The organism is Pseudomonas sp. OTU5201, from assembly GCF_038440135.1.
GTDB classification, from domain to species: Bacteria; Pseudomonadota; Gammaproteobacteria; order Pseudomonadales; family Pseudomonadaceae; genus Metapseudomonas; species Metapseudomonas resinovorans.
Genome location: NZ_JASATC010000006.1, coordinates 112,916 through 169,721, shown reverse-complemented (window position 1 = coordinate 169,721; position 56,806 = coordinate 112,916). Strand labels below are relative to the sequence as shown.

Here is a 56,806-nt window from a genome sequence, read left to right as displayed (position 1 = left end):
CCAGTAGCCCTCGATGGAGGCGTCCATGTTGTACAGGTAGTCGGCGGCGTCATAGGTGGTGTTGCCGGACATCATGGTCACCGGAGCGACGAAGCCGAACTGCTCGGAGATGCCGACCATCTGCGAAGCCTTCCAGCCCGAGTTGCCGCTGCTGCCGAAGCCGGTGCCCGAGTGCAGCCACTTCACGCCGTGCAGGGTGACGTTGTGCTCCTCCTCATGGCCGCCGGCGTGCATGCGCAGCCGCACGTTATCGCCGGAGTACGCCCGCAGCAGCGGGGTGAAGGGGTCGCCCGGCAGGTCGCCAGCCACGTTGATGTGCGGCGGGAAGGCCGTGCTGGCGCCGGTCGGTCCGGTGGCCGAGCTGATGGCGCTGGGTGCCAGGTTCAATGCCGGAATGGCACGGTCGGTACGGGTCTGCAGGGCATAGGCGAGGTCGCCCGCCAGGCCATCGGCCTGCATGCCCGGCTTACCATCCGGCGCTACCTTGTTGGGGTCGAAAATCCGCAGGCCCACCGGTTCGTTGCGGTAGTTCACGACGAACATGCCAGGGTCATCCACCGAGATGGCCTGCGGGCAGGGCCGGCTCGGGCAGCCTGGGAGCTGGCCACTGGCAACCTCGCGTACCGACTCGAAGAGGTTCGAACCGGACTGACGCACGGGCGGGTTGATGGCGTAGCGGAAGCTGTCCATGGAGGTCGGATAGGCCCCGGCATCCGGGATGCCGTCGGGGCCGGCGCCGACATAGACGCCCGCCTCGTAGGCATGCTGGAAGTCGCTGTACTCCATGAAGAACTCACGGAAGCTGTCGTTCTTACCGTCGCCGTCCAGGTCACCGGTGGCAATCACTGCTTGCCAGGAAGTCGGGCCGCCGTCCTGGCGGGCGCCACTGTAGAGCGGCTGGCCGGTTTCGCCGTGGTACCAGCTGGAGCCTGCCGGTTCGGTGAGCACCGTGGCGTAGAGACCGATCTGCTGGTGGGTGGACGGGCCGAAGTGGTCGTGGGTGAAGATATTCCCCAGGCCACGGTCGACGTTGTAGGTGTTGATCAACGGGTCGGCGAACCAGCGCTGCAGGGTCGTGCGGGCCCCTAGCCAGTCGGCCCGGCCGAACTGGCCGAAGTACGGATGCTGCTTGGCCACCGGACATTCCAGGGTGCCGTCACGGGCGTCGCCTTCGGTGCAGTGGTTGTACTCGCGGATGGCATGGATGCGTTCCACCACGCTGGCCGGCGAGAGCGTGCCGTCCTCGTAGTTCCAGCCGTTGGCCGAGCCATCGGCGGAGGTCAGGTCCCACTTCGGCAGGTGGATATGCTGGCCAACGATGTCGGTGGGGGTGCGCACCTGGTAGTCGTCCAGCTCGTACACCGCCGGGATCAGGTTGGTGTGTTGGTACATGGTGCAGTCGAAGGTGTTCATCCGCATCACCAGCGGCTCCGGCGGCTGCTGCTTGTTGATCACCGGCCAGGCGTCTTCCCAGAGGGCAAGAATGCGGGTCTGCGGGAAGTGGTAGCCCACCTTGTTGAACACCGCATCGAACTGGATGTTGGCGCCCTTGTAGACGCGCGGGCGGTCGGCGGTGAACGCCGAGCTACCGGTGAATGACTGGCCGTTGATGGAGTCGCCACTGTTGTAGCGACCCACCGCGGAGGCCTGGGTCAGGCGCTTGCCGGTGTCGTCCATGCACGGCTCGTTGTAGGGAGCGCCGGCCACCGGCAGGCCGCCGTTGGTGCGGAAGCCCTTCGGTTGCACGGCACCGCCTGGCAACACGGCGAAGCTCGGGTGGCTGGCTTTGGCATGGAAGGCCATGGCCGATTGCTCAACGTCGGTACCCTCTTCCGGGAGGAAGACTGCCTTGGCGCGATGGACCACCTTGGAGAAGTCCAGGGCGCTGGTGACCACTTCGGCCTCGCCGCCAGCGGACACGCCATCCAGGGTATGGCGTGGCAGACCGCCGTCCCAGCCACCGGACTGGGCCGGGTCGATATTGGCCCACAGCGGATTGCCGGAATCCTTCAAGGCCTGGGCCTTGGCGGCATCCAGCATGTCGAGCGGCGGGGTCGACAGACGCTGGCCGACGGTATTCTCGATGCCGCCGATCCAGAACGGGAAGCCGGGGTTCTTCAGGGTGCCGTCGGCGTTGCGGTTGGCTTCGCTGCGGTCAACCAGGGCCACGGAGCCCACTGGTTTGAGTTCGGGTTCGTGACCGGAGTCGTCGTCACCCTCTTCGTGATCGTCGTCATCGTCGTGATCGGCGACCCGTTCATTGCCGTACTTGGGCACCACGGCCACCTTGCCCGGCATGGGCGGCAGGGCCTTGCCCGGTAGCGGGACGATGGCCGGAATCGGCGTGCCGGCGACGATTTCGCCATCCGGCAGGGCGCGGGCGCCCTGGGCAGGCAGGCCACTGCGCAGTTCGAAGGCTTTCTTGTGGAAGCCGTCGTCGCCCTCTTCGGACACCGCCAGACGGGTGCCTTCCTCGAACACATCGTGAATACGCCACATGGCCCACATGCCCTGGGCGAAGTGCGGATAGAAGTGGCAGTGGTAGATGGCGTCGCCGGAGGTGCGGTTACGGTTGCCGGACCCGCCGTTGGCGATTTCGTAGGTGTAGCCCGAGCCCGGGCCTATGCCCTGGGCGTCGATGTAGTCGGAGTTGTCGTCATTCGGGTTGAACAACCACTGGTGGCCATGCAGGTGGAACACGTGCTGCTCGTAGCCATTGTGGCTATTGCGGAAGCGCACGGCATCGCCGATGTAGCTGTGGGCCACGTTTGACGGCTCGGAGGGGAACAGGGCCATGGTCGCCTTGACCCCGGTGGTGCCCTCCGGCGGCACCTGGCCGGGGAGGATGCTTTCCAGGCCGACGTTGGCCGGCACGTCCACCTGCATGGCGATGTCACCCACTGTCGATGCGCTGAGGAAGAACTCCTCGTAGGCGCAGGACAGGCAGTCGTGCATGGGACCAACGCCGAGACGGTTGGCCACCACTTCGGCACCGATGCCGCCGGAGCCGTAGTTGATCATGAAGGAGTCGCGGGTCGGCTCCAGCACATGGCCGAACACCGGGTCGTTCCAGTAGCCGGGGAAGGCCTGGGCCACGGCATTCTCGTCATGGAATACAGACGAGAAATCGCGGAAGGGTTCCAGGCGATTGGGCAGCGCCGGGTTGCGCTTGCCGTAGCTTTCCAGCGGGTAGGTGTTCTGCGGGAAGGTGCCATCGGGGTTGGGCCCCATGACCACGGCATCGGTGTCGCTGGAGATGATCTCACCGTTGTCCATCATCGCAATGATCGGCAATCCGGCCTTGCCCTCCTCGTCCCAGGGGGCGTCCTGCGGGTAGCGCGCTTCGTAGTCGATGATCGGCTGCCCGGCCGGAGTACGGCCGGTGGTGGCCAAGCGCATTTCTTCTTCCGTGACCACGTTGCGGTAGGTGCGCGCACCCTTGGGCAACACCACCACCTGGCCGAACAGGCCGTTGGCGGTGTTGCCGCCCGTGCCTTCGCCGCCGAAGGTAGCGCCGTAGCTGCTGGCGGCGAAGGCGCCTTCACGCTCGGCGTAAAGGGTGTAGCTGCGGCTGCCGCCGGGCGGGATCAAGGTGTTCTGGTTGCGGCCGGCGTTGGTGGCGATGTCACCGATATCGTTGACTGCCTGCATGCCGTTGACCTGGAAGCCGACATGGCGGTCGGCAACCTGTTCGTCCTTCTTGAACAACGGGTCGTCCGGGTTGTTGGGGTTGGCCTGGTGGGCCAACAGGTTCTGCAGGTTGATCGTCAGGCAATCACCGGAGGCGACGCGCAATACCAGCGGACGCGGGCGCTTGTCCGGACGCAGCGCCACTTCACCGGGCACTGCGGCGCCCCCCTGGGTGAGCGGCACTTCGTTCTTGTCCACGACGTCGCGACGCAGGGCGAACATCATGCCGTTGATGTTCTGCGCACCGAGGCGGTTGAACATCAGCGGCTGATCGAGGGCCACGACGTTGGCCACGATGTTGCGCTCGCAACGGATCGCCGCCGCGGCGTCTTCGCCGCCAAGGATGGCGCCCAGCAACAGCAGAACGCCGCCCAGATGTAGAAATGCCCCCTGGGCACCAAAGCGGAGGGGAGTTGCACTGCTCGAAGGGTTAGTCCGGTTCATCTTGGCTGACCTCGGTATCAGGTGCATGGATGCCAAATAGAGGGCAGGACCGTCCCAGCAATGCCTGTGCCATCACAGAAAATGCCAAAAATTCAATTACTTATGATGAAAAACCAAGAAATGGCCAGCACTTCCCCCACCCGATTCCCACCCAATTCCCCGGTTTTCTGGGGGCAGTAAGCGGGCGGGGAACGCCGCCCCCCTGTAGAAGAGAATTCATGTGCGAAGGACCGCGTAACGGACGTATGGGGTGGACGGCGATTTGCCGTCCACCGGGCAGAGTCCAGCCAGGGGCCGATGGTGGATGAAAGGCCGTTATCCCGTTACGCACTGGCTGCCGCTGGTGGGCTGAAGCCCACCCCTACGAGCGGCCCCTCCCCAGCGCGGCGCGAATGAATTCACGATGTCTGCATGACGTGTTGTAGGCAGCTCCTACTAGGCTCTTGGCCGGATGGGAAATCTCTCGCAACAGCTAACGCAGGCATAGCCAATGAATTCGCGGAAAAAACGCCCCCGCATCTGGGGAAATTCCCCACTAGCGGGGTCGTTTTGCGTCGGCCTGGAGGCGCTGGTAATGCCTCAGGACGCTGGGGACATAGCGCTGGGTTTCCGGGTAGGGAGGAATGGCGCGGTTGTAGGCGAGCACCGCGCCGGGACCCGCGTTGTAGGCCGCCAGGGCCAGGGAGAGGTCATTGCCGAACAGCTTCATCATGCGTTTGAGGTAGCGCGCTCCACCCCGGACATTCGCCGTCGGGTCGAATACGTCATGCACGCCCAGGTCCCGCGCGGTGCCGGGCATCAGCTGCATCAGGCCAGCGGCGCCCTTGGGCGAAACAGCCGTGGGGTCGTAGTTGGATTCGGTCGTGATCACCGCGTGCAGCAGCTCCGCCGGCAGGTCGTATTCGAAGGCCGCCTGGGCCACGATCAGTGAATAGCGCGGCGCCTTGAGCGGCCCCTTGCGTACCGGTTTGACCAGGCTCGGCGCCTTGGCCTGCACAGGCCTCTCGCGGGCCACGCGAACCAGTTTGCGGTCGGTTCGGTGGATGTTGGTGAGCATTATGGCGCCATTGGCGGAGACCACCTGGTAGATATCGGCACGGGCCTCAACAGCGGTGGTCGCAAAGATGCTGAACAGCACCAGGGCGGGCACTTTCATCGTTTTTTCTCCCCTGTGAGGGCCAATCCCCTTCGGGTTGTACGGTGCTGTACGGTCAGCAAAGCACGTGCCGGATAATCCGACCGGCGATGTGTCGCCCCCCTCGCCCGCTCGTCGTGCACAGCTCTTGCATAGCCGTCTGCAGTGACCTGCAGCGGAGGCTCCCATGAAGATGCATCGTCGACCCGAACTGGGTTTCACCCTCCTTGAACTCCTGGTGGTGCTGGTGGTGCTCGGCTTGTTGGCCGGCATTGTGGCGCCCAAGTATTTCAATCAGCTGGGCCGCTCCGAAACCAAAGTGGCCCGCGCACAGATCGAGGGGCTGGTGAAGGCCCTGGATATCTACCGTCTTGAGGTGGGGCGCTATCCCAGCACCGAGCAGGGCCTGACGGCGCTGGTCAGCGCGCCCTCCGACGAACCGCGCTGGGCCGGCCCCTACTTGCAGAAGGAAGTCCCCGAGGACCCCTGGGGTCGCGCCTATGTCTACCGCTCCCCCGGCGAGAACGGCGATTTCGAACTGCTCACCCTGGGCAAGGATGGCCAGCCCGGCGGCGACGGCGAGAACGCCGAAGTCACCAGTTGGCAATGACTGCCATGCGCTTTCAGATCAAGGCGGTCCGCGCCCAGGCCGGGGTGGTCGCGCTGGTGGTGGAGGCGGCGAGCCAGGATGACGCCCGCCGCCAGGTAGAGGCCCAAGGGCTGCGGGTGCTCGCCCTGCAGCCCGAGCGTGGCTGGTCGTTGCGAGGCTGGCGTCGGCGCGAAGGCTTCCCGCTGCTGCTGTTCAGCCAGGAGCTGACCACGCTGCTGAATGCCGGGCTGGCATTGATCGATGCCCTGGAAAGCCTGGCCGAGAAAGAAGCCGACCCGCAGGCACGCAAGGTACTGGGTGGCCTGGTGCGACTGCTCTACGAGGGCAAGTCGCTGTCGCAGGCGCTGGCGCAATTCCCCGCGATATTCCCCGCGCTCTACGTGGCGCTGGTGCAGTCCAGCGAGAAGACCGGCGCGGTGGGCGATGCCCTGGGCCGCTACGTGGCCTACCGCACGCGGATGGACGAGGTGCGGCAGAAGATCATCAGCGCTTCGGTGTACCCCGTGCTGCTGTTCATGGTGGGCTGCGGGGTGTTGCTGTTCCTGGTGGGCTACGTGGTGCCGCGTTTCAGCCTGGTGTTCGAGGGGCTGGGTTCGAACCTGCCGTGGTTGTCCCGGGTGCTGTTGCACAGCGGGCTGTTCCTGCATTCGCACCAGACGGAAGTCTTCGGCTGCGCCGCGCTGACGCTGGTGGCGCTGGTCCTGCTGCTGCGCCAAGAGAGCGTGCGGCGTGCGCTGGGACGCCAGGTCGAACGCTTGCCGACGATCCGCGAGCGCATTCGGATCTATGAGCTGGCGCGCTTCTACCGGTCCCTGGGCATCCTCCTGCAGGGCGGCATTCCCATCCTCACTGCCATCGCCATGGTCCGTGGGCTGCTCGGCGCCGCCTCACGCCCGCGACTGGACCAGGCCGCCACGCGAATCCGCGAAGGCCAGGCGCTCTCCCGCGCACTGGAGGAGCATGGGCTGGCGACTCCAGTGTCGCTGCGCATGCTCAGGGCCGGTGAACAGTCCGGCAACCTCGGCGAAATGATGGAACGCACGGCCGACTTTCATGACGAGGAAACCAGCCGCTGGATCGAATGGTTCGTGCGCCTGTTCGAGCCGCTGCTGATGACCTTCATCGGGCTGATCATCGGGGTGATCGTGATCCTGATGTACATCCCAATCTTCGAGCTGGCGTCGAGCATTCAGTGAGGGGCATCCCCTCTCCTCCGTCGCGGCTACGCGATGCCGTTTCAGGCATGACCATAGGCAAGCCAGGCAAGGCCACTCATGACCATGGCCACGGCGAAGCTGAGGGTCTGGTGTTCCAGCAAGAGTTCGAGCGAGAGCATGGGGCAGTCCTCGTGTTCGGTTGGTGATCCACAGCCCGGACACTAATTCCGCCCGACCTCGTCGGTCGATCTGTCAACTTTTCGCCCTGTAAAGAAAAAGCGCAGGTCGATGCCTGCGCTTGTTTCGATCCGGCGACGTCAAGCGCCTTTCTTGGCCTGCTTCAGAGGTTCGTCGGAGCTTGCCGCGGGGCGGCGGCGGTCGGAGAGCACCCAGGCGCCGTCGTAGAGTTTCAGCGGGAAACTCACCTCGCCGCCATGGCGACGATCCACCTGGGCTGTCTGCTCGGCCGGCGACTCGCGCAGGGCGCCACCAGGCAGGCCGTGGAGCACCACGTTGCCCAGCTCATGCAGGGGGAAGGGCTTGAGGAGGATGATGTCGATGTTGCGCTCGATGGCGCGGTTGCAGACCTCGATGCTGGGGTGCGCAGTCATCAACACCGCTTCGCAGCTGTGCAGGGTGCGCATGGCATCGAACACGTCGAAGCCGGTCATGTCCGGCAAACGATAGTCGAGCACCAGCAGGTCGGGCTTGAAGTTCACCACGACCTCCAGAGCGATGGCACCGCTGGCGGCGGTTTGCACTTCACAACCAAGCATTTCCAGGTAGATCTGGAAGTTCCCGGCGAGTATTTCTTCGTCGTCGACTATCAGTACTTTCTTCGACACTGCGGCTGCTCCCCTGTCAGGAGATCGGACGGCGGCCAGGCTGACCGCTGATTGCATCCCTGCACGTTCCGAGCCAAGACTGCATCGACCCGACCGGGTCGATGATTCGTAGAGTCTAGATCGGCCAGGAAGTTTCACTAGAGCGCATCCCCCGACCTTGGGCGGGAGATGCCCCGGGATCGGGGTCTGCTCAATGATGCTGGCGGTCGGGTCGCTCCAGGCCCAGCTTGTCAATGCGGTAGCGCAGCATGTCGCGGGTCAGGCCGAGCATCCGGGCGGATTTGGAGATGTTCCAGTCGGTCTTGCCGAGCACCTTGACCACAAGGTCGCGCTCGGCATCGGACAGGCTCAGGTTTTCGTCTTCCAGCCCCATCGGTTCTCCCAGCATCGCCGGCAGGGCGGCCTCGGTGACACCGGCGCCGGCCAGCAGGCCGCGGCAGATGGTCAGTTGCTCGGGGCTGATGACATTGCTTGGCGCCAGCAGCACGGTCTGTTCCAGCATGTTGCGCAGTTCACGCACGTTGCCTGGCCAGCTGTAGCCCTTGAGTACTGACTTTGCTTCCAGGCTGAAGCGCAGCCCCGGCTTGCCGTAGCGCTTGCCGTGCTGGGCGACGAAGTGTTCCGCCAGAGTGAGGATATCGTCGCCACGGGCACGCAGCGGCGGCACCTTGATGGTGATGATGCGCAGGCGGAAGAACAGGTCGCGGCGGAACTTGCCCTCCTGGACCATCTGTTCGAGGTTGCAGTTGGTGGCGCTGATGATGCGCAGGTTGACCTTGCGTTCGCGCACCGAGCCCAGGCGACGGATGGTGCGGTCTTCCAGCAGTTTGAGCAGCTTGGCCTGGAGCAGCAGGTCGATCTCGCCCACCTCGTCAAGGAACAGGGTGCCGCCATCGGCCGCTTCCACCAGGCCCACGCGGCGATCCTTGGCGTCGGTGAAGGCGCCCTTCTCGTGGCCGAACAGCTCGGCCTCCAGCAAGTGCGAGGGAATCGACGCGCAGTTGAATTCGACGAAGGGCCCCTTGCTGCGCGCGCCGTCGAAGTGCAGGGCGCGGGCCACCAGTTCCTTGCCCGTCCCGGTCTCGCCCTCGATCAGCACCACCGGCAGGTCTTCACCGGCCATGCGTTCTTCGGCACCCAGCACCTGGCGCACCATGTCCTTCATGGCGCGCATGGGTCCGGAGTCGCCGATCAGGCCGGTGAGCCCGGAGTCCTGGGCTTCACGTTGCTGGTAAAAGGACAATCGCTGCTCCTGGCGCCTCGCTTCCAGCACCTTGTCCACCACCAGCTTGAGCTCGGCCAGGGCCACCGGTTTGGTCAGGTAGTCGCTGGCGCCGGCCTTCATGGCTTCCACCGCGCCCTGCACGTTGCCGTGGCCGGTGATCATGATGACCTTCAGCTGCTCGTCCAGTGCGCGGGCGCGGCTGATGAGGTCGCACCCGCTCATGCCCGGCAGGCAGTAGTCGGTCAGTACCAGGTCAGGATGCTGCGCCTCGATGATCGGCAAGGCTTCCTCGGCCGAACTGCAGACGATGACGTCGAACTGGCGACGCTGCAGGTAGGTGCAGAAGTTATCAGCCAGGATCTCGTCGTCTTCGACAATCAGAATGCTGTTGCCCATTTTTGTTATCTCCCTGCCGTGGCCCTGAAGGTCAGGTGCACATTGGTACCGGCGTTCTCCCGGCTTTCGATACTGACGGCTCCACCAAAGCGCTCGACTATCTTGCGCACCAGCACCAGGCCAACGCCCAGGCCGCCGCGCTTGGTGGTGTGAAAGGGTTTGAAGGCCATGTCCAGCATGGCCGGCGACATGCCGCCGCCCGTGTCGCTGATGGTCAAGTTAAGCAGTTGGCGACGTGCATCCGGCTCCAGGCTGACCACCAGGCGTCCGCCGCGCGGCATGGCTTCGATGGCGTTGGAAAGCACGCTGCCCAGCAGTTGCTGCAGGAGCACCGGATGACTGACCACCTTGGGTGCCTCCCGGGTCTGCCAGTCAACCTCGATGCCGGCGTGGCGAATCTGCGGTTCGTAGGCGGCCAGGGTCTCTTCAAGGGCATTGGTGATGTCCACCGGCTCCTGGTCACCGGAGAGCGGGCGGGCGGACAGCAGCAGCTCGCGGACCCACTTCGACATACGATCCACCTGGGTGATGATGTCGCACAGGTTCTTGTGCAGCGGCCCCGGGTCCACTTCCAGCGCCAGCTCGGCACTGGAGCGGATGGACGCCAGCGGGTTGCGCAAGCTGTGGGCAACGGCGGTGGACATCTCGCCGAGCAGCGCCAGGGTTTCGTTTTCCACCAGCTGCCGCTGCTGGTCGTCCACCAGGCGCGAGGCATGGCGCACGAACCAGAACAGGCTCAGGTAGATGATCGCGCCGCCCAACGCCGTGGCGATCCAGAGCAGGACGAAGCCGCGATTCATGCGGGCGATCAGGTCCACCGGCTCCTTGTAGATCTCGATGACCGAGAGCACTTCGCCGCGGCTGTCCTGCAGCGGGATGAAGCTTTCCAGATACAGGCTGTGGGGCACCCGCATGAAGTAGCCTTCCGCGGGGCAGGCGTCGGGGCCGTGATGCTCGGTGGTCACCGTATCGCGGCTCCGTACCGCTTCGTTCAGCTTGGCTTGTTCCAGCGACCGCCCACCCACCAGTTTCGGGTTGGTCGACCAGATCACCACGCCATCGGGCGCGTAGACATTGGCCAGCAGCACATCGGGCAGGCGCACGATATGGTCGAAGAACTCCTCGTGGGACTTCACCAACTGCTCGTGGGAAACACCGAGGCGCGCACCGTCGACACGCTTGTCGAGAAATTCGCCCAGGGTCAGGCCCGGGGAGAAGTTGCCATGGATGACTTCGACGTCTGCGATGGACTTGATGAACTGGGCGCTGAGCATGGCATCGCGGTCGATGCTTTCACGCATGAGAAAACGGGTCGCCGCCAGGCCGAGCAGGATGGCGACCACCAGGATGATCACCAGGCTCACCAGGGAAAACCAGCGGAATAGATTGAAGGGCTTTTTCGCCAGCGCCATCTTCATCGAAACCTCCCCTTGTGTGACCGTCGGTTCGCTCGCAAGGCGAGCGTCAGAAAGACACCTACGGCCGGGTCGGCAACTCCGGCACCGACCCCGGTATTTATAGCGCAGGCCCCATCGCCCGCAGCACTGCCGTTCAGTGGTCACCAACAGGTAGAACGGTAATTTCCCCAGTTCCCCACCCACTTTTTCCCCAGTTCTGGGGACCCAGTCCCCAGCCGCCGGCGGGCTCTTCCCCGGTCATTGAAGCGACACCTCCCATGGCCCCCGCGACGCAGGGCGCGCGGTGCGGACTGGTATGAAAATTGCGCCCTCCAGCTTCCACGAAAACACCGAACACAGGCGCCGGACGGACGGCGAAGTTCCTCGACTGGAAGGGTGATACCTCGACAACATCCGGCGGATCTGGCGCCTGGCTCCCTCGCCGGTCCAGGGCGATGAGCACCGCTACGCCCGGTTCAATCCCACTTAACCGGCTGCCCGCACCCGAGTATTGGAAGCCCCCTTCCGTGCCGCTGCCCCGCAACTTCCCAGACGCCCCCACGGATACCGCATCGGGGCGCAGTGCATCACTGTCCATCGGACTGCATATGGCCGGGCACTGATGGGCTGGCTCTGACGCCGCCCCAAATCAAGGCAAAACTGCCCACGCGGTCAGTTTTACCTCCCCAGAGTTGTGCATCTGGTCAGCTTCCAGCAGTTGGGAAATGTCCTCGAACTTCGCGCAAACACTTGAAAAACAGCGCTTTCCCCCGATAATCGCGCGCCCTGCCGCTTGCCCTTGGCATCTTGGCGCCTTTCTTGCTCTCCCCGGCAGGCCTGACCAATCAGACAAGTTCTACGCAGATAGACACAGCTTAAGACCACTGGAGCCAACACCCGATGAACCGCACCCTTTCCACCCTGATGCTCGCCGGCGGCCTGCTGGCGACCGGCGGCGCCCTGGCCGACGGCCCCCTGCTGTGGCAGGACAACAGCCTGACCTACCTGTACGGCAAGAACTTCGAGATCAACCCGGAAATCCAGCAGACCTTCACCTTCGAGCACGCCAGCGGCTGGACCTGGGGCGACCTGTTCGTCTTCGTCGACCAGATCAACTACAACGGCGAGGAAGACGCCAACGCCGGCAAGAACACCTACTACGGCGAATTCTCCCCGCGCCTGTCCTTCGGCAAGGTGTTCGACCAGAAACTGGAATTCGGCCCCATCAGCGACGTGCTGCTGGCCACCACCTACGAGCGTGGCGAGAACCGCAACCAGAACTACCTGATCGGCCCAGGCTTCGACCTCAAGCTCCCCGGCTTCGATTACTTCCAGCTGAACTTCTACTACCGCAAGCCCGACGGCATCACCAGCAACCCGTCCGGCCAGTGGCAGGTCACCCCGGTATGGTCCTACACCATTCCGGTGGGCAATTCGGACGTCGTGATCGACGGCTTCATGGACTGGGTGTGGAACAACAAGGACGCCACCTCCGACCGTCCGAACGACCTGCACGCCAACCTGCACTTCAACCCGCAGATCAAGTACGACCTGGGCAAGGCCATGGGCTTGAGCGCAGTGAAGCACTTCTATGTCGGTATCGAGTACGACTACTGGAAGAACAAGTACGCCATCGACGACAGCAGCTTCCTCGGCGACGAGATCCTCGGCGGCACCAACCAGAACACCTTCAGCCTGCTGGCCAAGGCGCATTTCTGATGGCCGCGGGGCCCGTCGCAATGACGGGCCCCTCTGTCTTGCGCCTTCCCGAAGGCGGGTAGAGAATGCGCGGCAGTCTTAGCCTGCAGTCAGACAAGGAATCGCCTATGGCCAGTGACAGCTCTACAGTTTCGCCGCGCACCCGGGGCGAGAAAGTGGTCACTGGCGGCTGGCTCGCCCTTGCCATCGCCATCCCCGTCAGCTGCATTTTCTCCGACGAACCCTTCGACTTCTCCGCCAGCCTCGCGCTGCTTTCCCTGCTCACCCTCTGCGCCGCCTTCGCCTGCTGGCCCCGGCTGTTTCTCACGCCCATCAATTACCGTGGCCTCACCGACAGCATGCCCCGCGGCACACTGATCGCCATGGGTGTTTTCACCGGTCTGACGGTATTGCGCGGCATGGTCGAGTTGGTGGCCTGAGGCGCATCGCAGGAAGCCTTCTGTAGGGGCGAATTCATTGGCTATGCCTGCATTGCGTGTTGCAGGCAGCTGTATTGCCCGTAGGAGCTGGCTTGCCAGCGAATGGCCCCGTTTCGCTGGCAAGCCAGCTCCTACAAGGCGCTTGGCCGAATGGGAAATTTCCCGCAACAGCTAACGCAGACATAGTGAATTCATTCGCCCCTACAACGTTCCTCCCTGCCAAAGAAAAGCCCCGCGCAAAGGCGGGGCTCGTTCATGCATCGACCGATCAGGCCGCAACAGGCTCCAGGGATTCACGACGGCTGCGCACGAACTGCGGCAGCAGCGAACCCAGCAGCATGCCCAGGGCACTGAACAGCAGGCCGGCCAGTTGCGGCGGCCAGAAGTCGGTCTCCGCGTAGGTGGCCTCCAGGTAGATCCAGGACAGCAGGCCGAAGGCGATGGCCAGCAGGGCACCCTGGGTGGTGGCGCGTTTCCAGAACAGGCCGGTGAACAGCGGCACCACGGCAGCGACCAGGGTCACCTTGTAGGCGTTGCCGACCATCTCGTAGATGCTCGCGTCGGAGTACAGGGCAAAGACCGAGGTAGCCGCGGTCATCACCACCACACTGATACGCATGGCCAGCAGGAACTGGCGGTCGGTCATGTCGGGGATGAAGCGCTTGAGGACGTTCTCGGTGAAGGTCACCGACGGCGCCAGCAGGGTGCCCGAGGCGGTGGACATGATCGCCGACAGCAGTGCGCCGAAGAACATGATCTGGGCGAACAGCGGGGTACGCTCCATGATCAGGTGCGGCAGGATCATCTGCGAGTCTTCGGCCAGCCACTTCTGCACCATGGCCGGGTCGATCATCGAAGCGGCGTAGGTGAGGAAAATCGGCAGCATGCAGAAGCTGAGGTAGAACACGGCACCGGTCATGGACGCGCGGGCAGCGATGTTCTCGGTCTTGGCCGACATCACACGGGCGTACACGTCCTGCTGCGGGATGGAGCCGAACATCATGGTCACCGCGGCAGCGATGAAAGCGACGATGTCCCGAGGCTCGAAGCTGTGCATGAAGGTGAACTTGCCTTCGGACGCGGCATGGCTGATCACCACGTCGGCACCACCGGCCATATCACCGATGAGCCAGGTCAGGTACACCAGGCCGACGACGATGATGATCATCTGCATGAAGTCGGTCAGCGCCACCGACCACATGCCGCCGAACAGGGTGTAGAGCAGCACGATGGCGGTGCCGATCAGCATGCCCTGGGTGGTGGTGATGGAGCCGTCGGACAGCACGTTGAACACCAGGCCGAGCGCGGTGAGCTGGGCAGCCACCCAGCCGAGGTAGGAACCGATGATCACCAGGCTGGTAATCAGCTCGACGTTCGGACCGAAACGCTTCCTGAAGAAGTCACCGATGGTCAGCAGGTTCATGCGGTAGAGCGGACGGGCGAAGACCAGGCCCACCAGCATCAGGCAACCAAACGAACCAAAGGGGTCTTCGACAATCCCGGCGAAGCCTTCCTCGATGAAGGTCGCCGGTATGCCCAGCACGGCTTCCGAGCCGAACCAGGTGGCGAACACCATCGCCGCGACCAGGGGGAAGGACATGCTCCGGCCGCCGGCCGCGAAGTCCTTGGAGTTTTTGACACGAGTGGAGGCGTAGAAACCGACACCAACTGTGATCAGCAGGTATACCGCAACAAACCAGATCAGCATTTGTTCTTGTTCCAGAGGCACGCCCGTCGGGGCCGGGAATCTGAGGGGCAGGCGCCTCGGCTGACGGAGTTTTTGTTATTGATGGCGGGGGGCCGGCACGGAGCGAACCGAGCGGTTACCACGGAGGCGAAGTCTGCCAAAGACGTAAAATATGTCAAACAAATACGATGCGTATGAGCAAAAAAATCGACAGAACGCCTCTGACCTCATCAACAACACTTGCCTCAATACGCTGATTTTCAGGTCTTTTTCACGACACCCTGCACTCCGTCAGTCTTTTATTTTTTACAGACCCCGTTGATTAAGAAAGACACCAAGCTACCGGTCGTCGCCAGTTAAACGGCATCTGCTAGCATCCAGGCGTCATCGTCATGGAGCCGACCCGCATGTATGCGCTGAACCCGCAGCAGACCGAGTCCTACCTGCGTCATCTGGATACCTCCGCACCGCAGCACCCCGACCTCGCCAGCCTCGACCGACTGATCGCCGCCCACCAGCAGCGGGTGGCCTTCGAGAACGTCGACGTGCTGCTCGACCGCCCCATCCACATCGACGCCGACGCTGTGTTCGCCAAAGTGGTGGAGCGCCAGCGCGGCGGCTACTGCTACGAGCTGAACAACCTCTTTGCCCGACTGCTGCTCGCCCTCGGCTATCACGTCGAAATGCTGGGTGGCCGGGTGCGTTGGGGCCTGCCACTCGACGCGCCACAGACCATGCTTTCCCACCTGATGCTGCGCGTGCAGCTCCCGGAAGGCCCGCACCTGGTGGATGTCGGCTTCGGCTCCGCCACACCTTGGCGTGCCGTTCCCCTCGAAGGCCCGATACCCGCCGACCTTCCCTACCGCCTGCGTCCGCAGAATGACGGTACCGGCGAGGTGCAACTGGAAAATTTCCGAGCCGAAACCGGCTGGGCGGCCTGCTACCGTTTCGGCCCGGAGGTGCATGCCTGGGTCGATTGCATCCCACGCAACTGGTACACCTCCACCCACCCCAACAGCGTGTTCCGCCAGATTCTGATGACCGCATGCAGTCAAGGCGAATGGCGCCTGACCCTGACCAACGGCACCTTCAACAAGCGCCACCGCGACGGGCGCGTGGAAAGTCGCACGATCGAAGACGCCGGCGAACTGGTCAATGTGCTGAAGAACGAATTCCTGCTAAACCTCACTGCCGACGAAATCGAGCCGCTGCGCCAACGACTGGAAAGCCTGCTCAATGGCTGAGTGATACCGGTATCGATGCCTTGGCGGACCTCCAATGGTGGACCGGTGAAGCGTGGTCCACCCTACAGGTAGCTCCAGTTGCGAGGGCATGCCGATGTCCACCGCCGCCCATCTCCGTGACCTGAACGAACAGGGTTTCACCCTGCTTCCCGGCGTGCTCGACGCACCCGCCATCGCCACTTTGCGTCGGCTGATGGACCAGCTCCAGCCCATCCACTGGGACTACATCGGCCTGGTGGACGACCATTTCAAATGCGTGTTCAACCGGAGTAAGGAGTGGCTGGCCTTCCTCGACCTGCCCGGCGTCATCGAACTGGCCGAAGCAGCACTGGGTGAGGACTGCCACGTGATCGGCCAGACCGCTTGGCGCTGCCACCCCGGCTTTGTCGGCGCCGAGCTGCACCTGGACCACCTGGTGATGGAGCTGCCGGAAAGCCTCTTGGCCGACCCGGCTTTCCAGTTGCCGATGCAGGTGCTTACCGCGCACCTGTACCTCGACGATATCGACGCAGACCTCTGCCCCACCCTGGTGATCCCCGGCAGCCACCGCGCCGGGCGCAAGCCCCAACTAGGTGAAACCAACTGGCGCGGTAAAATGGCCGATGCCGTGCTGTGCCAGGCTGGCGATGTGCTGATGTTCCGCAGTGAGCTCTGGCACGCCGGCAGCCGCAACCGCACCACGGACCGCAGTCGCTACCTGCTGCAGGTGCACTACGGACGGCGCATGGTGGCGCAGAAGTTTTCGCCCTACCTGGGCTTTCGCTTGAACCCCGACGTGCTCGCCGCCTGCACTCCACGCCAGCGCCGCCTGCTGGGCGACCATGAAGCCGCTGAATACGACTGACGACGAAAAACCAGGCAAGTGCTTCCAGCCCCTGCCCCATGGGCGATCCACGCATTTATCCCAAAGATATCCACAGAACCGCGCACAGTTTCTGTGAGCATCCCGCGCCGACGTGCCACGCCCAGGGTAGCGACGGTCTCAATCACTGGACAGATCACAGGCCTGCCTGTTGCAACCCCATGAAAGCCTGGCCCACACGCCTGTACAAAAACCGATCAACCTCTTGCATGCCACTATTTCCGGCCGCTTCAGACACCCATCCCAAAGCTATCCACAGTTTGCCCCACAGATTCCGTGGGTATCCGCAACGAGCGCCCGGTAGCCGCGGTTGCACCCTTCTTGAGCATGAAACGAACAACCCGCGATACGCCTTGTGGCGCAGGCCATGGCGCAATCCATCCAGAAGATATCCACAGCCTGCTCCACAGAAAATGTGGGCACGCCCGCACCGGCCTGATCTTTACTCAAGGCAGGACCCCGAGCAGGAAGCCTTCCGTGCACACCACCCGCCTCGCCGCCTTGTTACTTCCACTGCTGCTGGCAGGTTGCGCCGGTTTCGGCACACGCGACCCGTTGCAGGTCGACCTCGCCGGCATGGAACCCATCCCCGGCGAGGGTCTGGAAATGCGCTTCAACCTCAAGCTGCGGGTACAGAACCCCAATGAAAGTGCCATCCACTACAGCGGCGTGGCCCTGGAACTGGACCTGAACGACCTGCCCCTGGCCAGCGGCGTCAGCAGCCAGGGCGGTACCGTGGCAGGCTTTGGTGAAACGCTCATCGAAGTGCCAGTGACCATCTCGGCCTTCTCAGTGCTGCGCCAGGCCTGGGGCCTCACCGGCGTCAGCCCGGTCCAGAATGTCCCCTATGCCCTGCGCGGCAAACTGGGTGGCGGCTTCTGGGGCACCCGACGCTTTACCGATGCAGGCGTGCTGAGCATCCCCGAACCCACGGATACGCCGTAGTGTGGGCCGGGAGGGCCATCCTCACTCATCTCGAAGTCGCGCGCATAGACACGCCGTACCAGCCGCCGCGTGCGCGGCGAACAGAACTCACGCACCGGTAGCTGCTGGCATTGTTGCGTAGGGTTCACATGGGGTAACGGGGCAACGATGTCGAAACGCTGAAAAATCGAAGCGTAATCGCGCTCCAGGATTTACTGGCGGCCGATGAAATCCATCGCCAGGTTCCCCAGGGAGTCCACCAGGAAGTCCGTCTGCGGGGTGAAATGCACCTGCTTGCGCACGTTATCCACGTGCAGCCAGCGGCTGACGAACTCATCAAAATCCCGATAGCGGCACACCCTGCGCTGCGCCGGCATCTCACGCGCCCTCAACTTGCTGTTGCGCAGGTAGCTGTAGGCGGAATAGGTGCGTTCCAGCGGGTCGCGCACAAAGGCGAACCTGAAGGCCCGCGCATAGTGCTAGGGGAACTGCTGCTCGTACCCGTACAGCGGCACGTGCCCCGGCTGCCAATTGCCGAACAGCGCCGAGCTGATGCTGCTGCCGGCGCACTTGGGCACAGGGATGAAGTGGCACCCGTTCAGGCCAAACTGCGGTGGCAGCCCGACGCTGGCCGACATCGACCGATTCACCACCTCACGACCCACCGCACTCAGGCGGCTCAGCAGGAAACTGCGCTGCTCCCTCGGGACCCGCTTCCAGAACACACGTTGCAGCATTGCACCCTCGATGCGAGCCAGGCCCGCGAACTATCAGTGCACGCAGACTAACAACCGGTTCCAGCGGGAAGATTTAGGCATGGTCAAGTCGGTAAAGCACTCGACACATCCCGCTTACAAAAGCGCAGAAACGGGCAAAGCGATGGCAAAACCCTATACAATCCATGGTTTTTCGTGACACCGACGTCGAGGTAAACCGTGAGCACCCTGCCGCCCTGCCCCAAATGCAACTCCGAATACACCTACGAAGACGGCGCCATGCTGATCTGCCCGGAGTGCGCCCACGAGTGGTCCGCCGATGCCGGCGCCGAAACGGCCGGCGACGACAAAGTGATCAAGGACTCCGTTGGCAACGTCCTGCAGGACGGTGACACCATCACCGTGATCAAGGACCTCAAGGTCAAAGGCTCGTCCCTGGTGGTCAAGGTCGGCACCAAGGTGAAGAACATCCGCCTGGTGGACGGCGACCACGACATCGACTGCAAGATCGATGGCATCGGCGCGATGAAGCTGAAATCGGAGTTCGTGCGCAAGGTGTGATGCGCCTTGCTCCCCTCTCCCTTCAGGGAGAGGGGCCGGGGAGAGGGCTTACAGCCGCCCCTCATCCCTCCTGCAACACCCGCAGCGCCGCAGCCGCCAGAAAGCCCGAACGACTCTTCTGCTCCGGGTGCTTCCTCACATAGTCATCGATGCGATTGAGCAGATAGCCCGGCAGCGTAATGTTCAGTTTTTCCGCCTTGCCCATGTAGCGCGTCACGTCGATACCCACCAACGCCCAGGTGCAGCCGGCATATTCGGGATTGGCTGCATGGAAGGTCACCTTCCGCGCCACCGGAATCGGTGCCCCCTCCTCCGCCAGAATTTCCAAATGCCCCTCGATGGCCTCGCGCGCCATGGCCATCGCGTCATCCAGATCATCGCCCGCAGAGAAGCAACCGGGCAGGTCCGGCACCTCCACGCCCCAGGCTTGCCCATCGTCACCGGGAAGAATCGCGATTGGGTAAAGCATGAGGTAGCTCCTCGGGAAACGATGAAACGGACTCACTTGAGGCCCGCCTGCTTGAGAATGCTCGCCGCCGTTCGGGGCAGCAGGTCCTTCTTCGGGTGGGGTTAGTCACCAGCCCCGGCTTCGTCGAGTGCTTGAAGTGGTGGTGACTGCCCCTGATCCTGACCAGAAACCATCCATCGGCCTCGATCAGCTCCATGAGTTGTCGGCGATTCACGTCCAGTCCTTGGCGCGGATTTGGTGGTTATAGTAACCACCAAACACAGAACTGCAATTCTCTGATCGATAGATTGCCACTGACCGCCCACTTCGCAGTATGGTCAGTCATCCACAGCACCAGGGACGAACCATGGCCATCAAACCCCAAGCCCCTCGCCAGCAGAAGCACCTCGCGGTCCTGATCGACGCCGACAACGCGCCGGCCGCCATCATCGGCGGGTTGTTCGAGGAAATCGCCAAGTACGGCGTGGCCAGCGTGAAACGCATCTACGGCGACTGGACCGGCCCGCAGCTGGGCAGCTGGAAGAAGGTGCTGCTCGACCATTCCATCCAGCCCATCCAGCAGTTCGCCTACACCAAGGGCAAGAACGCCACCGACAGCGCGCTGATCATCGACGCCATGGACCTGCTCTACACCCGGCGCTTCGACGGCTTCTGCCTGGTCTCCAGCGACAGCGACTTCACCCGCCTGGCCGCGCGCTTGCGGGAAGAAGGACTCAGCGTCTACGGCTTCGGTGAAGAGAAAACGCCCAAGCCCTTCGTCGCGGCGTGCGACAAGTTCATCTACACCGAGATTCTTAGGGAAGACGCCGCCGAACCCGCCAATGGCAGTAGCGACAAGGCCCAGCCCGAGCCTGCCGATACCCCCACCCGGACCGCCCGGCCCAAGGCACAGAAGGTGCCGGTGGACTTCATCGCCAAGCTCATCGACGACCTCTCCGACGAGGACGGCTGGATCCAGCTCGGCGCCCTTGGCCAGAACATCACCAAACTGCGCCCGGAGTTCGACGCCCGCCTCTACGGCTTTCGCAAGCTCAGCGACCTGATCAAGGGCCAGAACAAGCGCTTCGAACTCCAGGTACGCGGCAGTAGCGCCAGCGGCGGCGAATCGCTCTATGTGCGCAACCGCAAGGCCAGCAAATAGCAGGCGCTCGGTTTGAGCGAAGCGATACCCATCAAAACAAAAAGCCCCGGCAATCGCCGGGGCTTTTTCATTCAATGCATCACTCAGCCGTTGCTGGGGAAGGCGAACTGCGCCGCCTCGTGGCTGGCGCGCTGCGGCCAGCGCTGGGTGATGGCCTTGCGGCGGGTGTAGAAGCGCACGCCGTCCGGACCGTAGGCGTGCAGGTCGCCGAACAGGGAGCGCTTCCAGCCGCCGAAGCTGTGGTAGGCCACCGGTACCGGCAGCGGCACGTTGACGCCGACCATGCCCACTTCGATCTCGTCGCAGAACAGGCGGGCGGCTTCGCCGTCGCGGGTGAAGATGCAGGTGCCGTTGCCATATTCGTGGTCGTTGATCAGCTGCATGGCGTCTTCCAGGCTGCCGACGCGGACGATGCAGAGCACCGGGCCGAAGATTTCTTCCTGGTAGATGCGCATGTCGGCTTTGACGTTGTCGAACAGGGTGCCGCCGACGAAGTAGCCGTCTTCATGACCGGCCACGCGGTAGCCACGGCCGTCCACCACCAGCTTGGCGCCAGCGGCCACGCCGTCGTCGATGTAGCCAACCACCTTGTCGCGGGCGGCGGCGGTGACCAGCGGGCCCATGTCCAGGCCGCAGTTGGTGCCCGCGCCGATCTTCAGGCCCTTGATCTGCGGAACGATCTTGTCCACCAGGGCATCGGCGATCTGGTCGCCCACGCACACGGCCACGGAGATGGCCATGCAGCGCTCGCCGCAGGAACCGTAGGCAGCACCCATCAGTGCGCTGACGGCGTTGTCGAGGTCGGCGTCGGGCATCAGAACGGCGTGGTTCTTGGCGCCGCCCAGGGCCTGCACGCGCTTGCCGCGCTTGGTGCCTTCGGCATAGATGTACTCGGCGATCGGCGTCGAGCCCACGAAGCTCAGGGCTTTGACTTCCGGGGCTTCGATCAGCGCGTCCACGGCTTCCTTGTCGCCGTTGACCACGTTCAACACGCCCTTGGGCAGGCCGGCCTGATGGAAGAGTTCGGCGATCAGCAGTGTGGAACTCGGGTCACGCTCGGAGGGCTTGAGGATGAAGGTGTTGCCGCAGGCGATGGCCAGCGGGTACATCCACAGCGGCACCATGGCCGGGAAGTTGAACGGGGTGATGCCGGCGACCACGCCCAGCGGTTGGAAGTCGCTCCAGGCGTCGATGTTCGGGCCGACGTTGCGGGTGTATTCGCCCTTGAGGATTTCCGGGGCGGCGCAGGCGTACTCGACGTTCTCGATGCCGCGCTTCAGTTCACCAGCAGCGTCTTCCAGGGTCTTGCCGTGCTCTTCGGCGATCAGCTTGGAGATGACCGCTTCGTTCTGCTCCAGCAGTTGCTTGAAGCGGAACAGCACCTGGGCGCGCTTGGCCGGCGGGGTGTTGCGCCAGGCCGGGAAGGCGGCCTTGGCGGCGTCGATGGCCTGCTGGATGGTGGCGCGGCTGGCCAGGCCAACCTTGCGGTGGGCTTCGCCGGTGGACGGGTTGAACACATCTGCGGTGCGGCCTTGGTCGTCGATGCGTTCGCCGTTGATCAGGTGCGGGATGAGGCTCATGGGTGGGGTCTCTTGTAGGGCTTTTTGTCTTAGCGGCGCCGGATAGGCCGAGGAGCTGGATGCTTCCCTCACCCCGGCCCTCTCCCAGAGGGAGAGGGGGTTGGTCCGAGCGCTATTTGAGTTCTGTTTCGACGAAGACCACTTCGTGGTCGCTGGCGTTGATCACGTTGTGCTCGACGCCGGCGTTGCGGAAGTAGCTCTGGCCGGCCACCAGGGGGGCGTGTTTGTCGCCCTCCGGGGTTTCCAGCAGCAGGGTGCCGTTGGTCATCGGTACCACGACGTAGTCGTAACCATGGCAGTGGCGACCGGTTTCGGCACCGGGGGCGAAGCGCCACTCGGTGACGATCACCTCGTCGTTATCCACCTGCACGGTGGGCACGGCCTGTGGGCGTTGACTCATCAATTAACGCCCTGCAGGGCCTGGCCGACGGCGTCGAACAGGCGGTCGAGTTCTTCCGGCTTGGCGTTGAAGGTCGGGCCGAATTGCAGGGTGTCGCCACCGAAGCGCACGTAGAAACCGGCCTTCCAGAGGGCCATGCCGGCCTCGAACGGACGCACGATGGCGTCGCCGTCACGCGGGGCGATCTGCAGGGCACCGGCCAGGCCGCAGTTGCGGATGTCGATGACGTGCTTGGCGCCCTTCAGGCCATGGATGGCCTTCTCGAAGTGCGGGGCCAGTTCGGCGGATTGCTGCACCAGGTTTTCCTTCTCCAGCAGGTCCAGGGCGGCCAGGCCAGCGGCGCAGGCGACCGGGTGGGCGGAGTAGGTGTAGCCGTGGGTGAACTCGACGGCATACTCGGGCGTCGCCTGGTTCATGAAGGTCTGGTAGATCTCGCGGCTGGCGATCACCGCGCCCATGGGGATGGCGCCGTTGGTGATTTGCTTGGCCACGTTCATCAGGTCCGGGGTCACGCCGAAGTATTCGGCGCCGGTCATAGTGCCCATGCGGCCGAAGGCGGTGATCACTTCGTCGAAGATCAGCAGGATGTTGTGCTGGTCGCAGATTTCGCGCAAGCGCTGCAGGTAGCCCGCCGGCGGCACGATCACCCCAGCAGAGCCGGACATCGGCTCGACGATCACGGCGGCGATGTTCGAGGCGTCATGCAGTTCGATCAGTTTCAGCAGTTCGTTGGCCAGTTCCACGCCGCCGGTTTCGGCTGCGCCCTTGGTGAACGCCAGGCCCGGCTGCAAGGTGTGCGGCAGATGATCGACGTCCATCAGTTGGCCGAACATCTTGCGGTTGCCGCCGATGCCGCCCAGGGCGGTGCCGGCCACGTTCACGCCGTGGTAGCCACGGGCGCGGCCTATCAGCTTGGTCTTCTGCGGCTGGCCTTTCAGGCGCCAGTAGGCACGGGCCATCTTGATCGACGTGTCGGCGCACTCGGAGCCGGAGCCGGTGAAAAACACGTGGTTCAGCTCACCAGGAGTGAGGTTGGCGATCTTCTCGGCCAGCTGGAAGGACAGCGGGTGGCCGTACTGGAAGCCCGGCGAATAATCGAGGGTGCCGAGCTGCTTGGCCACGGCTTCCTGGATTTCCTTGCGCGAGTGCCCGGCGCCGCAGGTCCACAGGCCAGACAGGCTGTCGTAGATGCGACGGCCCTGGTCATCGATCAGCCAGCTGCCTTCGGCCGCCACGATCAGGCGCGGGTCGCGCTGGAAGTTGCGGTTGGCGGAGAAGGGCATCCAGTGGGCGTCCAGCTTGAGCTGGCTGGCCAGGGGAAGTTGGGCGGTCTGCGGCATGTTCATGAGTGGCCTCGAGTGGGTCTTGTTCTGAGGTGCGACAAGTAACTTGATGCCGACATTGCCACGGGCATAAAGTCACGAAAATCCAACTTTTCATATCTTTAGATCAGAGGTTACTAAACCATGAGCAGCCGCCGTCCAGAGCCGTTGGCGCAGGTCAGCGATTTCGATATCCGCCTGCTGCGCATCTTCCGCAGCGTGGTGGAGTGCGGCGGTTTCTCCGCCGCCGAGAGCGTCCTGGGCATCGGGCGCTCGGCCATCAGCCAGCAGATGAGCGACCTGGAACAGCGCCTCGGCCTGCGCCTGTGCCAGCGTGGCCGTGCCGGTTTCGCCCTGACCGAGGAAGGCCGCGAGGTGTACCAGTCGTCCATGCAGCTACTGGCGGCGCTGGAAACCTTCCGCACCGAGGTCAACGGCCTGCACCAGCACTTGCGCGGTGAGCTGAACATCGGCCTCACCGACAACCTGGTGACCCTGCCGCACATGCGCATCACCCACGCCCTGTCGCGGCTGAAGGAACGCGGGCCGGACGTGCAGATCAACATCCGCATGACGCCCCCTAGCGAGGTGGAGCAAGGTGTGCTCGACGGTCGCCTGCATGTCGGCGTGGTGCCGCAGACCGCCGCCCTTTCGGGGCTGGAGTACCAGCCGCTGTACAGCGAGCGCTCGCTGCTCTACTGCGCCGTGGGCCATCCGCTGTTCTACGCCGACGACGCCCAGCTCAGCGACGAACGCCTGAACCAGCAGGACGCCATCGGCCCCACCTTCCGCCTGCCGGCGGAGATCCAGGCGCACTACCAGGTGCTCAATTGCAGCGCCAGCGCCTCGGACCGCGAGGGCATGGCCTTCCTGATCCTCACTGGCCGCTATATCGGCTACCTGCCGGACCACTACGCCACCTTCTGGGTGCAGCAGGGCCGGTTGCGGGCACTGAAACCGGCAAGCCGCTTCTACGACTTGTCCCTGTCCTCGGTGACGCGCAAGGGGCGCCGGCCGCACCTGGTGCTGGAGAGCTTCCTGGACGCGCTGGCCGCGACCAGCTGAAGGGCGATGCCTGCACCAGCCCGGCGCAGGGGCCCTCCTTTTGGTGCGATCCCCCACTCCCGGAACACCGCCGCGTCCCGTTGCAAGCCGCGTCACGCCTGAAAAACTGTTCGACTGGTCAGCTTCTTGCAGTGCAGCCGCCACTCACTACCCGCGGGACGCACCATGCACAGCGAAGCAACCAGCAACACCGATCTGATCTATGGCCTGGAAGACCGGCCCAACCCCCTGCAGTCCTTCTGTGCCGCGCTGCAGCACGTGCTGGCCAGCGTGGTAGGCATCATCACGCCGCCACTGGTGATCGGCAGCGCCCTGGGCCTGGGCGAGCACCTGCCCTACCTCATCAGCATGGCGCTGATGGTGTCCGGCGTCGGCACCTTCATTCAGGCGCGGCGGCCGCTGGGTATCGGCGCCGGGATGATCTGCCTGCAAGGCACCAGCTTCGCCTTCCTCGGCGCGGTGCTCGCGGCCGGCTTCCTGGTGAAGAGCCGTGGTGGTAGCCCGGAGGACATCCTGGCCATGATCTTCGGCGTGTGTTTCTTCGGCGCCTTCGTGCAGGTGGTGCTGAGCCGCTTCATCGGCCAGTTGCGGCGGATCATCACGCCGCTGGTGACGGGCATCGTCATCACCCTGATCGGCGTGAGCCTGATCAAGGTCGGCATCACCGACATCGGCGGCGGCTTCAAGGCGGCGGATTTTGGCGCTCCGGGGAACCTGGCCCTGGGCGCCCTGGTACTGCTGACCATCATCCTGCTCAACCGCTCGCGCAACCCTTGGGTGCGCCTGTCGTCGATCCTCATCGGTCTGGCCGTGGGCAGCCTGGTGGCCCTGGCCACCGGCAAGCTGGTGCCTCAGCCGCTGCCGGACCTGCCGCTGATCAGCGTGCCGGTACCCTTCAAGTTCGGGTTCAGCTTCGACTGGACGGCGTTCATCCCGGTGGCGCTGATCTACCTCATCAGCACCATCGAGACCGTGGGCGACCTCACCGCCAACTGCATGCTCTCGCGCAAACCTTTCGAAGGCCCGGAGTACGAGGCGCGCCTGAAAGGCGGCGTGCTGGGTGATGGCGTCAGCTGCCTGATCGCCGCCACTTTCAGCGCCTTCCCTAATACCACCTTCGCGCAGAACAACGGGGTGATTCAGCTCACCGGCGTCGCCAGCCGTCACGTCGGCCTTTATATAGGTGCGGTCCTGCTGGTGCTCGGCCTGTTCCCCCTGATCGGCGCACTGCTGCAGCAGATTCCCAAGCCGGTGCTGGGCGGCGCCACGCTGGTGATGTTCGGCAGCGTGGCAGCGGCCGGCATCCGCATCCTCGCGCAAGTGGACCTGGACCGCCGCAGCCTGCTGATCATCGCCGGGTCCTTCGGCGTCGGCCTGGGCGTCGCGGCCCAGCCCACCCTGCTGCACCAGATGCCACAGATTGTGCAGAGCCTGTTCGACTCGGCAATCACCTGCGGCGGTGTAACGGCCATCCTGCTGAGCCTGTTGCTGCCGTCGGAATCGGCACGGGAAGCGGTACTGGAAAGCAACGGAATCTGACCGCTGGCTGTGCGAAACGGCTGCATCCCGGCCCCATTCGGGTGCAGCCGTGCAATTACCTGACCGCCACTACAGTTTTGTCTTGTCGGACACGCCATCCTGGGTTATCAGTGCTGTCGCCACCCCCTCTCAGAATCAGGAAACCTATGACTTCACTGGTGCCCGCCCACAGCCCGAATCCTTCCGCAAAACCCGCCGGCCGCATCCGTCAGAAGAACGAAGAGCTGATACTGGCCGCTGCGGAAGAAGAGTTCGCCCGCCACGGCTTCAAGGGCACCAGCATGAACACCATCGCCCTGCGCGCAGGGCTGCCCAAGGCCAACCTGCACTACTACTTCAGCAATAAGCTGGGCCTGTACATCGCGGTGCTGAGCAACCACCTGGAACTCTGGGACAGCACCTTCAACACCCTCACCGCCGAAGACGATCCGGCCGAGGCCCTGGCCCGCTACATCCGCGCCAAGATGGAATTCTCCCGACGCCACCCGCTGGCCTCGAAGATCTTCGCCATGGAGATCATCAGCGGCGGCGGCTGCCTCGAAGCTCATTTCGATCAGGACTACCGCACCTGGTTCAAGGGCCGTGCCGGCGTGTTCGAAGCCTGGATCGCCGCCGGCAAGATGGACCCGGTGGACCCGGTCAACCTGATCTTCCTGCTCTGGGGCAGCACCCAGCACTATGCCGACTTCAACACCCAGATCTGCCGCGTCACCGGGCGCAAACGCCTGACCAAGGAAGATTTCGAAACGGCCACGCAGAACCTTATCCAGATCATCCTCAAGGGCTGCGGCCTGACCCCTCCCGCGACCGCCTGATGCCGTTCACGCTCACCGCTCCCGCCGAGTACCGCGAGGAAATCAAGAAGAGCCGCTTCATCGCCCATGCCGCGCCGGTGGCCAGCGTAGAGGAAGCCCAGGCCTTCATCGCGCGTCTGTCCGAACCTGGCGCCTCGCACAACTGCTGGGCCTGGAAGCTGGGCAACCAATACCGCTTCAGCGACGACGGCGAACCCGGCGGCACTGCCGGCCGCCCGATCCTCGCTGCCATCGAAGGACAGGACTGTGACCAGGTGGCGGTGCTGGTGATCCGCTATTACGGCGGCATCCAGCTCGGCACCGGCGGCCTCGCCCGAGCCTACGGCGGCAGCGCCGCGAAATGCCTGCAAGGCGGCGAACGCGTGGAACTGGTCGCCCGCAGCCGAGTCAGCTGTCACCCCGGCTTTGCCGAACTGCCCGTGCTGAAAGCCCGCCTGGGCGAGTTCGAAGCGCTGGTGGAAAGCGAACAGTTCGACGCCGAAGGTGCGGAGCTGGTGCTGGCCCTGCCCGACGGCCGCATCGCCGATCTGGAACGGCTGCTGCGGGATATCAGCCGGGGACGGATTGGAGTGAAAAAGCAGTAACCCCATCTGTGGAGGCTCGGACCACCCACAATTTCTGTGGAGCCCGCTGTGGATAACTCGTGGGCTGTTCGCTGAAACGCCGCTGCGGTGCGGCTTAGCTAGAATTGTTCGCTTTTTGCCCAGCCCCGGTTTTTCCTCCGCCCCAAAGATAAGCAGCTGATTTGTCAAGGCATTCCTCTGCGCACCAAGGCAGCGCAAGGGGCCTGCCGGGCGCCGTGTGGGCCGGCTTTTTGTCCACGTCGGACGGGGAAAAGACTGTGGATAAGCTTGGGAATAGCCCCCGCAACCCAGTGGCCACGCCACTCGCAAGAAACTGATCAAAAAACAACCAGAACCTTCGCATCGGAAACGCTCACCTCGCACCAGCAGCGAGCGTCCGCACACAACGCCTGGCCGCCCGCCTGCTGACGCAGCCCTTCTGTCATGCACCCTGGCGGCTTTCCTGACCTTATGGCCAGCTTTTTGCTTCGGTCCCAGCATTGCGCATTGCCTCAGGAAAACGCCCCATGATCAGCTCCAATTCGCCGCCACGCCTCGAACTGCGTGGCATCACCAAGCGTTACCCCGGCTGCCTGGCCAACGATCACGTCGATCTGTGCATAAGGCCGGGGGAAATCCATGCCCTGCTGGGCGAGAACGGCGCTGGCAAGAGCACCCTGATGAAGATCATCTACGGCGTGGTCCAGCCGGACGCGGGCGAAATCCGCTGGATGGGACAAGCCGTGCAAGTGCGCGACCCGGCCCAGGCACGCGAACTGGGCATCGGCATGGTGTTCCAGCACTTCTCGCTGTTCGAGACGCTAACCGTGGCGGAGAACATCGCCCTCGCCCTGGGAAGCGAAGCCGGCACGCCCAAGCAGTTGGAGCCGCGCATCCGCGACGTATCCCGCCGCTACGGCATGGCACTGGAGCCGGAGCGGCTGGTGCACGGGTTGTCCATCGGCGAACGGCAGCGGGTGGAAATCGTCCGCTGCCTGATGCAGGACATCCGCCTGCTGATCCTCGACGAACCCACCTCGGTGCTCACCCCGCAGGAGGCGGACGAACTGTTCGTCACCCTGCGCAGGCTCGCCGACGAGGGCTGCAGCATCCTCTTCATCAGCCATAAGCTGGGCGAAGTGCGCGCTCTTTGCCAAAGCGCCACCGTGCTGCGCGGCGGCCGGGTATCCGGGCATTGCGTACCGGCCGAATGCAGCGACCTGGAACTGGCGCGACTGATGGTGGGCGATGCCGAAGGGTTGTCAGCCAGTTACCCGAAAGTCTCTGGCGGCGCTCCGTTCCTGAATCTGTCCGGGCTGTCGTGGAGCAACCCCGACCCCTTCGGTATTTCCCTGGCCGACCTGCAACTGGAGGTGCGCAGCGGCGAGATCGTCGGCATCGCCGGGGTCGCCGGAAACGGCCAGGACGAATTGCTCGCCCTGCTCTCAGGCGAACAACGCCTCACCGGGGCCGACGCCGGCAGCGTGCGCTTCTCCGGCAGTCCGGTGGGCCAGTTGCGCCCGGATGCCCGCCGCACTCTTGGCCTGGCCTTCGTCCCCGCAGAACGCCTGGGCCACGGTGCGGTGCCGGAACTTAGCCTGGCGGACAACGCCCTGCTCACGGCATCCGGCCGGGGCCTGGTGAGCCGGGGACTCATCCGCCGTGGCCGGGTGCTGGCGTTTGCCGACGAAATCATCCGCCGCTTCGCCGTGAAAACGCCCGATGCCCAGGCGCCTGCCCGCAGCCTGTCCGGCGGCAACCTGCAGAAATTCATCCTCGGCCGGGAAATCCTCCAGCAGCCGAAACTGCTGGTGGCCGCCCACCCCACCTGGGGCGTGGACGTGGGCGCCGCAGCGGCCATCCACCGCGCCTTGATCGCCCTGCGCGACGCTGGCGCGGCCATCCTGGTGATCTCCGAAGACCTCGACGAACTGCTCCAGATCAGTGACCGCATCGGCGCCCTCTGTGCCGGGCGCCTGTCGCCGCTCAAGGCCTGCGCCGCCACCAGCCCGGTGGAAGTCGGACGCTGGATGGCCGGGCAGTTCGATCAATCCCAAGCCGCCTGAACGAGGCCCTTCCATGTTGCTATCCCTGGAACCCCGCCAGCAGCAGTCGCGCGCGATGCTCGCGCTGTCGCCGCTGCTGGCTGGGCTGCTCACCCTGGCCAGCGGCGCGCTGCTGTTCGCCGCCCTCGGCCATGACCCGCTGGAAACCCTGCATACCCTGCTGATTGCGCCCATCAGCGACCTCTACGGGCTCTCTGAATTGCTGGTGAAAGCGCTGCCCATCCTGCTCTGCGCCCTGGGCCTGGCGGTCGCCTACCAGGCGCGGGTGTGGAACATCGGCGCTGAAGGCCAACTGCTGATTGGCGCCCTGGCCGGCAGCGCGCTGGCCGTGCACATCATCGACTGGGAAAGCCGCTGGGCACTGGCGTTGGTATTGGCAGCCGGCACCCTGGCTGGCGCTGTCTGGGGCGGACTGGCGGCGTGGCTGAGAACGCGCTTCAACGCCAACGAAATCCTCACCACCATCATGTTCAACTACATCGCCCTGAACCTGCTGCTGCATTTCGTGCATGGTCCGTTGAAGGACCCGGCCGGCTTCAACTTCCCCGAGTCGGCGATGTTTGGCGACGCCTCGCGTCTGCCGCCGCTGCTGGAAGACCTGCGGGTGCATGTCGGCCTGTACTTCACCCTGTTGGCGCTGGTGGTGGTCTGGGTGCTGCTGCAGAAGAGTTTCCTCGGCTTCCAGATCAAGGTACTGGGCCTCGACCAGCGCGCCGCCGGCTTCGTCGGTTTTCGCGAGAAGCGCCTGGTCTGGCTGGTGCTGTTGATCAGCGGCGGCCTGGCGGGCCTGGCCGGCGTGGGCGAAGTCACCGGGCCTATCGGCCAACTGGTGCCCCAGGTATCGCCGGGCTATGGCTACGCGGCGATTACCGTGGCCTTCCTCGGCCGGCTGAATCCTTTCGGCATCCTCGCCGCCGGCCTGCTGATGGCCCTGCTCTACCTGGGCGGCGAGAACGCGCAGATGGCGCTGAACCTGCCGCAATCCATCACCGAGCTGTTCCAGGGAATGATGCTGTTCTTCCTGCTGGCCTGTGACGTGCTGATTCTCTATCGGCCACGCCTGGCAGTGCGCTGGCGGCGCCGCGAGCAGGTCAGGGAAGTGATGGCATGAGGCGCATAGCAAAACACGAAGACCAATCTTGGAGCACCCCATGGACCTCGATCTGCTGAGCAATATCCTTTTCGCCATGGTCCGCTGCGGTACGCCCCTGCTGCTGGTGGCCCTGGGCGAACTGGTGTGCGAGAAGAGCGGCGTGCTCAACCTCGGCCAGGAGGGGATGATGCTGTTCGGCGCGGTGGTGGGCTTCATCGCCGCCCTGGCCACCGGCAACCTCTGGCTCGGTGTGCTGCTGGCGATGGCCGCCGGCATGCTGCTGTCGGCCCTCTTCGCCCTGGTGGCGCTGGGCTGCAACGCCAACCAGGTGGCCACGGGCCTGGCCCTGACCATCTTCGGCGTGGGCTTGTCGTCCTTTGTCGGCGCGGCCTGGGTGGGTAAGCCGCTTGCGGGTTTCGAACCGGTAGCCATTCCGCTGCTGAGCGAGATTCCGCTGCTGGGCCGCATGCTCTTCGCACAGGACCTGCTGGTGTACCTCAGCTTTGCGCTGTTCGCCCTGGTGGCCTGGGTGCTGCTGAAGAGCCGCATCGGCCTGGTGATCCAGGCGGTGGGCGAGAACCCCGACGCGGCCAGCGCCATGGGCCTGCCGGTGATGCGCGTGCGCACACTCGCGGTGCTGTTCGGCGGCGCCATGGCAGGCATGGCCGGGGCTTATCTGTCGCTGGCCTACACGCCGATGTGGGCGGAGAACATGACCGCCGGACGTGGCTGGATCGCCCTGGCGCTGGTGGTGTTCGCCAGCTGGCGGGTATTCCGCGTGCTGCTCGGTGCCTACCTGTTCGGCCTGGCCAGCATCCTCCACCTCGTGGCCCAGGGCGTCGGCCTGTCGATTCCGGCCAACCTGCTGGCGATGCTGCCCTACGTAGCGACCATCCTGGTGTTGGTGCTGCTCTCGCGAGATGCCCTGCGCACCCGGTTGTTCGCGCCGGTGTCGCTGGGCCAGCCGTGGCGCGCCGGTCACTGACGCACCAGCAGAAGGCGTGCTGCACCAACTTCAGGCCCCGCCCAGTGCGGGGCCTCGACGTTTCCGGTGGGCTGAGGCCCAGCCTACGGGGTTTACACAGTTGTCTTGTCCGCTTGGTCAGCTTTTTGCAAACGAGCCTGCAGCGTAAACGCCACTACAGGACCAAAGGAGCAACACCCGTGATGCACAAGAACATCAAGAAGAACGTGCTGCGTACCCTGGCGGCCGCCATCGGCTTCAGCAGCATCCTTTCCGCCAGCGCCGCCGACCCGCTGAAGGTGGGCTTCGTCTATGTCGGCCCCATCGGCGACCACGGCTGGACCTACCAGCACGAGCAGGGCCGCAAGGCGCTGGAAGCCAGATTCGGCGACAAAGTGCAGACCAGTTTCGTCGAGAACGTGGCCGAAGGCGCCGACGCCGAGCGGGTGATCCGCAACATGGCCAAGGGCGGCTACGACCTGGTGTTCACCACCTCCTTCGGCTACATGAACCCCACCGCCAAGGTCGCCAAGCAGTTCCCCAAGGTCACCTTCGAGCACGCCACCGGCTACAAGCAGGACAAGAACCTCGGCACCTACCTGTCGCGCTCCTATGAAGGCCGCTATGTCGGCGGCTACCTGGCGGCGAAGATGACCAAGACCCACAAGATCGGCTACATCGCCTCCTTCCCCATTCCCGAGGTGATCCGCGACATCAACGCCATCCAGCTGGCGCTGAACAAGTACGACCCGCAGGCGGAGATCAAGGTGGTGTGGGTCAACACCTGGTTCGACCCGGGCAAGGAATCCGACGCGGCCAACGCGCTGATCGATCAGGGCGTAGACGTGATCTTCCAGCACACCGACAGCCCGGCGCCGATCCAGGCCGCCGAACGTCGCGGCGTGTACTCGGTGGGCTACGCCTCGGACATGGCTCACTTCGGACCGAAAGCCGTGCTCACCTCCATCGTCAACAACTGGGGCCCGCACTACATCCAGGCCACCCAGGGCGTGATGGACGGCAACTGGAAGCCCCAGGACTTCTGGGGCGGCCTGAGTGAAGAAACCATCGAACTGCCCATCAGCGACTTGGTGCCGGCCGATGCGAAGGCCGAAGCCGAGAAGCTGATTGCCAGCATCAAGAGCGGTGAATTCCACCCCTTCACCGGCCCGATCAAGGACCAGTCCGGCGCGGTGAAACTGGCCGACGGCGTGGTGGCCATCAATGCCGACCTGGCCTCGATGAACTACTACGTAGAAGGCATCAAGGCGGAACTGCCGAAATAACCGTTCCCCCGGCCATCTCCCGTCAGGGAGAAGGTTGGGGAAAGAGCCAGCGTCCCACAAGGAATCCAAGGATCACCCGATGAACCCGCTCCCGATCATCGACATCGCCCCGCTCTACGCCGACGAGCCAGACGCCTGCCGCGAGGTGGCTGCGCAGATAGATGCTGCCTGCCGCGAATGGGGCTTCTTCTACATCACCGGGCACGCCGTCAGCCCGGTGCGGATCAAGAGCCTGCTGGACGCCGCCAAGGCCTTCTTCGCCCTGCCGGATGCCGAGAAACTGAAGATCGACATCACCCAAACCCGCCACCACCGTGGCTACGGCGCCATCGCCACCGAACAACTGGACCCGAGCAAGCCCAGCGACCTCAAGGAAACCTTCGACATGGGCTTCCACATGGCCGCCGACCACCCCGAGGTGCTGGCGGGAAAGCCGCTGCGTGGCCCCAATCGCCACCCGCAAATGCCCGGTTGGGAAGCGCTGCTGGAGCAGCACTACCAAGACATGCAGGCCCTGGCGCAGACCGTGCTGCGGGCCATTGCCATGGCGCTCGATATCGAGCCGGACTTCTTCGACAAGCGCTTCCATGAGCCGATCAGCGTGTTCCGCATGATCCACTACCCGCCGCGCCACACCGCCAGCTCCGCCGAGCAGCAAGGCGCCGGTGCCCACACCGACTACGGCTGCATCACCCTGCTCTACCAGGACGACGCGGGCGGCTTGCAGGTGCGCAACCTGAAAGGCGAATGGATCGACGCGCCACCGATCGAGGGCAGCTTCGTGGTCAACCTCGGCGACTTGATGGCGCGCTGGAGCAACGACCGTTACATGTCCACGCCGCACCGGGTGATCAGCCCGCTGGGGGTGGATCGCTACTCCATGCCCTTCTTCGCCGAACCGCACCCGGACACCGAAATCAGCTGCCTGCCGAACTGCTCCAACGCAACCAACCCGCCCAAGTACCCACCGGTGACCAGCGCCGACTATCTGCTTTCGCGTTTTGCCGATACCTACGCCTATCGCCGTGAGGAAATCGCATAACCGTGTGGGGCGAATTCATTGGCGAGTGAATCGCCCCCACAAGGAGCTGGCTCAGCACATTCCCATCCAGCCAGTTAAACTTTCCGGCGGTCTAGCCTGAAACGAGAAACCACCATGTACGACTGGCTGAATGCCCTGCCCAAGGCTGAGTTGCATCTGCACCTGGAGGGCTCCCTGGAGCCCGAACTGCTGTTCGCCCTGGCCGAACGCAACAAGGTGGCGCTGCCCTGGGCCGATGTGGAAACCCTGCGCAAGGCGTACGCCTTCAACAACCTGCAGGAATTCCTCGACCTCTATTACGCCGGTGCCGATGTGCTGCGCACCGAGCAGGATTTCTACGACCTGACCTGGGCCTACCTCGAGCGCTGCAAGGCGCAGAACGTGATCCACACCGAGCCCTTCTTCGACCCGCAGACCCACACCGACCGGGGCATTCCCTTCGAGGTGGTGCTGACCGGCATACGTCAGGCCCTGGAAGACGGCCGCGAGCAACTGGGCATCAGCTCCGGGCTGATTCTCAGCTTCCTGCGCCACCTGTCCGAAGAGGACGCCCAGAAAACCCTCGACCAGGCCCTGCCCTTCCGCGACGCCTTCATCGCCGTGGGCCTGGACAGCTCGGAGAAAGGCCATCCGCCGAGCAAGTTCCAGCGCGTATTCGACCGTGCCCGCGGCGAAGGCTTCCTCACCGTTGCCCATGCCGGCGAAGAAGGCCCGCCGGAGTACATCTGGGAAGCGCTGGACCTGCTCAAGATCGAGCGCATCGACCACGGCGTGCGTGCCATCGAGGACGAGCGCCTGATGCAGCGCATCATCGACGAACAGATCCCGCTCACCGTCTGCCCGCTGTCCAACATCAAGCTCTGCGTGTTCGAGCACATGCGCCAGCACAACATCCTCGAGATGCTGGAGCGTGGCGTGAAGGTGACGGTGAACTCCGACGACCCGGCCTACTTCGGCGGCTACGTCACGGAAAACTTCGCCGCCCTGCACGAGCACCTGGGCATGACCGAAGACCAGGCGAAGCGCCTCGCGCAGAACAGCCTCGATGCGCGCCTGGTGAAGTGATCGCCGGGGTGGAGCGACTGGAAGAAAGCGGTGTGGAGGTGGTGTCGCTGGGGATGGACGTCAGCCGTGAGGCTGACGTGAAGGCGCGGATGGCGGTGGAGGCGCCTCAGGCAGCCCGTGCCGGGCTGGGCGACAGCAGGCGCAGGATGCCGCCCAGCAACATGCCGTAGAGCGGCACGAAGAACACCAGGCTGATGGCGAGCTTGACGCCGTAGTCGACGGTGGCGATTTCCACCCAGTGTTCGGCCATGAACGGGTTATCACTGCGCCAGAACGCCACGGAGAAAAAGGCGAAGGTGTCGAGCAGGTTGCCCGCGATGGTCGAAGCCACCGGGGCGATCCACCATTGGCGCATCTGCCGCAGACGGTCGAAGACCTGGATATCCAGCACCTGGCCCAGCACATAGGCGAGGAAACTGGCCAGGGAAATCCGCGCAACGAACAGGTTGAACTCGCCCAGGGCCGAGAGGCCGCGGAAGGCCGCCTCCTGGAACAGCACCGAAACTACATAGGACGCCAGCAGGGCCGGCAGCATGACCCGCGCGATCACCCGTCGCGCGGCCTGCTTGCCCATCAGGCGCACAGTCAGGTCGGTGGCCAGGAAGATGAACGGAAAGCTGAATGCGCCCCAGGTGGTGTGCCAGCCGAACAGGGTGATCGGCAGCTGCACCAGGTAGTTGCTGGCGATGATGATGAGGATGTGGAACGCGATCAGGCCGGTCAGCGCCGGGCGCCAGACCGTGGGAGAAGCAGCGGGCATGGTGATTTGCATCCTTTTTACCGATGGGGTGAGGGAACCCATGTCGCGGCCCCCTGGCCAACGACGGCGCGCATTCTAACTTGACCCGCGCGTCAGGAAAAGAAGCTTTCTATGAGCGCGCCCATCCAGGGTGACGAGTAAACAGCCACGTTCGTAGAACCAGGACTTGCCTATGGCTCCTATAAGGGGGTGTCGCGGATGCAGCCGGGCTACTGACGTGTAGGAGCAAGATCCTGATCGGGCTGTTCGCGAGCAAGCTCGCTCTTACAGACAATCCGACTTCATCCTGTAAACCAGGCAACTCGATCGTCACAGGCAGAGCCGATGACGCATGAACACGCCCTAAGGACGTGGTTTCCCAAGTTCATATGAATTCCCCCTACAAAGGGAGCGCATGCGAGAAGGGCCGCGATGCGGCCCTTAGTCGTGAAGCGTCTTGCGCCGCCCGGTCACCATGGACCAGGGCAGGTTCTCGCGTGTGCGCACACTTTCCACCAGCGCCGCCGCGACATGCACGCAGGCCAGCCAGAACAGGCTGTCGGCCATGAAGACATGGATATCCCGGGGCAGGTCCTCGCCCCAGAAGTAGTCGATTTCTTCCATCAGGAAACCGGAGACGCCCAGCCCCAGCATCAGCAGCAGCATGAGGATCATCAACAGCCCGCCCAGGGGCGAGTGCCCTAAGCGGTGCATGTGACCACCGGAAAGCAGCGCCTTGGCGTGGGCCAGCAGGCGTGCCGGGCGCGGCCAGAAATCCGCCCAGCGTGCCGGCCGGGGGCCGACGAAGCCCCAGACCACACGCACCAGCACCACCGCCACGGCGTAGTAGCCGAGCCAACGGTGCCAGCCGTCACCTGCCTCGTTGAGGAAGTAATCACCGATGAATGCCGCCACCAGGGACCAATGACCAATCCTGATCACCGGGTCCCAGAGGCGAACGGTGTCGGCGCTCACCGATCAGTCCTCGATCTCCTGCTTGACCACCTTGCCGTCCACGGGATTGAAGTAGATCTCGACCTTGCGCTTGTCCTTGTCCCAGCCGTAGATCTCGTAGCAATTGCCCTCGGTCACCTTGAATTTCTTGATGTCGTAACCCTGGGACTTGAGGTCGTCCTGGAACTTGGTCTGGTCTTGCCAGGTGGCCTTTTCGGCGGTGGTGCATTCGGTCTTGGCGAACGTCAGCGGGCTGACGAGGGCGAGGGAAAGAAGCAGGAGCTTACGCATGGGAATGACCTCGAGTTGTACGTTCTTTGGCGAAAGGCAATGCAATGCTTTCTCATTTATTGCCATGTCGATGGAGATTAGGCCAGCCTTGGAAGACTGTCATTTCGGGGCCGGCCGGTCTCAGCGATGTTCGACCGCAAATTGACCCCGACCTGCGTGCTTGGCCCGGTAACAAGCTGTATCAGCCTGTTTCAGGAGTTCTGCAGGCTGCGCGTTAGAGCTGTGGATGCAGGACATGCCGATGCTGGCGCCCACGCGAAACTGTTGCCCTTCCCACTCCAGCACCACGCTCTGGATCTGAGCGATCAGCCGCGCTGCCAAAAGCTCCGCCTGAGGCAAAGGGCAGCTGCGCAAGATCAGGGCGAACTCGTCGCCCCCCAGGCGTGCCAGTTGGTCCCCGGCGCGGACCTGAGCTTGCATCAGTCGCGCGAGCTGGCGCAGCAGTTCGTCGCCGGCGGCGTGGCCGGCGCTGTCATTGACCTGCTTGAAACGGTCGAGGTCGATGAAGCAGAGCACGCTGCTGCCATCGTTCTGCAGTACATCACGACAGCTTTCAGCGAGGGCGTCCTCGAAAGCCGGGCGGTTGAGCAGACCGGTGAGGGCATCGTGAGTGGCGGCATAGCGCAGGTGCTTCTGCATGGCCCGCGCCTCGCTGACGTCGGTGAGTACCAGCACGCTGCCCAGCAGGGTGCCGTCACCACTGCGCATGGGGGCCGCCTGACCGCGCAGCGCGATGGTGCCGCCAGCCGGGTGGCGCAGCGAGGCGAGGCCCTGGAGGCTGGTGGCACTGCCCTGCTCCAGGCATTCGCGCACCGGGTTGGGGACCAGGCGGCCGTCTTCGCCTTCCAGTAACAGGATCTGTTCGATGGGCAACCCCTGGGCCTCGTCGCTCTGCCAACCACTCAGCCGCACCGCCACCGGATTGAGAAAGCTGACCCGGCCTTCCAGGTCGGTGGTGATGACGCCGTCGCCGATCGCGTCGAGGGTCACCTGCAACCGCTCACGCTCGTCGTGCAGGCGTTCGGCCAACTGGCGAAGCTCGCTGACGTCCCAGTTGGTACCGACCATGCGCAGCGGCGTGCCGTCGGCATCACAGACCAGGCGCGCATGCCCCTTGAGCACCCGCTGGCCGCCATCGGCGCGACGGATGCGGAACTCGATGTCCAGGCGACGACTGCCTTCCCGCGCGGCCAGCACTTCGCGCTCGGCCCGCTCGGCATCGTCCGGGTGCAGGTGGGCGCGCCAATCGGCATAGGACAGGTCGTCGCCAAGGCTACGGCCGTAGAGGCGGCACATGCCTTCGTCCCAGAGCAGGCGGTCGCTGGCCAGGTCCCATTCCCAGACACCGACGCCACTGGCTTCGGTGGCCACGGAGTAGCGCCGCGCCAGTTCCGCTTCGCGCTCTTCGGCACGCTTGCGCCGGTCGATGTCCTCGATCTGCGAGATGAAATACAACGGCTCGCCTTCGTGGTCGCGCACCAGGGATACCGCCAGCAGGCCCCAGATTTCCCGGCCGCTCTTGTGCAGGTAGCGCTTCTCCAGGCGATAGCTGTGGCGCCGCCCGGCGAGGACTTCCCGGACCAGCTCGAGGTCGTCGGCGAGGTCGTCGGGGTGGGTGAGGTCTTGGAAGCTCAGCGCGGTGAGTTCATCCTCGCTGTAGCCAAGCATGTCGCACAGGGCATGGTTGACCCGCTGCCAGCGGCCGTCCAACCCCACCAGGGCCATGCCTATGGCGGAGTGGTCCATGGCGTCGCGAAAGCGCGTTTCACTCGCCGTCAGCTCGCGACGGCGCTTGCGCAACTGCTCGACCGCGGACGCCAGCAGCAGGGCCGGCAACAAGGCCAGCAGCAATGGCAAGTAGACCAGCAGATCGCGCCAGCCTTTTTCCAGGGCTGGGGTATCGAGCAGGCCGAGGGCGATGATCAGGCCACCACTCACCGACGTCATGGCCACCAGCAGCGCGGTACTGGCGAAGGTCAGGCGCACTGCGGCGATTATCAGCGGCAGGGACAGGTAGACGAAGGGGAAGGGCAACACCAGCAAGGCAAAGGGGGTGCCGAACAGCACCAGACCGCCGTAGAGCAGCAGCTCGTGGCGACGACGCTCGCCAATGAACTCCCACCAGCTGTGCTGGCGCATCCAGACCGCCAGGGGCAGCACCGAGACGGCACCGAGCATGGCGCCCTCGACCCAGTAAATCCAGCCACGTTCGAAGGAATCCAGCCCCTGCCAGGCGAGGATACTGGCCCCCAGGCTGGCCCCCATCAGTGGAGGCAGCAGGGCACCAAAGAACATGAACTGCAGGAAGGCCCCAGGGCTTTCGTTCATCCGCAGCGCGGCGCCACTGACCCGCAACAATGCCGCGGCAAGAATGATCTCCATCAGGTTGGGCGCAATGAAGCTGGACGCGAGCGCCAGGGCATCGCCAAAGGCCAGGTTGGCCAGCAGGTCGGCCAGCATCGCCACCGCCAGAATCGGCGTCCAGCGGCGCAGCGGTTGGTCCCAGAGCAGGGCGACGGTGAAGGCATTGGCGTACCAGAGGGTGGCGATGCTGCCGGGCTGGCGCGACAACCAGACAGCCCCCAAGGCCAGCAACAGGTAGCCGGAGAAGACCAACAACAGGGTCGGCAAGAAAGCGCCTGGTTCGCGTGTACGGGGCATCAGCCGGGTCTCCCACGGCGGGCGCCGGGCGCGGGCCCGGCAGGATTCAGGCAGGTCGGACACAAGTCAGCCACGGGAATCTCCACGCAGGCCACAGCTCATCCAGACAATAGCGGAACCTGAGTTCCGAGCAATTCGACGATCAGACGTCAACGTTGCCGCGACCGACACTTAACTCCAGGGCGCGCCGACGAGTAGCGTGGCGCAACGCGCCTGGACGAACTCGCGGAGCAGGCGCACCGGTTTGCTGAGCTGGGCCCGATGGGCACAGATCAGGTTCAGCGGCGTGGCTTGGCCGCGGTACTCCGGCAGGGCCAGTTCCAGGCGCCCGGCCTGGATGTCGCCGGCCACATCCAGCCAGGACTTGTAGGTCAGCCCCTGCCCGGCCAGCGCCCAGCGCCGCACCACATCGGCATCGTCGCAGACGCGGTTGCCGGTCACCGCCACCACCTGTTCGCGGCGCCCCTCGCTGAAGCTCCAACGGTCATGGACGCGTCCTCCCAGTTGGTAGAGCAGGCAGTTGTGCCCGGCCAGGTCCTCGGGCTGGCGCGGCCGTCCATGGCGGGCGAAGTAGTCGGGCGCGCCGCAGAGCACGCGACGATTGCTGGCGGCCAGTGGCAGCGCCACCAGGCTGGAATCTTCCGGCTCACCGTAGCGGATGGCGATGTCCACAGCCTGGCGGTACAGGTCGGCGATCCGGTCGCTGAGGTGCAGACGAATGCAGAGGCTAGGGTGCTCACGCTGAAGCTCGTCGAGCCAGGGCAACAGCACGTTGCGGCCAAAGTCCGAAGGTGCCGACAGCTGCAACAGGCCGGCAATGTCCTCGCGGCCGCCGGCCAACTGGCGCTGGCCTTCCTCCAGGCTGGCCAGGGCATTGCGCGCATGGACGAGGAACTGCTCGCCCTCCGGGGTCAGGCGCAGGCTGCGCGTGGACCGCACGAAGAGGCGGGTATCGAGCTGCTGCTCCAGACGCTTGAGCGCAGCGCTGGCCACAGCGGGCGAGACGTCCAGCTTGCGGGCGGCGGCCGAGAGGCTACCGTGGTCAGCGGTGCTGACGAACAAGGCGAGATCGTCGAGGCGCAACATTTTCAAACCCTCTTTGAAAGACTGTCGCTTTCTAGCCGATTTTTCTCGCTTGCGAAATAACCGACCATGCGGACCATCAAGCCCTCACGCGGAGAATCCCGATGAAAGCCGTCGCCTACTTCCAGAACCTGCCTATCGATAACCCCGATTCCCTGCAGGACATCGAGCTGCCGGAACCGCAGCCAGGTCCGCGCGACCTGCTGGTGGAAGTCCGCGCCATTTCCGTCAATCCGGTGGATACCAAGGTCCGCCGCAACGCCGCGCCGGAAGCCGGTCAACCCAAGGTGCTGGGCTGGGACGTCGCGGGCGTGGTCAAGGCGGTGGGTAGCGATGTCACCCTGTTCCAGCCGGGCGACCGTGTGTTCTACGCCGGCGACCTGACCCGACCGGGCGGCAACGCCGAGTTCCATCGAGTGGACGAACGCATTGTCGGCCATATGCCGAAGACCCTGGACTTCGCCCAGGCCGCCGCCTTGCCGCTGACCTCCATCACCGCCTGGGAGCTGCTGTTCGACCGCCTGCAAATCGCAGAAGGCAAGGCCGACCAGGGCCAGAGCCTGCTGGTGGTCGGCGCCGCTGGCGGCGTCGGTTCGATCCTCGTGCAACTGGCCCGCCAGCTCACTGGCCTGACTGTAATCGGCACCGCCTCGCGTCCGGAAACCCAGGCCTGGGTCCGCGAGCTGGGCGCCCATCAGGTGCTGGATCACAGCAAACCCCTGGCCGAGGAGTTGCGCCGCGCCGGCCTTGCTCAGGTCAGCCATGTGGCCAGCCTGACCCAGACCGACCAGCACCTGGACCAGTTGGTGGAAGCCCTGGCGCCCCAAGGCCGCCTCGGCCTGATCGACGACCCGGCCTCGCTAGACGTGGCCAAGCTCAAGCGCAAGAGCCTGTCGCTGCACTGGGAGTTCATGTACACCCGCTCGATGTTCCAGACCCCGGACATTCTCGAACAACACCGCCTGCTGGAACGCGTCAGCCAACTGATCGACGCCAGCGTGCTGAAGACCACCGTGGGCGAGCACTTCGGCGCCATCAACGCGGCCAACCTGCGCCGGGCCCATGCCCTGCTGGAAAGCGGTAAGGCCAAGGGCAAGATCGTGCTGGAGGGGTTTGCCTGAAAGCCTTGAACTCCAAGTAGGCAAGACCGTTTGCAGGGCCGGCTTCAGTCCACCGGGACCCTGATGGTGGGCTGAAGCCCACCCTACCTGGCGAATGGAAAGGCTTCGCCGGGTTCCTGGCTGACCGGCGAGCGAATGGACTGGCGAATGGTCCGGTACGCAAATGTAAAGCGACTAGAATTTCCCTGGTTTCGCCAGCGGCCGGCTGCGCCGCATCGCTTTCGCTTCGCCGGGGTCCTGGATGCATCCCACCCTTGCCCAGCCCGCCATTCGTGCGGGCCTCTACCTGCTGTGCGCCGGAGCCTGGCTTCTGCTCTGGGGCACAGGGGCGCTGAGCATTCTCGGACTACTCCTGCTCACCGCCTTGCTGATTTTCTTCCTCGAACGCCGTCATCGCCTGGGTCGCGAACGGCTGCGCCAGGGCCTGCGGCGCACCAGCCTGCAACTGGAGCAGGCGCAGCGCGACGCCATCCTCGGCAACTGGGAGTATGAGCAAAGCTTCGCTTTGAGCCCGGGCGCCCAGCGAATTCTCGGTTGCAGCGACGAAGACAGCCTCGCAGGCCTGCTGAACCGTTTCCATCCGGCCGACCGCAACAGTGTGCAACGCAGCCTGGAGGCGTTGCTCGTGAGCGGCACTGCGCTGGCCGTGAACGCACGCTTGAACCTGCCTAGCGACCAGTCACCCGTCTGGCTGGCCCTGCGCGGAGAAGCCCAGCCCGATGGTCGCGCCTTCGGCACGGTGCAGGACATCAGCGCCCAGAAGCGTGACGAAGAAGCGCTGCGTGCCAGCGAGCTTCGATTCCGGCAGTTGTTCGAGCAGACCCCGCGCATTGCCGTGCAGGGCTACGACCGCCTGCGCCGGGTGATCTACTGGAACCGCGCCAGCGAACAGCTCTACGGCTACACGGTGGACCAGGCCATGGGCCGCTATCTCGAAGACCTGATAATCCCGCCCGCCATGCGCACCCAGGTCATCACCGACATCAACAACTGGATGATCGGCGGCCCGGCCATTCCCGCCAGCGAGCTGACCCTGCAACGCCGTGACGGTAGCCCGGTGACCGTGTTCTCCAGTCACCTGGTGCTACGCAATCTGCACAACCAGCTGGAGCTCTACTGCGTGGATATCGATTTTAGTGCTTTGGAGTCTGCGCGAGACGCTTTGCGGCAAAGCGAGAATCGTTACCAGGAGCTGCTGGATAGCCTCGGCCAGCGTGCTCCGCAGAGCCAATCCAGTTACGGCGAGCAGGGCTAGGACGAACGGCAATTACCGCCAGTCGGCTGCTTGATCCACGTCATTTTCTGTCATCTGCGCAGGTCTACACTGATTTTCCCCACCACTTGATTGGGAGATGACTGAGGTGAAAATTCTCGTTCGTCCGACTACCACCCCTCAGGGTGCGAGCTGGCAAGTCTGCCTGGACCAGCACGCGGTGAGCTTCCGTAGTGAGGCCGAAGCACGCCGATTCGTCAGCGTCCTTGAGGAGCGTCTGAAGGCTCCTCACGTACTGCCGGAAGAGTCTCGGCGAATCGCGAGTTAGCCCAAGGGCGCCTGGCCGTTGCGGTCGAGGCGCCAGGTCAGAAGCGAACAGGCGACTGCCGCGCAGCCGCACAGGCTGATGACCAGGGCCAGGGGGATGGCGCTGCCGTCGTGCAGCACCCCCACCAAGGCGGCGGCACCCGCCGCCACGACAAATTGCAGACTGCCCATCAGCGCGGAGGCGCTACCCGCGTTCTGGCCCTGGCCGGCCATGGCGCAGGCCGAGCCATTGGGCAGGATGCACCCCAGACTGGCGATGCAGCCGAACAGCGGCAGGAGCAGAGGCCAGAGCGCTTGGGTATGCAGGCTGGACACCACCAGCAGCGCCAGCGCACACACCAGATAGATCCAGACCACCCGCCGCATCCAGAAGGCTGGTCCGCGAAAGCGCATCAGGTAGGCGTTGACTTGTGCCACCAGGATGAAGCCCGCCGCATTGATGGCGAACAACCAGCCGTAGTGCTCCGGCGGTACGCCATACAGTTGGATGAAAACGAAAGGCGAGCCGGCGATATAGGCGAACATGCCGGCGATGGCAAAGCCACCGGTCATGCCGTAGGCGAGGAACTGCCAGTCGCCGAACAACCGCCGGTACTGCCCCAGGGCGCCGTTCAGGGGCGCGCGGGGAGCCACGTCTGAGACGGTTTCCGGCAGCCAGGCAGCGATACCCAGCAGCACCAGCGTGCTGAACAGCGTCAGCGCCCAGAAGATCGACTGCCAGCCGAACAACTCCAGCAGCAGGCCTCCACCCAGCGGCGCCAGGAGCGGCGCCAGCCCCATCACCAGCATCAATTGCGAGAAGGCCTTGGCCGAGCCGATCGGGTCACACAGGTCACGCACTACCGCCCGCGAAACCACCATGCCGGCACAGCCGCCCAGCGCCTGGGCGAAGCGCGCCCCTATCAGCCATTCCAGGCTGGGCGCCATCGCGCAGGCCACCGAAGCCAGGGTGAAGATGGTCACGCCCACCAGCAGTGGCGGACGCCGGCCGAAACGGTCCGCCAGCGGGCCGTAGATGAGCTGACCGAAGGCCAGGCCGACGAAGTAGGACGCCAGGGTCAGTTGCACATGCTCCACGTCCGTGACGAAGGCCTGGGCAATCGCCGGGAAGCTGGGCAGGTAGAAGTCGATGGCCATGGGGCCGAAGGCACTGAGGGCCCCGAGCAGGAGGAGGATGCGGAAAGTCATGGTCGAGGCAGGCGCCGTCCCTTGCAGATAGGCGCCAGATAGTAACAGGGGATTTCAGGACAAGGCGTTCATTTGGCTATGTCTGCATGACGTGTTGCAGGCAGCTGCATTGCCCGTAGGAGCTGGCTTGCCAGCGAATGGCGGCATTTCGCTGGCAAGCCAGCGCCTACAGGGCTCTTGGCCAGAGGGTAAATTGCTCGCAACAGCTAACGCAGACATAGCGGTTCATTTCGCCAAGGACGGCGTAGCCGCCCTCAGCGAGACTCCGCAAGGCCGAGCTTCGGCCGACATGGCGAATGAACTCGCCCCTACAGCCCGTCATCCCTCATGGGCCTGCTCGGCCTTGGGAGCTTTCTTGCGATCCAGCCATTCCGAGGCCTGCTCCACCAGCATGAAGAACATGGGGATGAGGAAGGTCGCCAGCAGGGTCGCAGCGAGCATGCCGCCGATCACCCCCGTGCCGATGGAATGGCGGCTTGCCGAACCGGCACCCGAACTGATGGCCAACGGCACGCAACCAAGGATGAAGGCCAGGGAGGTCATCACGATCGGCCGGAAGCGCAGCTTGGCGGCCTCCAGCGCCGCCTGTGCAGGCTTCATGCCCTGTTCGCGACACAGGACCGCGAACTCGACGATCAGGATGGCGTTCTTCGCCCCCAGGCCGATCAGGGTCACCAGGCCGACCTGGAAGTACACGTCGTTCTGGATACCGCGCAGCCACACCGCGAGGATGGCGCCGAACACCGCGAAGGGCACCGCGGTGACCACCGCCAACGGGAGGGTCCAGCGTTCGTACTGGGCGGCGAGGATCAGGAACACCATGATCAGGCCGAAAACGAACGCGATACTGCCGGAGCCATGGGACGCCAGTTCCTGGAAGGCCGAACCGATCCAGCCGAGGGTGTAGTCCTCGCCAAGCACTTCATCCGCCACTTCCTGCATGGCCTCCAGCGCCTGGCCGGAACTGTAGCCCTGCGCCGGTCCGCCGAGGATCTTGGCAGCCGGGTAGACGTTGAAGCGGGCGTAGGAGTCCGGCCCGAGGATGCGCGCCACCCGAACCAGGGATGACAGCGGCACGAGGTCATTGCTGGCTGAGCGCACGTAGACCTGGCTGAGATCATCCGGCTTGCGGCGGAACTCCGGCTCCGACTGCAGGCTCACCTGCCAGGTACGCCCGTAGAGGGTGAAGTCGTTGACGTAGTAACTGCCGAACGTCGACTGCATGGCCGTGAACACATCGTTGATGGCCACGCCCAGGGCGCGAGCCTTGGTGCGATCCAGGTCGATGTAGTACTGCGGCACGTTGGCGTTGAAGGTGGTGTTGACCCCGGCCAGTTCTGGCCGTTTGGCCGCTGCCGCGAGGAACTTCTGCACCACGCCTTCCAGCTGCTGCACGGTGCCGCCGCTACGATCCTGGATATAGGCCTCGAAGCCGCCGGTGGTACTCATGCCGGTGATCGGCGGCGGGTTGAAAGTCAGCACCACGCCATCTTTCTGCCCGGCGCCCATGGCCATGAAGGTGTGCGTCAGGTTACGCGCGTCCAGCTCGGGTGTGGTGCGCTCGCTCCAGTCCTTCAGTGGCACGAAGGACACCCCGGCGTTGCTGCGGGTACCGTAGGTGAGGATGTCGAAGCCAGCGAATGTGACCACGTCCTGCACTGCCGGATGCTTCATCAATTGTTCGCCGACGGCGCTGGTGAGCTCCTCGGTGCGAGTCAGCGAAGCTGCCGGCGGCAGGAAGTAGGCGTTGAGCACGTAGCCCTGGTCTTCGTCCGGCACCAGGGCACCCGGTACGCGGCCGAATAGCACGACCATCAGCGCGATCATGCCGCCGAACAGCACCAGGCCGACCATTGCGCGCTTGAGGAAGAACTGCACGCCGGCGCCGTAACCGGCAGTCATGCGCTCGAAGAAAGTGTTGAACCAGCGGAACGGTGCCGCAGGCTCACTATGAGTGGGCTTGAGCATCAATGCGCAGAGCGCCGGCGAAAGCGTCAGCGCAACAATGCCGGAGATCACCACTGAGACAGCGATAGTGATCGCGAACTGCTGGTACATCTGCCCGGCCAGGCCACCGAGGAAGCCCACCGGGATGAATACCGCGCAGAGCACCAGCACGATCGCAATGATCGGGCCGGTCACTTCTTCCATGGCCTCGATTGCCGCCTCGCGGGCCCCGATCTTCTTGGTCGCCATCACCCGCTCGACGTTTTCGATCACCACGATGGCGTCGTCCACCACGATACCAATCGCCAGCACCATGCCGAACAGAGTCAACAGGTTGATGGAGAACCCGAGCATGTACATGCCGGCGAAGGTACCGATCAGCGACACGGGGATCGCGAGCACCGGGATCAGCGTGGCACGCCAGTTCTGCAGGAAGATGAAGACAACCAGTACCACCAGCACCAGGGCCTCGAAGAAGGTGTGGATCACCTCTTCGATAGAGACTTCAACGAACTTGGTGGTGTCGTAGGGGATCTTGTAGGTGATGCCTTCGGGGAAGCGCTTGGCCAGCCGCTCCATGGTGGTCCTCACCGCTTCGGCGGTGTCCAGCGCGTTGGCGCCTGGCTGCAAGTAGATACCGAAGGCGGCGTTCTGCTGGCCGTTCAGCGAGGTCATCAGGGAGTAGTCCTGGGCCCCCAGCTCGACCCGCGCCACATCTTTCAGCAACAGGCTGGCGCCGGTGGCATCGGAGCGCAGGATGACGCTCTCGAACTCCTTCGGATCAGTGAAACGGCCCTGGGTGGTGACGGTGTAGGTGAAGTCCTGCGCCTGATTCAGCGGCTGCTGACCAAAGCTGCCGGCGGCGAACTGGGAGTTCTGCTCACGAATGGCGTTGACCACATCCGTGGGGGTGAGATCGTACTGCGCCAGCTTGTCGGGCCGCAGCCAGATGCGCATGGAGTAGTCCTTGGAGCCGAACTGGCTGGCATCCCCCACGCCAGGAATCCGCTTCAGCTCGTCGATGACGTTGATCAGTGCGTAGTTGCTGATGAAGATCGGATCGCGGGAATTGTCCGGCGAATAGAGGGTGACCACCTGGAGGATGTCGGAGGATTTCTTCTCGACCTTCACACCCTGCCGGCGCACCTCTTCCGGCAGCTTGGCCAGTGCGGCCTGAACCTTGTTGTTGACGTCGATGGTGGCCTGGTCAGGATCGCGCCCCACCTCGAAGTACACAGTCAGGCTCATGGCGCCGCTGCTGTCGGAGTTGGACAGCTGATAGATCATGCCCTCCACGCCGTTGATTTCCTGCTCCAGGGGCGCGGCAACGGTTTCGGCGATCACCTGGGAACTGGCGCCGGGATACATGGCCGAAACCGAAACCTGCGGCGGAAGGATTTCCGGGTACTGGGCGATGGGCAATGCGCGCATGGCGGCGAGACCCGCGAGCACGACGACAATGGAGATGACCGCCGCGAAGACGGGGCGGTCGATAAAGAAGCGCGAGATCACGTTATGCGCTCCTTCAGGACTGTTTGGAGGTTTGGTCGGCAGGCGCCTTGCTGGCCTCGACCGCCTTCACCGGCGAGTCGGGGCGTACCTTGGGCAGGCCCTCGACTATCACCCTGTCGCCAGCCGTAACGCCGGACTCGATCACCCAGCGACCATCGCTGGTATCGCCGGTCTTGACCTGGCGCACGCGCGCCATGCCGTCCTTGTCGACCACATAGACGAAGGTACCGCGCGGTCCCTGGGCGAGAGCACGCTCAGGCAGGGTAATGGCCTGTGGGCGGGTGAAGCCCTTCACCAGCACTCGCACGAACATGCCGGGCAGCAGCTTTTGTTCCGGGTTGGGTACCACAGCCCGGGCACTGACAGTGCCGGTGCCGGTGTTGACGAAACTGTCGGTGAAGTCGACCCGGCCGGAGAGCGGGTAGGTGGAACCATCGCCGAATTTCAGGTCCGCGCTGAGCAGGCCGTCCGGCGGCAGTTCGACCTTGCCGTTCTTCACGCCATCACGCAGGCGCTCGGCTTCGGTGTCCGGGTAGGCGAAGTTGACGTAGATGGGATCGAGCTGGGTGAGTTGGGTCAGCAGGCTGCCGTTCGGGTCGCCGGCGACCACCAGGCTACCTTCGGAACGGGTCTCCTTGCTGGTCATGCCGGAGATGGGGGCTTCCACCGTTGTGTAGTCGAGGTCGATCTGCCGGGCCTTCACCTCGGCCTGTGCGGCTTCGACGTTGGCCTTGCTCTGTTCGAAGTTGGAAATCGCGTTATCCAGTTCGCTCTCGCTGGCGAAGCCCTTCTTCTGCAGCTCGCGAGTACGCTTGAGGTCGCGCTCGGTCTGGCGGTAACGCGCCTGCTCCTGCGCCAGGGCCCCCTTGGCCCGCGCCAGAGCCGCCTCGTAGGTGCGCGGGTCGATGCGGAACAGCACCTGCCCCTGCTTCACCCGGCTGCCTTCGGTGTAGGTACGCTGCTGGAGGATGCCGCTGACCTGGGCACGGACCTCCACCTCGCGAAAGCCCGCTGTGCGCCCGGCATACTCGAGAGTCAGCGGAAGCGGAGCGGCCTTGGCGGTTTCCACAACCACCTCGGGAGCCGGCGGCGCGCCACCCGGCGCATCAGCTGCGCCCGCAAGGCCAGCAAAACTGGTGCTTGCGGCGAACAGTGCAAGGCTGAAGGAAAGGTTTCGAGCAAACGGCATGAGGCGTCTCCATACGGTGCCGAGTCGGCAAAAAATCAAGCGCTGAACTATACATTCAATTGTGTCTGTAAAGGTCATGTACCAGCAAAGTCGGTACACTCCGCTCCCCAACAAGAAGCCTAGACAGTATTGGCCCAACTGCTATGCGCAGAACAAAAGAAGAAGCTGAGAAAACCCGAGGCGCAATCCTCGACGCCGCTGAACACCTGTTCCTGGAAAATGGTGTGGCACACACGTCCCTGGAACAGATCGCGCGCGCCGCTGGGGTGACCCGTGGCGCGGTCTACTGGCATTTCCAGAACAAGGCCCACTTGTTCCACGAAATGCTGTCCCAGGTGCGCCTGCCCCAGGAACAGATGATCGACCGCCTGTGCGGCTGCAATGGCCAGGACCCGATGCTGTCCCTGCGCGACCTCTGCCTGGAGGCCATCATCAACCTGGCGCGGGACGAACAACGCAAGCGCATCTTCAACATCCTGCTGCATCGCTGTGAGTTCACCGAGGAACTGCGGGAGGCCGAAGAGCGCCACTATGCCTTCGTCGACCAATTCATCCAGTTGTGCGAAGCCTTATTCGACCGCCCTGCCTGCCGCGAACGGCTGCGCCCTGGCATCAAGCCATTGCACGCGTCCCGGGCGGTCCACGCACTGGTTATCGGTCTGTTCAGCGACTGGACCCGCGACCCGCAGCTGTTCGACCCGTTGCAGGATGCCGAACCCATGGTGGACGCACTGTTTCGCGGGCTGGTGAAGGACTGGGACTGATTACGGGCTCAATGCGTGGAGGTGGACCCACTCGCCAAGGGCGGCGCAGTCGACCCACGAGGCTCGAATGGCGAACCTGCGGTCCGCTTGGCGATTGAAATCGCCCCCACAGGGCGCATGCCGGAGGTTGGCTCCTCGTTGTGGGGGCGAATTCATTCGCAAAAGGGCAGCGAAGCTGCCCCGAAACCATCCAGCGGACGGGTTATCAGGCCGCCTCGGCCTGATAACCCTCTTCGCGAATCGCTTCCAGAACCTGATCTTCCGCCAGCCGGCTGGCTACTCGCACTTCACCGGCTGCCAGGTCCACCTGCACTTCGGCGGCCTGATCGCGGGCCTGCACGGCCTGGGTGATGGCGCGGACGCAGTGCCCGCAAGACATGCCTTGAACCTTGAATACCTGCATGGTCGTTCTCCTTGTGAGTGGAACCTGGCGCCAGTCTCATCCTTTCCACGGTGGCAAGGTCAAGGGCTGCTCCTACACTGGGTTGAACATCTTGCAGGAGAACTCCGCCATGTACGGCCTCCGCCCTGCCCTGCTCGGCCTGCTGACCGCCCCGCTGCTGGCACAGGCCCAGCCACCCATCGATTACGGCGTACTGATCGTTTCCCGCGAGCGCCTCGAGCTCGCCACCGCCTGCGATGTCGGACTCTATCTGGAAGATCAGTTGGCCGCACGGCTGGTGCAAGGCCAGGTGGTGTCCTTCAACCTGCCGCCCGGCCCCCTGTCGATCCGCCTCAGCCTGCTCGGCCCGGGTCCCTGCAAGCCGGGTGTCGAGCAACTCCGCTACCAGAGCATTACCTTGATGGCTGGAGAGGTACGCAAATTCCGGCTGGCACAAAGCACCGAAGGCCTTTATCTGGTGCAAACCACTGCGGCCCAGTGACCTCTTGACCTTTCCCTCGTGTCAAGGTTGATCCTAGTCCGCAGATTAGGAGGATCAGCCCATGACCAACCCAACCGCCTTCGACCTGCCCATATCAGGCATGACCTGCGCCAGTTGCGCCGGCCGTGTCGAGCGCGCCCTGGCCAAAGTGCCGGGCGTACAGGCCGCCAGCGTCAACCTGGCCACTGAACAAGCCCGCGTCCAGGCCCCCGGCGAAAGCCTGCCGGCCCTGGTGGCGGCGGTGGAGGCCGCGGGCTATCGGGTACCCGCCCAGCGCCTGGAACTGGCCATCGGCGGCATGACCTGCGCCAGTTGCGCCGGTCGCGTCGAACGTGCCCTGCGCAAGGTGCCGGGGGTCGCTGAAGTGACGGTGAACCTGGCCAGTGAACGTGCCCATTTGCAGCTCTTCGGCCAACACGACCACGACCGCCTGATCCAGGCCGTGGAGGCCGCCGGCTATACCGCCAGCCTGGTGGACGATGCTCGTCCGCCCGTAGACGACGCTGAAACCCGCCTGCGTCGGGAGCGCTGGGCGGTCCTGATCGCCCTCGCCCTGGCCCTGCCACTGGTGGTGCCGATGCTGCTGGAAGGGTTCGGCCTGCACTGGATGCTACCGGCCTGGGCGCAGTTCGCCCTGGCCACCCCCGTGCAGTTCATTCTCGGCGCACGCTTCTATCGCGCGGCCTGGAAGGCGGTGAAAGCCGGCACCGGCAACATGGACCTGCTGGTGGCCATCGGCACCAGCGCCGGTTACGGCTTGAGCCTCTATCAATGGTGGGCGGCCCATCCCGGCCACACGCCGCACCTCTATTTCGAAGCGTCGGCCGTGGTAATCGCCCTGGTGCTGCTAGGCAAATACCTGGAAAGCCGCGCCAAGCGCCAGACCAGCGCGGCCATTCGCGCGCTGGAAGCCCTACGCCCGGAACGCGCCACACGTCTTGTTGAAGGCAGGGAGGAAGACGTCGCCATCGCCGCCTTGCAACTGGGCGACCTGCTGGTGGTCAAGCCCGGAGAGCGCTTCCCCGCTGACGGCGAGGTGAACGAAGGCCTGAGCCATGCCGACGAAGCCTTGATCAGCGGCGAGAGCCTGCCAGTGCCCAAACAACCCGGTGATCGCGTCACTGCTGGCGCCATCAACGGTGAAGGCCGGTTACTGGTACGCACCACGGCCCTTGGCGGGGAAACCGTGCTGGCGCGGATCATCCGTCTGGTAGAGGACGCCCAGGCGGCCAAGGCGCCGATCCAAAAACTGGTGGACCGCGTCAGCCAGGTATTCGTCCCGGCAGTGCTGCTGATCGCCTTCGCCACCCTGGCGGGCTGGCTGCTGGCCGGCGCCGGCTTCGAAACCGCGCTGATTAACGCCGTTGCGGTGCTGGTGATCGCCTGCCCCTGCGCCCTCGGCCTGGCCACGCCGACCGCGATCATGGCTGGAACCGGCGTGGCGGCGCGCCACGGCATCCTGATCAAGGACGCCGAAGCCCTGGAAATCGCACATGCCGTGCAGGCGGTGGCTTTCGACAAGACCGGCACCCTGACCTCCGGCAGCCCGCGCATTGCCCACCTGGCGGCGCTGGATGGCAATGAAGATCAGCTGCTGCAACTGGCCGGCGCACTGCAGCGCGGCAGTGAACACTCATTGGCCAAGGCGGTTCTGGACGCTTGCGCCGAACGCCACCTGGAAACGCCCGCTGTGGACGCCAGCCAGGCCCTGGCCGGACGTGGCATCCAGGGACGGGTGAACGACCGCATGCTGGCCCTGGGCAACCGTCGCTTGCTGGACGAGCAGAAACTCGCGGCCGATGCGCTGACCAACTACGCCACGGCGTGGGAAGCCGAGGGCCGCACCCTGTCGTGGCTGCTGGAGTTGAAGCCTGAGCATCGCGTGCTCGGTCTGTTCGCCTTCGGCGACACGCTGAAGGACGGCGCCGCCGAAGCCATAGAGGCCCTGCGCGAGCGGAATATCCACAGCCACCTGATCACCGGCGACAACCGTGGCAGCGCGCGGGTGGTGGCCGAGGCGCTGGGCATCGATTCGGTCCATGCCGAGGTGCTGCCAGCCGACAAGGCGGCCACCGTAGCCGCGCTCAAGGCCCAAGGAGTCGTGGTCGCCATGGTCGGCGACGGTATCAACGACGCACCGGCCCTGGCCGCTGCCGACGTCGGCATCGCCATGGGTGGCGGCACCGACGTGGCCATGCACGCGGCCGGCATCACCCTGATGCGCGGCGACCCGCGCCTGGTGCCGGCGGCCCTGGATATCTCGCGGCGCACCTATGCGAAGATCCGCCAGAACCTGTTCTGGGCCTTCATCTACAACCTGATCGGTATTCCCCTGGCCGCCGCCGGCCTGCTCAGCCCGGTGGTAGCGGGCGCAGCCATGGCGCTGTCCAGCGTCAGCGTGGTGAGTAACGCACTGCTGCTGAAAACCTGGAAGCCGGATGAATGAAGCCCGCTCCCGTAGGGGCCAGTTTGCTGGGCAAGCTCGCTCCTACGGTCGAGGAACCGCACGAGAGGAAAGGCGAATGAACATCGGCCAAGCCGCCAAGAAAAGCGGGCTTACCGCAAAGATGATCCGCTACTACGAAGGCATCGGCCTGCTGCCGGAGGCCGGACGCACAGACAGCGGCTACCGCCAATACAGCGCTCAGGACCTGCATACCCTCGCCTTCATCAAGCGCTCGCGGGACCTGGGTTTCTCGCTGGAGGAAGTGGGCCGTTTGCTGGAACTCTGGCAAGACCGCCAGCGCGCCAGCGCCGATGTGAAGTCGCTGGCCCGCGACCATATCGAAGCGCTGAACCGCAAGATCGCCGAGCTGGCGGGCCTGCGTGACACCCTTCAGGAATTGGTGGATCACTGCCAGGGCGATCACCGGCCCGACTGCCCGATCCTCAAGGATCTGGAGTCAGGCGGCTGCTGCCACTGAACACTCGGCCGAGCGCGCCCTTGGGCAGCACGCTGATCGCCAGGCCGACAAACACCAGTACGCACGCCAACCCGCCGGCAGCGCTGAGCTGTTCACCCAACAGCAGCCAGCCTGACAGCAGGCCGGACACCGGAACCGCCAGGGCAAAGGGCGTCACCAGACTGGCCGGATAGCGCTGTAGCAGGAAGCTCCAGAGGCCAAAGCCCACAGTGGTCGCCAGGAACGCGATATAGACCAGCGCGCCGATACCGCCCCAGCTAGGGTGGCTCAGGGCGCCGGCGATGGCCTCCGGACCTTCGAAGATGTACGAGAGCGCCAGCAGGGGAAGCGGCGGAATCAGGCTGACCCAGCAGATCAGCCGCAGCATGTCCTTCGCGCCGCTGCGCTTGGTGGCGATGTTGGCGAAGGCCCAGGCCAGCGCGGCGGCGATCACCAACATGAAGGCCAGCAGGCTGTCTCCCAGCGGCCGGCCGAATCCGATCAGTACCAGGCCAGAAGCGGCCAGCAAAAGCCCCATCAGACCACGGCGACTGGGTCGCTCTCCGAGGAACAGCGCCGCGATCAGGATGGTGAAGAACACCTGGCTCTGCAGCACCAGCGAAGACAATCCGGCGGGCATGCCCAGGTGCATGCCAACGAAGAGCAGGCCGAACTTGATCACCCCGAGCAACAGGCCGATCTGCACGATGCGCCAGAACGGCGCCGGCATCGGCCCGCGCAGGAACAGCAGCGGCAAGGCTGCGAGGGCAAAGCGCAAGGCGCAGAACAGCAGTGGCGGGAAGTCTTCCAGACCGACCTTGATCACCACGAAATTGACGCCCCAGATCAGGGTGACCAGCAGGGCCAGGAGGATGTGCGGGACAGGCATGGCGAGGGCTCCAAAAACTCAGCACACGCTAACAGCCTGGCGGGCGGATGTAAGGACACAGAAGGCTGCAAAAATCACCTGAGGCTGTATGGCTGCCTTCCCCCTCTCCCGCCAGTAGGGGCAGGCGACAATCCGCTCGGCCCGCGAAGCCCAACGTCCGAGCCGCCAAATTAAAAAGGCCGCAATCGCGGCCTTTCCGGTTCAGTTCGATCAGCTCAAGTCTGGGACTGCAGGTAGTTCTTCAGGCCGATGCGGTCGATCATGCCGAGCTGCTGCTCCAGCCAGTAGGCATGGTCTTCTTCGGTATCCTTGAGCTGGGCGGCGAGGATGTCGCGGCTCATGTAGTCCTTGTGCTTCTCGCACAGGGTGATGCCCTTGCTCAGCGCGGCGCGCACTTCGTATTCCAGCTTGAGGTCGGCGCGCAGCATGTCTGGCACGGTGTGGCCGGGGTGGATGGTACGCGGGCGCATATCCGGGGTGGCCTCGAGGAAGAGGATGCGCTGCAGCAAGGCGTCAGCGTGTTGGGTTTCCTCTTCCATCTCGTGGTTGATGCGCTCGAACAGCTTGTTGAAGCCCCAGTCCTGGTACATCCGCGAATGCAGGAAGTACTGGTCCCGGGCAGCCAGTTCACCGCGCAACAGGTCCTTGAGGTAATCCACCACTTCAGCTTGGCCTTGCATCAGCCCATCTCCTGAAAAAACCAATGAACAAGGATCGTGCGCCGATCCCGCCCGGTCAAGTCAGTCTCACCCGACCATCCATGGCGGTGTCGGTTCTTCCCGTCCGACCGGAGCGTCCTGCTCGGACAAGGCCGCCTGGCGACGGGCTTCATCGGCCAGGGCGGCCTTGATTTCACGCATCACGGCATCCAGATCAGCGGTGTCCTCGGTCTCGGCGAACTCGCCGGTAAGCGGGGTTTCCGGGGTCAGTTTGCCTTCTTCGAAGAGCGCCCACATTTCCTTCGCATAGCGGGTGTACAGCAGCTCAGGCGCGAACTGACCGAAATAGGCCGACATGTTGCCGACATCACGCTCGAGCATGCGGAATGCGTGATTGTTGCCAGCAGCGTCCACGGCCTGGGGCAGGTCGATGATCACCGGACCATAAGGATCGAGGAGCACGTTGAACTCGGACAAGTCGCCATGGACCAGGCCGGCGCAGAGCATTTTGACGATCTCGCCGATCATGAAGGCATGGAATTCGCGGGCATCCTCGGGCGTCAGGTCGACGTCATTCAGGCGCGGTGCGGCATCGCCCTCGCCATCGCTGACCAGCTCCATCAGCAGCACGCCATCGAGGAAGTCGTAAGGCTTGGGTACCCGCACCCCTGCGTTGGCCAGGCGGAACAACGCAGCCACCTCGGCGTTCTGCCAGGAGTCCTCGCGCTCGCGGCGGCCGTATTTCGAGCCCTTGGCCATGGCCCGGGCATCACGGCTGTTGCGGACTTTGCGGCCCTCCTGGTACTCGGCGGCCTGGCGGAATCCGCGCTTGTTGGCCTCCTTGTAAACCTTGGCGCAACGCAGCTCGCTGCCGCAGCGCACGACGTACACGGAGGCTTCCTTGCCGCTCATCAGCGGGCGCAGGACTTCATCGATCAGGCCATCTTCCAACAGTGGCTCAAGGCGTTTCGGGGTCTTCATTCAGGTGCAGCGGGCATCGTCGGGGGAAATGGAACAATGGCCGACGTTATACGGCATGCA

General features: G+C 64.3%; 48 protein-coding genes and 2 pseudogenes (1 of these 50 only partly in view). 26 read left to right on the top strand and 24 right to left on the bottom strand.

Annotation, left to right across the window (positions count from 1 at the left end; all coding sequences use genetic code 11):
- On the bottom strand, positions 1-4,134 hold the 5' portion of the coding sequence (mnxG, locus tag AAHM40_RS06040; protein ID WP_342243855.1) for a manganese-oxidizing multicopper oxidase MnxG. The gene continues 1,677 nt to the left of window position 1, outside the view; 4,134 of the gene's 5,811 nt are visible here — the first part of the coding sequence; it begins with the start codon at positions 4,132-4,134; its stop codon lies off the left edge, out of view.
- A 535-nt stretch (positions 4,135-4,669) separates the two neighbouring features.
- Positions 4,670-5,290, bottom strand: coding sequence for a lytic transglycosylase domain-containing protein (locus AAHM40_RS06035; protein WP_342243854.1), 621 nt, complete (start codon positions 5,288-5,290; stop codon positions 4,670-4,672).
- Between the two features lie 166 nt (positions 5,291-5,456).
- Here AAHM40_RS06035 and gspG point away from each other — a divergent pair, with 166 nt between their 5' ends.
- Together gspG and AAHM40_RS06025 are read left to right on the top strand one after the other, a co-directional pair.
- Complete coding sequence (gspG, locus tag AAHM40_RS06030) at positions 5,457-5,879, top strand: type II secretion system major pseudopilin GspG (protein ID WP_342243853.1); 423 nt, start codon at positions 5,457-5,459, stop codon at positions 5,877-5,879.
- Between the two features lie 5 nt (positions 5,880-5,884).
- Positions 5,885-7,075 (top strand): type II secretion system F family protein, encoded by a 1,191-nt coding sequence (locus tag AAHM40_RS06025; RefSeq protein ID WP_342243860.1) that lies wholly within the window; start codon positions 5,885-5,887, stop codon positions 7,073-7,075.
- A 278-nt stretch (positions 7,076-7,353) separates the two neighbouring features.
- Here the strand turns inward: AAHM40_RS06025 and AAHM40_RS06020 are convergent, their stop codons facing one another.
- The 3 genes from AAHM40_RS06020 to AAHM40_RS06010 all read right to left on the bottom strand — a co-directional run bounded on the left by AAHM40_RS06020 (position 7,354) and on the right by AAHM40_RS06010 (position 10,920).
- Positions 7,354-7,881, bottom strand: coding sequence for a response regulator (locus AAHM40_RS06020; RefSeq protein ID WP_342243852.1), 528 nt, complete (start codon positions 7,879-7,881; stop codon positions 7,354-7,356).
- A gap of 190 nt (positions 7,882-8,071) precedes the next feature.
- The gene (locus AAHM40_RS06015; RefSeq protein WP_342243851.1) at positions 8,072-9,502 is read right to left on the bottom strand and encodes a sigma-54-dependent transcriptional regulator; all 1,431 of its coding nucleotides are present in this window, start codon (positions 9,500-9,502) and stop codon (positions 8,072-8,074) included.
- Positions 9,503-9,507: 5 nt separating this feature from the next.
- Complete coding sequence (locus tag AAHM40_RS06010) at positions 9,508-10,920, bottom strand: HAMP domain-containing sensor histidine kinase (RefSeq protein WP_342243850.1); 1,413 nt, start codon at positions 10,918-10,920, stop codon at positions 9,508-9,510.
- Positions 10,921-11,799: 879 nt separating this feature from the next.
- On the opposite strand from AAHM40_RS06010, the gene AAHM40_RS06005 reads away from it, so the two are divergent.
- The gene (locus AAHM40_RS06005; protein ID WP_342243849.1) at positions 11,800-12,618 is read left to right on the top strand and encodes an outer membrane protein OmpK; all 819 of its coding nucleotides are present in this window, start codon (positions 11,800-11,802) and stop codon (positions 12,616-12,618) included.
- 107 nt (positions 12,619-12,725) lie between these two features.
- Positions 12,726-13,037, top strand: a complete 312-nt coding sequence (locus AAHM40_RS06000) for a hypothetical protein (protein WP_342243848.1) — start codon at positions 12,726-12,728, stop codon at positions 13,035-13,037.
- 268 nt (positions 13,038-13,305) lie between these two features.
- Here the strand turns inward: AAHM40_RS06000 and AAHM40_RS05995 are convergent, their stop codons facing one another.
- Positions 13,306-14,745 carry a sodium:solute symporter family protein gene (locus AAHM40_RS05995; RefSeq protein WP_342243847.1) on the bottom strand — a complete coding sequence of 480 codons (1,440 nt, stop codon included), beginning with the start codon at positions 14,743-14,745 and terminating at the stop codon, positions 13,306-13,308.
- Between the two features lie 386 nt (positions 14,746-15,131).
- Here AAHM40_RS05995 and AAHM40_RS05990 point away from each other — a divergent pair, with 386 nt between their 5' ends.
- The 3 genes from AAHM40_RS05990 (at position 15,132) to AAHM40_RS05980 (ending at position 17,775) form a co-directional block, all read left to right on the top strand.
- Positions 15,132-15,968 carry an arylamine N-acetyltransferase family protein gene (locus AAHM40_RS05990; RefSeq protein ID WP_446731541.1) on the top strand — a complete coding sequence of 279 codons (837 nt, stop codon included), beginning with the start codon at positions 15,132-15,134 and terminating at the stop codon, positions 15,966-15,968.
- 94 nt (positions 15,969-16,062) lie between these two features.
- Positions 16,063-16,812, top strand: a complete 750-nt coding sequence (locus AAHM40_RS05985; RefSeq protein WP_446731539.1) for a phytanoyl-CoA dioxygenase family protein — start codon at positions 16,063-16,065, stop codon at positions 16,810-16,812.
- 495 nt (positions 16,813-17,307) lie between these two features.
- A complete protein-coding gene (locus tag AAHM40_RS05980) occupies positions 17,308-17,775 on the top strand; it encodes an LEA type 2 family protein (protein WP_342243844.1) in 468 nt (155 codons plus the stop codon).
- A 26-nt stretch (positions 17,776-17,801) separates the two neighbouring features.
- Here AAHM40_RS05980 and AAHM40_RS05975 read toward each other — a convergent pair.
- Positions 17,802-18,491, bottom strand: a pseudogene (locus tag AAHM40_RS05975) (sulfotransferase family 2 domain-containing protein); the annotation flags it as partial.
- A 198-nt stretch (positions 18,492-18,689) separates the two neighbouring features.
- On the opposite strand from AAHM40_RS05975, the gene AAHM40_RS05970 reads away from it, so the two are divergent.
- Positions 18,690-19,031, top strand: a complete 342-nt coding sequence (locus AAHM40_RS05970) for a zinc ribbon domain-containing protein YjdM (RefSeq protein WP_342243843.1) — start codon at positions 18,690-18,692, stop codon at positions 19,029-19,031.
- 61 nt (positions 19,032-19,092) lie between these two features.
- Here AAHM40_RS05970 and AAHM40_RS05965 read toward each other — a convergent pair whose 3' ends face one another.
- Positions 19,093-19,500, bottom strand: a complete 408-nt coding sequence (locus AAHM40_RS05965) for a type II toxin-antitoxin system HicB family antitoxin (protein ID WP_342243842.1) — start codon at positions 19,498-19,500, stop codon at positions 19,093-19,095.
- A 32-nt stretch (positions 19,501-19,532) separates the two neighbouring features.
- Positions 19,533-19,696: pseudogene (locus tag AAHM40_RS05960) on the bottom strand (type II toxin-antitoxin system HicA family toxin).
- A gap of 150 nt (positions 19,697-19,846) precedes the next feature.
- Between AAHM40_RS05960 and AAHM40_RS05955 the strand changes: the two are divergent.
- Positions 19,847-20,641: an NYN domain-containing protein gene (locus AAHM40_RS05955; RefSeq protein ID WP_342243841.1), complete on the top strand. Its 795-nt coding sequence runs from the start codon at positions 19,847-19,849 to the stop codon at positions 20,639-20,641.
- An 83-nt stretch (positions 20,642-20,724) separates the two neighbouring features.
- Here the strand turns inward: AAHM40_RS05955 and AAHM40_RS05950 are convergent, their stop codons facing one another.
- The 3 genes from AAHM40_RS05950 to AAHM40_RS05940 form a co-directional block, all read right to left on the bottom strand.
- Positions 20,725-22,221 carry a CoA-acylating methylmalonate-semialdehyde dehydrogenase gene (locus AAHM40_RS05950; protein ID WP_077524297.1) on the bottom strand — a complete coding sequence of 499 codons (1,497 nt, stop codon included), beginning with the start codon at positions 22,219-22,221 and terminating at the stop codon, positions 20,725-20,727.
- A gap of 112 nt (positions 22,222-22,333) precedes the next feature.
- Positions 22,334-22,621 (bottom strand): cupin domain-containing protein, encoded by a 288-nt coding sequence (locus AAHM40_RS05945; protein WP_342243840.1) that lies wholly within the window; start codon positions 22,619-22,621, stop codon positions 22,334-22,336.
- Complete coding sequence (locus tag AAHM40_RS05940; RefSeq protein WP_342243839.1) at positions 22,621-23,967, bottom strand: aspartate aminotransferase family protein; 1,347 nt, start codon at positions 23,965-23,967, stop codon at positions 22,621-22,623. The genes AAHM40_RS05945 and AAHM40_RS05940 overlap by 1 nt, the downstream gene beginning before the upstream one ends.
- Positions 23,968-24,087: 120 nt before the next feature.
- On the opposite strand from AAHM40_RS05940, the gene AAHM40_RS05935 reads away from it, so the two are divergent.
- The 10 genes from AAHM40_RS05935 (at position 24,088) to AAHM40_RS05890 (ending at position 35,441) form a co-directional block, all read left to right on the top strand.
- Positions 24,088-25,008 (top strand): LysR family transcriptional regulator, encoded by a 921-nt coding sequence (locus AAHM40_RS05935; protein WP_342243838.1) that lies wholly within the window; start codon positions 24,088-24,090, stop codon positions 25,006-25,008.
- Positions 25,009-25,173: 165 nt separating this feature from the next.
- Entirely contained in the window at positions 25,174-26,547 is a 1,374-nt protein-coding gene (locus AAHM40_RS05930) for a uracil-xanthine permease family protein (protein WP_342243837.1), read from the top strand.
- A 146-nt stretch (positions 26,548-26,693) separates the two neighbouring features.
- Positions 26,694-27,362 (top strand): TetR/AcrR family transcriptional regulator, encoded by a 669-nt coding sequence (locus AAHM40_RS05925; protein ID WP_028630812.1) that lies wholly within the window; start codon positions 26,694-26,696, stop codon positions 27,360-27,362.
- A complete protein-coding gene (locus AAHM40_RS05920; RefSeq protein ID WP_342243836.1) occupies positions 27,362-27,946 on the top strand; it encodes an IMPACT family protein in 585 nt (194 codons plus the stop codon). Before AAHM40_RS05925 ends, AAHM40_RS05920 begins: the two co-directional genes overlap by 1 nt.
- 506 nt (positions 27,947-28,452) lie before the next feature.
- Positions 28,453-29,991, top strand: a complete 1,539-nt coding sequence (locus tag AAHM40_RS05915) for an ABC transporter ATP-binding protein (protein WP_342243835.1) — start codon at positions 28,453-28,455, stop codon at positions 29,989-29,991.
- 13 nt (positions 29,992-30,004) lie between these two features.
- The gene (locus tag AAHM40_RS05910) at positions 30,005-31,102 is read left to right on the top strand and encodes an ABC transporter permease (RefSeq protein ID WP_342243834.1); all 1,098 of its coding nucleotides are present in this window, start codon (positions 30,005-30,007) and stop codon (positions 31,100-31,102) included.
- A gap of 40 nt (positions 31,103-31,142) precedes the next feature.
- Entirely contained in the window at positions 31,143-32,069 is a 927-nt protein-coding gene (locus tag AAHM40_RS05905; protein ID WP_342243833.1) for an ABC transporter permease, read from the top strand.
- A gap of 182 nt (positions 32,070-32,251) precedes the next feature.
- On the top strand, positions 32,252-33,334 hold the full coding sequence (locus AAHM40_RS05900) for a BMP family ABC transporter substrate-binding protein (RefSeq protein WP_342243859.1): 1,083 nt from the start codon (positions 32,252-32,254) through the stop codon (positions 33,332-33,334).
- A gap of 79 nt (positions 33,335-33,413) precedes the next feature.
- Positions 33,414-34,376 (top strand): 2-oxoglutarate and iron-dependent oxygenase domain-containing protein, encoded by a 963-nt coding sequence (locus AAHM40_RS05895; RefSeq protein ID WP_342243832.1) that lies wholly within the window; start codon positions 33,414-33,416, stop codon positions 34,374-34,376.
- A gap of 114 nt (positions 34,377-34,490) precedes the next feature.
- Entirely contained in the window at positions 34,491-35,441 is a 951-nt protein-coding gene (locus AAHM40_RS05890; protein ID WP_342243831.1) for an adenosine deaminase, read from the top strand.
- A gap of 106 nt (positions 35,442-35,547) precedes the next feature.
- Here the strand turns inward: AAHM40_RS05890 and AAHM40_RS05885 are convergent, their stop codons facing one another.
- The 5 genes from AAHM40_RS05885 to AAHM40_RS05865 all read right to left on the bottom strand — a co-directional run bounded on the left by AAHM40_RS05885 (position 35,548) and on the right by AAHM40_RS05865 (position 41,172).
- The gene (locus AAHM40_RS05885) at positions 35,548-36,201 is read right to left on the bottom strand and encodes a 7-cyano-7-deazaguanine/7-aminomethyl-7-deazaguanine transporter (RefSeq protein ID WP_342243830.1); all 654 of its coding nucleotides are present in this window, start codon (positions 36,199-36,201) and stop codon (positions 35,548-35,550) included.
- Between the two features lie 420 nt (positions 36,202-36,621).
- On the bottom strand, positions 36,622-37,155 hold the full coding sequence (locus AAHM40_RS05880; protein ID WP_342243829.1) for a cytochrome b/b6 domain-containing protein: 534 nt from the start codon (positions 37,153-37,155) through the stop codon (positions 36,622-36,624).
- 3 nt (positions 37,156-37,158) lie between these two features.
- Positions 37,159-37,425: a PepSY domain-containing protein gene (locus AAHM40_RS05875; protein ID WP_342243828.1), complete on the bottom strand. Its 267-nt coding sequence runs from the start codon at positions 37,423-37,425 to the stop codon at positions 37,159-37,161.
- Between the two features lie 120 nt (positions 37,426-37,545).
- Entirely contained in the window at positions 37,546-40,086 is a 2,541-nt protein-coding gene (locus tag AAHM40_RS05870) for a PAS domain S-box protein (protein WP_342243827.1), read from the bottom strand.
- Positions 40,087-40,257: 171 nt separating this feature from the next.
- Positions 40,258-41,172, bottom strand: coding sequence for a LysR family transcriptional regulator (locus AAHM40_RS05865; protein WP_342243826.1), 915 nt, complete (start codon positions 41,170-41,172; stop codon positions 40,258-40,260).
- A 101-nt stretch (positions 41,173-41,273) separates the two neighbouring features.
- Here AAHM40_RS05865 and AAHM40_RS05860 point away from each other — a divergent pair, with 101 nt between their 5' ends.
- The 3 genes from AAHM40_RS05860 (at position 41,274) to AAHM40_RS05850 (ending at position 43,831) form a co-directional block, all read left to right on the top strand.
- On the top strand, positions 41,274-42,290 hold the full coding sequence (locus AAHM40_RS05860; RefSeq protein ID WP_342243825.1) for a zinc-binding alcohol dehydrogenase family protein: 1,017 nt from the start codon (positions 41,274-41,276) through the stop codon (positions 42,288-42,290).
- 241 nt (positions 42,291-42,531) lie between these two features.
- Positions 42,532-43,545: a PAS domain-containing protein gene (locus tag AAHM40_RS05855; RefSeq protein ID WP_342243824.1), complete on the top strand. Its 1,014-nt coding sequence runs from the start codon at positions 42,532-42,534 to the stop codon at positions 43,543-43,545.
- Positions 43,546-43,651: 106 nt separating this feature from the next.
- Positions 43,652-43,831 carry a hypothetical protein gene (locus tag AAHM40_RS05850; protein ID WP_137822969.1) on the top strand — a complete coding sequence of 60 codons (180 nt, stop codon included), beginning with the start codon at positions 43,652-43,654 and terminating at the stop codon, positions 43,829-43,831.
- Here the strand turns inward: AAHM40_RS05850 and AAHM40_RS05845 are convergent.
- From AAHM40_RS05845 to AAHM40_RS05835, 3 genes are all read right to left on the bottom strand, one after another.
- Complete coding sequence (locus tag AAHM40_RS05845; RefSeq protein WP_342243823.1) at positions 43,828-45,018, bottom strand: multidrug effflux MFS transporter; 1,191 nt, start codon at positions 45,016-45,018, stop codon at positions 43,828-43,830. The genes AAHM40_RS05850 and AAHM40_RS05845 overlap by 4 nt on opposite strands.
- Positions 45,019-45,336: 318 nt before the next feature.
- Positions 45,337-48,477 carry an efflux RND transporter permease subunit gene (locus AAHM40_RS05840; RefSeq protein ID WP_342243822.1) on the bottom strand — a complete coding sequence of 1,047 codons (3,141 nt, stop codon included), beginning with the start codon at positions 48,475-48,477 and terminating at the stop codon, positions 45,337-45,339.
- 13 nt (positions 48,478-48,490) lie between these two features.
- Entirely contained in the window at positions 48,491-49,666 is a 1,176-nt protein-coding gene (locus AAHM40_RS05835; RefSeq protein ID WP_342243821.1) for an efflux RND transporter periplasmic adaptor subunit, read from the bottom strand.
- 143 nt (positions 49,667-49,809) lie between these two features.
- Here AAHM40_RS05835 and AAHM40_RS05830 point away from each other — a divergent pair, with 143 nt between their 5' ends.
- Positions 49,810-50,430 carry a TetR family transcriptional regulator gene (locus AAHM40_RS05830; protein WP_342243820.1) on the top strand — a complete coding sequence of 207 codons (621 nt, stop codon included), beginning with the start codon at positions 49,810-49,812 and terminating at the stop codon, positions 50,428-50,430.
- A gap of 205 nt (positions 50,431-50,635) precedes the next feature.
- Here the strand turns inward: AAHM40_RS05830 and AAHM40_RS05825 are convergent, their stop codons facing one another.
- Complete coding sequence (locus tag AAHM40_RS05825; protein WP_077525456.1) at positions 50,636-50,833, bottom strand: heavy-metal-associated domain-containing protein; 198 nt, start codon at positions 50,831-50,833, stop codon at positions 50,636-50,638.
- Between the two features lie 109 nt (positions 50,834-50,942).
- Here AAHM40_RS05825 and AAHM40_RS05820 point away from each other — a divergent pair, with 109 nt between their 5' ends.
- The 3 genes from AAHM40_RS05820 (at position 50,943) to cueR (ending at position 54,238) form a co-directional block, all read left to right on the top strand.
- A complete protein-coding gene (locus AAHM40_RS05820) occupies positions 50,943-51,314 on the top strand; it encodes a hypothetical protein (RefSeq protein ID WP_342243819.1) in 372 nt (123 codons plus the stop codon).
- 61 nt (positions 51,315-51,375) lie between these two features.
- Positions 51,376-53,760 (top strand): heavy metal translocating P-type ATPase, encoded by a 2,385-nt coding sequence (locus AAHM40_RS05815; protein ID WP_342243818.1) that lies wholly within the window; start codon positions 51,376-51,378, stop codon positions 53,758-53,760.
- Between the two features lie 76 nt (positions 53,761-53,836).
- Complete coding sequence (gene cueR, locus AAHM40_RS05810; protein WP_028630779.1) at positions 53,837-54,238, top strand: Cu(I)-responsive transcriptional regulator; 402 nt, start codon at positions 53,837-53,839, stop codon at positions 54,236-54,238.
- Here cueR and AAHM40_RS05805 read toward each other — a convergent pair.
- The 3 genes from AAHM40_RS05805 to AAHM40_RS05795 all read right to left on the bottom strand — a co-directional run bounded on the left by AAHM40_RS05805 (position 54,204) and on the right by AAHM40_RS05795 (position 56,746).
- On the bottom strand, positions 54,204-55,106 hold the full coding sequence (locus AAHM40_RS05805) for an EamA family transporter (protein ID WP_342243817.1): 903 nt from the start codon (positions 55,104-55,106) through the stop codon (positions 54,204-54,206). The two genes, cueR and AAHM40_RS05805, sit on opposite strands and share 35 nt — an antisense overlap.
- Positions 55,107-55,321: 215 nt before the next feature.
- Positions 55,322-55,786: a bacterioferritin gene (gene bfr / locus AAHM40_RS05800; RefSeq protein WP_342243816.1), complete on the bottom strand. Its 465-nt coding sequence runs from the start codon at positions 55,784-55,786 to the stop codon at positions 55,322-55,324.
- Between the two features lie 66 nt (positions 55,787-55,852).
- Entirely contained in the window at positions 55,853-56,746 is an 894-nt protein-coding gene (locus AAHM40_RS05795; RefSeq protein WP_280286500.1) for a PA4780 family RIO1-like protein kinase, read from the bottom strand.
- Between the last annotated feature and the right edge of the window lie 60 nt (positions 56,747-56,806).

Excerpts from the sequence above, each read along its gene's own strand:
- AAHM40_RS06035 (WP_342243854.1), bottom strand. The coding sequence starts at position 5,290 with ATGAAAGTGCCCGCCCTGGTGCTGTTCAGCATCTTTGCGACCACCGCT.
- gspG (WP_342243853.1), top strand. The coding sequence starts at position 5,457 with ATGAAGATGCATCGTCGACCCGAACTGGGTTTCACCCTCCTTGAACTC.
- AAHM40_RS06025 (WP_342243860.1), top strand. The coding sequence starts at position 5,885 with ATGCGCTTTCAGATCAAGGCGGTCCGCGCCCAGGCCGGGGTGGTCGCG.
- AAHM40_RS06015 (WP_342243851.1), bottom strand. The coding sequence starts at position 9,502 with ATGGGCAACAGCATTCTGATTGTCGAAGACGACGAGATCCTGGCTGAT.
- AAHM40_RS06010 (WP_342243850.1), bottom strand. The coding sequence starts at position 10,920 with ATGAAGATGGCGCTGGCGAAAAAGCCCTTCAATCTATTCCGCTGGTTT.
- AAHM40_RS06005 (WP_342243849.1), top strand. The coding sequence starts at position 11,800 with ATGAACCGCACCCTTTCCACCCTGATGCTCGCCGGCGGCCTGCTGGCG.
- AAHM40_RS06000 (WP_342243848.1), top strand. The coding sequence starts at position 12,726 with ATGGCCAGTGACAGCTCTACAGTTTCGCCGCGCACCCGGGGCGAGAAA.
- AAHM40_RS05995 (WP_342243847.1), bottom strand. The coding sequence starts at position 14,745 with ATGCTGATCTGGTTTGTTGCGGTATACCTGCTGATCACAGTTGGTGTC.
- AAHM40_RS05990 (WP_446731541.1), top strand. The coding sequence starts at position 15,132 with ATGTATGCGCTGAACCCGCAGCAGACCGAGTCCTACCTGCGTCATCTG.
- AAHM40_RS05985 (WP_446731539.1), top strand. The coding sequence starts at position 16,063 with ATGTCCACCGCCGCCCATCTCCGTGACCTGAACGAACAGGGTTTCACC.
- AAHM40_RS05965 (WP_342243842.1), bottom strand. The coding sequence starts at position 19,500 with ATGCTTTACCCAATCGCGATTCTTCCCGGTGACGATGGGCAAGCCTGG.
- AAHM40_RS05955 (WP_342243841.1), top strand. The coding sequence starts at position 19,847 with ATGGCCATCAAACCCCAAGCCCCTCGCCAGCAGAAGCACCTCGCGGTC.
- AAHM40_RS05950 (WP_077524297.1), bottom strand. The coding sequence starts at position 22,221 with ATGAGCCTCATCCCGCACCTGATCAACGGCGAACGCATCGACGACCAA.
- AAHM40_RS05945 (WP_342243840.1), bottom strand. The coding sequence starts at position 22,621 with ATGAGTCAACGCCCACAGGCCGTGCCCACCGTGCAGGTGGATAACGAC.
- AAHM40_RS05940 (WP_342243839.1), bottom strand. The coding sequence starts at position 23,967 with ATGAACATGCCGCAGACCGCCCAACTTCCCCTGGCCAGCCAGCTCAAG.
- AAHM40_RS05935 (WP_342243838.1), top strand. The coding sequence starts at position 24,088 with ATGAGCAGCCGCCGTCCAGAGCCGTTGGCGCAGGTCAGCGATTTCGAT.
- AAHM40_RS05930 (WP_342243837.1), top strand. The coding sequence starts at position 25,174 with ATGCACAGCGAAGCAACCAGCAACACCGATCTGATCTATGGCCTGGAA.
- AAHM40_RS05925 (WP_028630812.1), top strand. The coding sequence starts at position 26,694 with ATGACTTCACTGGTGCCCGCCCACAGCCCGAATCCTTCCGCAAAACCC.
- AAHM40_RS05920 (WP_342243836.1), top strand. The coding sequence starts at position 27,362 with ATGCCGTTCACGCTCACCGCTCCCGCCGAGTACCGCGAGGAAATCAAG.
- AAHM40_RS05915 (WP_342243835.1), top strand. The coding sequence starts at position 28,453 with ATGATCAGCTCCAATTCGCCGCCACGCCTCGAACTGCGTGGCATCACC.
- AAHM40_RS05910 (WP_342243834.1), top strand. The coding sequence starts at position 30,005 with ATGTTGCTATCCCTGGAACCCCGCCAGCAGCAGTCGCGCGCGATGCTC.
- AAHM40_RS05905 (WP_342243833.1), top strand. The coding sequence starts at position 31,143 with ATGGACCTCGATCTGCTGAGCAATATCCTTTTCGCCATGGTCCGCTGC.
- AAHM40_RS05900 (WP_342243859.1), top strand. The coding sequence starts at position 32,252 with ATGCACAAGAACATCAAGAAGAACGTGCTGCGTACCCTGGCGGCCGCC.
- AAHM40_RS05895 (WP_342243832.1), top strand. The coding sequence starts at position 33,414 with ATGAACCCGCTCCCGATCATCGACATCGCCCCGCTCTACGCCGACGAG.
- AAHM40_RS05890 (WP_342243831.1), top strand. The coding sequence starts at position 34,491 with ATGTACGACTGGCTGAATGCCCTGCCCAAGGCTGAGTTGCATCTGCAC.
- AAHM40_RS05885 (WP_342243830.1), bottom strand. The coding sequence starts at position 36,201 with ATGCCCGCTGCTTCTCCCACGGTCTGGCGCCCGGCGCTGACCGGCCTG.
- AAHM40_RS05875 (WP_342243828.1), bottom strand. The coding sequence starts at position 37,425 with ATGCGTAAGCTCCTGCTTCTTTCCCTCGCCCTCGTCAGCCCGCTGACG.
- AAHM40_RS05870 (WP_342243827.1), bottom strand. The coding sequence starts at position 40,086 with ATGCCCCGTACACGCGAACCAGGCGCTTTCTTGCCGACCCTGTTGTTG.
- AAHM40_RS05865 (WP_342243826.1), bottom strand. The coding sequence starts at position 41,172 with ATGTTGCGCCTCGACGATCTCGCCTTGTTCGTCAGCACCGCTGACCAC.
- AAHM40_RS05860 (WP_342243825.1), top strand. The coding sequence starts at position 41,274 with ATGAAAGCCGTCGCCTACTTCCAGAACCTGCCTATCGATAACCCCGAT.
- AAHM40_RS05855 (WP_342243824.1), top strand. The coding sequence starts at position 42,532 with ATGCATCCCACCCTTGCCCAGCCCGCCATTCGTGCGGGCCTCTACCTG.
- AAHM40_RS05845 (WP_342243823.1), bottom strand. The coding sequence starts at position 45,018 with ATGACTTTCCGCATCCTCCTCCTGCTCGGGGCCCTCAGTGCCTTCGGC.
- AAHM40_RS05835 (WP_342243821.1), bottom strand. The coding sequence starts at position 49,666 with ATGCCGTTTGCTCGAAACCTTTCCTTCAGCCTTGCACTGTTCGCCGCA.
- AAHM40_RS05830 (WP_342243820.1), top strand. The coding sequence starts at position 49,810 with ATGCGCAGAACAAAAGAAGAAGCTGAGAAAACCCGAGGCGCAATCCTC.
- AAHM40_RS05825 (WP_077525456.1), bottom strand. The coding sequence starts at position 50,833 with ATGCAGGTATTCAAGGTTCAAGGCATGTCTTGCGGGCACTGCGTCCGC.
- AAHM40_RS05820 (WP_342243819.1), top strand. The coding sequence starts at position 50,943 with ATGTACGGCCTCCGCCCTGCCCTGCTCGGCCTGCTGACCGCCCCGCTG.
- AAHM40_RS05815 (WP_342243818.1), top strand. The coding sequence starts at position 51,376 with ATGACCAACCCAACCGCCTTCGACCTGCCCATATCAGGCATGACCTGC.
- cueR (WP_028630779.1), top strand. The coding sequence starts at position 53,837 with ATGAACATCGGCCAAGCCGCCAAGAAAAGCGGGCTTACCGCAAAGATG.
- AAHM40_RS05805 (WP_342243817.1), bottom strand. The coding sequence starts at position 55,106 with ATGCCTGTCCCGCACATCCTCCTGGCCCTGCTGGTCACCCTGATCTGG.
- bfr (WP_342243816.1), bottom strand. The coding sequence starts at position 55,786 with ATGCAAGGCCAAGCTGAAGTGGTGGATTACCTCAAGGACCTGTTGCGC.
- AAHM40_RS05795 (WP_280286500.1), bottom strand. The coding sequence starts at position 56,746 with ATGAAGACCCCGAAACGCCTTGAGCCACTGTTGGAAGATGGCCTGATC.